The organism is Pseudomonas nitroreducens NBRC 12694 (assembly GCF_002091755.1).
Lineage (GTDB): Bacteria > Pseudomonadota > Gammaproteobacteria > Pseudomonadales > Pseudomonadaceae > Pseudomonas > Pseudomonas nitroreducens.
Map to the genome: position 1 here is coordinate 107,152 of NZ_BDAI01000003.1, position 54,554 is coordinate 161,705.

Genomic DNA, 54,554 nt, shown 5'->3' on the forward strand with positions numbered 1-54,554 from the left:
CATGACCGAGACGAAGGCGGTAGGGCCGTTGACCTGTGGCTCGGGCAGGCGGTCGAACTTCTCGATCTCCGGGAAGGACACGTCTACCTGGGGTTTGCGGGTAGCGCGGGCAGCGTCGATCATCTCCGGCAGGCGATGCAGGGTCTGTGGGCCGAACACCACGTCCACGTACGGCGCACGCTCGCGGATCGCCGCGCCTTCCTGGCTGGCCACGCAGCCGCCGACGCCGATCACCAGGTCCGGGTTCTGCTGTTTGAGCACGCGCCAGGCGCCCAGTTCGGAGAACACCTTCTCCTGCGCCTTCTCGCGGATCGAGCAGGTATTGAGCAGAATGACGTCGGCTTCTTCGGCCTTTTCGGTGATTTCCAGGGCCTGGTGTTCACCCAGCAGATCGGCCATGCGCGAGCTGTCGTACTCGTTCATCTGGCAGCCGTGGGTCTGGATGAAAAGCTTCTTGGCCATGGAACCTGTCTTGGTCTGGTTAAAAAATGACCGCGCATTATATGCCTCGCCGCTTGTGTCTACCAGCGGCGGCGCGTGGGGGATGGTTGCCTGTGTTATGCTGCGTGCCCTTTTTGCAAAGCTGTCATCCTTCGTTCATGAGCAAGCGCGAGAACCCGATCTACAAGGTGGTCTTCCTCAACCAGGGCCAGGTGTACGAGATGTACGCCAAGCAGATCTACCAGAGCGATCTGTGGGGCTTCCTGGAGATCGAGGAGTTCGTCTTCGGCGAGCGCACCCAGGTGGTGGTGGACCCCAGCGAGGAAAAGCTCAAGGCGCAGTTCGACGGCGTCATCCGCAGCTTCGTGCCGCTGCATTCGATCATCCGTATCGATGAAGTCGAGCGTCTGGGCACCGCGAAGATCAGCGACGCCAAGATCACTGGCAACGTGATGCCGTTCCCCATGCCGATGCCGGGCAAGGACAGCTGATTCATCAGCGCATTTTGTCCTTCGTAGGAGCTCGCTCGCGAACTGCCCAACGCCGAAGTCAGCCCAATAGCCCTGTTCGCGAGCAAGCTCGCTCCTGCAGGGAGTGGCGTTTGGGTCAGGGCAGCGGCGAGAACGGCGAGTTGCCGGCGGTCTGCAGTTCGATCAGGTAATTGCGGAAGATCTGCCCGAGCACCTTGGTGGCGATGTCCAGTTCGTCCTTGTTCATCTGTTCGGCGACCAGGTCGGCGCTGTCCATGGCGTCTTCGGCGCCGTTGACCGCAGCCATCTTCAGCACGATGTAGGCCTGTACGTTGTTGGCCTTCACGCCTTCGCCGCGGAAGAACATGGTGCCCAGGCGCAGTTGTGCGTCGGCGTGGCCCTGCAGCGAAGCCTTCTCGTACCAGTGCAGGGCGGCCTGGAAGTCGCGCGGGGCGCGTTCGCCGGTGTAGAAGAACTCCCCCAGCTCGAACTGTGCCTGTGCGTCGCCGGCATTGGCGGCCTGCTGGCAACTGGCCAGGGCCTGTTGCAGCTGTTCGGGCACGGTATTGAGGGTGCAGCGTCCGGTGGCTGGAATCAGCAGCGAGTTGCCGCCCGCCTGAGTGAACAGGGGCAGTGCAAGCAACAGGCAACCCAGCAGGGTGCGACCGGAACGGTACATGGGGAGAAACGGCCTCCAGAATCGGGGCGGGCAAAACCCGGCCAGCGAAATGCGCCAGCCTTCACATTATGAAATAAGCGGGCGCTTCCTTACAAAGTCTTTACCTTCTTTTCTGTTTTTTTACTGGAAATGCCAGCGGCGCCAGGGTTGGCGTAGCGCCGGCGTAACGCTGTGAAAGGCCCGGTACAGAGCGGAAGGCGCCCGCCTGGGCGCCTTCGCGGGAGGCCTTACTTGAGGGCGGCGAAAGCGCGCTCGGCGGCGTCCAGGGTCAGCTTCAGCTCGGTTTCACCGTGGGCGATGGAGGTGAAGCCAGCCTCGAAGGCACTCGGAGCCAGGTACACGCCCGCGTCCAGCATCAGGTGGAAGAAGCGCTTGAAGCGTTCCGCGTCGCTGGTCATCACATCGTCGAAGGTGACGATGTCGTCGGCGCCGGTGAAGTACAGGCCGAACATCGCGGCACCCGCCTGGGTGGTCACGAAGGGGATGCCGGCAGCGTCGGCGCGCTCCTGCAGGCCCTGCAGCATGCGGGTGGTGTAGGTGGTCAGCTCGTCGTGGAAGCCGGGGCGGCTGATCAGGCGCAGGGTGGTCAGGCCGGCGGCCATGGCCAGCGGGTTGCCCGACAGGGTGCCGGCCTGGTAGACCGGGCCGAGCGGGGAGATCTGCTCCATGATCTCGCGCTTGCCGCCGAAGGCGCCCACCGGCATGCCGCCACCGATGATCTTGCCGAAGGTCGACAGGTCCGGGGTGATGCCGTAGTGCGCCTGGGCGCCGCCCAGGGCGACGCGGAAGCCGGTCATCACTTCGTCGAAGATCAGCACCACGCCGTGCTGGTCGCACAGGCGGCGCAGGCCTTCGAGGAAGCCGGGGGCCGGCGGCACGCAGTTCATGTTGCCGGCGACCGGCTCGACGATGATGCACGCCACTTCCTTGCCGACTTCGCCCAGGGTCTTCTCGACGGCGGCAATGTCGTTGAAGGGCAGGGTCAGGGTGTGCTTGGCGAAGGCCGCCGGCACGCCGGGGGAGTTCGGTACGCCGAAGGTCAGGGCGCCGGAGCCGGCTTTCACCAGCAGGCTGTCGGAGTGGCCGTGGTAGCAGCCTTCGAACTTGATGATGCTGTCGCGGCCGGTGTAGCCGCGGGCCAGGCGGATGGCGCTCATGGTGGCTTCGGTGCCGGAGCTGACCATGCGCACCATGTCCATGGACGGGACCAGCGAGCAGACCAGATCGGCCATTTCCACTTCCAGCGCGGTCGGTGCGCCGTAGGACAGGCCGTGGTCGAGTTGCTTGCGCACGGCGTCGAGCACGTCCGGGTGGCTGTGGCCGAGGATCATCGGGCCCCAGGAGCCGACGTAGTCGACGTAGCGCTTGTCATCCTCGTCCACCACGTAGGCGCCTTCCGCATGCTTGAAGAACAGCGGGGTGCCGCCGACGCTCTTGAACGCGCGCACCGGCGAGTTCACGCCACCGGGGATGTGTTTCTGGGCATTGGCGAAAAGCGTTTCGGAACGGGACATGGTGTACCTCGCGAAGCTGTGAAGGGCCGGGCGCTTGGGCGCTCAGCGGGTTTCGAAGAGTTGGCTGAAGGCGCGCGCGCGTTGTTCGACTTCGGCCGGGGAGTCGGCGGCGAACAGCGCGTGGATCACGGCGATCATGTCGGCGCCGCGGGCGATCAGCTCCGGCGCGTTGTCCAGGGTCACGCCGCCGATGGCCACCAGCAGCACGTTGAAGCGCGCCTTGGCCAGTTCCAGCAGTTCGAGGCTGGCGGCGGACGCGCCCGGTTTGGTCTGGGACGTGAAGAAGCGACCGAAGGCGACGTAGCTGGCGCCTTCGGCAATGGCCTTCTCGGCCAGGTCGAGGCTGGCGTGGCAGGTGCCGCCGATGACGGCATTGCGGCCGAGCAGAGCGCGGGCCGCGGCCAGCGAGCCATCGGTCTGGCCCAGGTGCACGCTGACACCCAGGCGCGCGGCCAGCTCGGCGTCGTCATTGATCAGCAGCGTGGCGCCGTAGCGCGCGCAGAGATCGCGCAGCGCCTCGGCTTCACGCAGGCGGCGCGAGGCGTCATCGGACTTGTCGCGGTACTGCAGCAGCTTGGCGCCGCCCTTCAGGGCGGCTTCGACGTAGGGCAGCAGGCGGCCGCCGTCGAGCAGCTGGCTGTCGGTGATGGCGTAGAGTCCGCGCAGTTTCATCGGTGCCTCGATCTTCGTACGGTTGGTCAGTGAATCAGTTGCAATAGTCCAGCGGCAGGCGGCGCGGCACGTACTGGCCGTGGCCGGGTGCTTCCGCGTCACGCAGGGTGCGCCAGGTGTAGTCCAGGGCGCTGCGCACTGCGCTGACCAGTTCCTCGCCCAGGGCCAGGCGGCCGGCGAGGGTGCTCGCCAGGGTGCAGCCCGAGCCGTGGTAGCTGCCGGGCAGGCGCTGGCAGGTGAAGGTATGGCGCTGGCCGTCGCGGGTGTACAGGCGATTGTGCACTTCGGACTCGTCGCCGTGGCCGCCGGTGATCAGCAGGGTCTGGATATAGGGCAACAGCTTGTCGGCGCATTGGTCCGCGGTGCCTTCGGGCAGCTCGGCGAGAATGCGCGCTTCCGGCAGGTTCGGCGTGGCGACTGCGGCAATCGGCAGCAGGCGCTCGCGCATGGCGTAGCCGACGTCGTCCTTGCCCAGCGAGCCGCCGCCGCCGGCGCGCAGCACCGGGTCGCAGACCAGCGGGATGCCGGGCAGCGATTGCATGATCTCGACGACGGTGTCGACCATCTGCACCGAGCCGAGCATGCCCAGCTTGACCGCCGCCACCGGCAGGTCGGCGATCACCGCGTTGGCCTGGGCCAGCACCCACTCGCGGTCGAGCACGCGGAAGTCGGAAACGTTGACGGTATCCTGAACGGTCAGCGCGGTGACGGTGGGCGCCGCGTGGCAGCCTTGGGCGATCAGGGCTTCGATATCGGCCTGCAGACCGGCGCCGCCACTGGGGTCGTGGCCGGACAGGCAGAGCACTACGGGACGGGAGGCAGGTGTTTTCATGGCGCGGGAGCTTATCACCAAAATGCGCTGCTGAGCTGACCGAACGGTCCATTGCGCATCGCCCGGCCGCGCCCTGTCCGGATGGTCGAATGCCACGGGGCACAAGGCCTGTGCTAGAGTTCGCCGATTCCAACACAACGCCTCCACGGCGCGCCAAAGCGGGAGATGGGGATCTCCGGCGCGGCTGTCGGTGGCACTGCGGGGCACCATGCGGCACTGGCTGATCTTCCTGATCCTTCTCATCCTCTCGCCAGTGGCGAGCGCCATCAGCTTCGACGAGCACGTGGGGCAACTGCCGCTCGGGCGGGCGATGGATGTCTTCGAGGACGTGCGCGGCACCGCCGATATCGCCGAGATCAGCTCGCCGGCGCTGGCCGCCAGCTTCCGCCCCCATGAGCGCGACGTGCTCAATGCCGGCTATTCGCGCTCGGTGTTCTGGCTGCGCCTGGACCTGGACTACCAGCCGCAGGCCTCGCGCGACCCGGCCAACTGGCTGCTGGAGCTGGCTTACCCGCCGCTGGACAAGCTCGATCTCTACCTGCCCGATGGCAATGGCGGCTTCAAGCTCGCCCAGCGCACCGGCGATACCTTGCCGTTCGACAGCCGGCCGATCCGCCAGAACAACTACCTCTTCGATCTCAAGCTGGAGCCGGGCAAGCCGCTGCGCGCCTACCTGCGCCTGGAAAGCCAGGGCTCGATCCAGGCACCGCTGACGCTGTGGTCGCCCAAGGCCTATCTGGAAGAGCAGCCGGGGCGCATCTATGTGCTGGGCATCATCTATGGCGTGCTGCTGGTGATGCTGATCTACAACCTGTTCATCTTCCTCAGCGTGCGCGACACCAGCTACCTCTATTACATCCTCTATATCGCCTCGTTCGGCTTCTATCAGATTTCGGTCAACGGCGCCGGCATCGAATACTTCTGGCCGAACAATCCCTGGTGGGCCAATGCTTCCACGCCGTTCCTGATCGGTTCGGCCGGGCTGTTCGGCTGCCAGTTCGCCCGCAGCTTCCTGCATACCCGCGAGCACAGCCTGTGGATCGACCGCATCCTGCGCGTCTTGATGGGCGTCGGCGCACTGGTGATGGTGCTGGCGCTCACCGTCAGCTACGCCATTGCCCTGCGCCTGGCCACCTACCTGGCGCTGGCGTTTACCGTGGTGATCTTCACCGCCGGCATCGTCGCCTGGTTGCGCGGCATGCGTGTGGCGCGTTACTTCATCTTCGCCTGGAGCGCCTTCCTGCTCGGCGGGGTGATCAACACGTTGATGGTGTTGGGCTTGCTGCCCAATGTATTCCTGACCATGTACGCCAGCCAGATCGGCTCGGCGCTGGAGGTCGGCCTGCTGTCCCTGGCGCTGGCCGACCGCATCAACGCCATGAAGGAAGAGCGTACGCGCATCCTCCAGGAAACCAGCCGCAAGCTGGAGCAGCTGAACCTGGAGCTGGCCAGCAGCAACCGCCTGAAGGACGAGTTCCTCGCCACCGTCACCCATGAATTGCGCACGCCCATGAGCGGGGTGATCGGTTCGCTGGAGCTGATGCAGACGGTGCCCATGGACATCGAGCTGACCCAGTACCACAAGACCGCCACCGGCTCGGCGCGCGACATGATGCGCATGGTCAACGACATCCTCGCGCTGATCGAGCTGCAGGCCGGCAAGCTCTACCCGCGCCGCGAGCCTTTCAGCCTGCGCGGCCTGTGCGATGGCCTGCGCGCGCAGTACGCGCCGCGCGCCGAGGAGCGCGGGCTGCGCTTCGTGCTGCAACTGGACGAGAGCCTGCCCGACACCCTCGAAGGCGACGCCGGCAAGCTGGCCCAGGCGCTGGGCTACCTGATCGACAACGCGATCAAGTTCACGCACCAGGGTGGGGTGAATCTGCGCGTAGCCGGTGTGCCGAACAGTGAAGGGCTGGCGCTGCGCATCGAGGTGCAGGACAGCGGAATTGGCTTCTCCACGCCGCCGGACGGCGTGCTGTACCAGCGCTTCTTCCAGATCGACGGCTCGCTCACCCGCGAGTACGGCGGCCTGGGGATTGGCCTGGCGCTGTGCCGCAAATTGGTGGCGCTGCTGGGCGGTGAGTTGGTGCATGAATCCGTGCCGGGGCAGGGCAGCCGCTTCAGCCTGGAGTTGCAGGTCGGCCAGCCGGTGCAGAGCATCGCGCCGCCGCCACGCCGTGCCGGCGGCCAGGTGCTGCGCAGCCCCGACCAGTGCACCGTGCTGGTGGTGGAAGACAACGCTATCAACCAGTTGGTGATCCGCGGCATGTTGCTCAAGCTCGGTTATCGCGTGCGCACGGCCGACAATGGCGCCGAGGCCATCGAGCTCCTGCGTCGGGAGGCGATCGATACGGTGTTGCTGGATTGCCAGATGCCGGTGATGGACGGCTTCGCCACCTGCCGGGCGATTCGCACCCTGCCGCGTTGCGCCGATCTTCCCGTGCTGGCGATTACCGCCCACAGCCATAGCGGCGACCGCGAGCGCTGCCTGGCCGCTGGAATGAGCGACTACATGGCCAAGCCGGTGAAGTTCGAGGAGCTGCAGGCTTTGCTGCATGACTGGCTGCTGTGCCAGCCGGCGCTGCCCAGCCCGGCCTGAGGTTCGAGCCTGTGCGGGGGCGGGCTTCGTCTGCGATAGCCTCGTGCCTTTGGGTTCGCTGCGAAGAGCGCGCCGGAGCGGGCTTGTTGGAGCGAGCTTGCTCGCGAACGGTCCGTGGAGCGATGACTCTTGCGTACAACCGAATGAAAAACGCCGCGATGCCTCTCGGCATCGCGGCGTTTCTGTTTCAGCGAGCTGTCAGGTTCAGACCTTGACGACCCAGCCTTCCGGACCTTCCACATCACCCTTCTGGATGCCGGTCAGCTCTTCGTAGAGGCGACGGGTCACCGGGCCGACGTCTTCGCGGCTGAAGAACACGTGCAGGTTGTCCTTGTACTGGATGCCGCCGATCGGGGTGATCACCGCGGCGGTACCGCAGGCGCCGGCTTCCTTGAAGCGCGCCAGGTCGTCGATCTGCACGTCGCCTTCGACCACTTTCAGGCCCAGGCGCTGTTCGGCCAGTTGCATCAGCGACAGACGGGTGATGCCCGGCAGTACCGAACTGGAGCGCGGGGTGACGAACTCGTTGTCGTGGGTGATGGCGAAGAAGTTGGCCGAGCCCACTTCCTCGATGCGGCTGTGGGTGGCCGGGTCGAGGTAGATGCAGTCGGCGAAGCCGTCTTTCTTGGCCTGGGCGCCCGGCATCAGGCTGGCGGCGTAGTTGCCACCGACCTTGGCGGCGCCGGTGCCGTTGGGCGCGGCGCGGTCGTAGGTGGAGATCACGAAGTCATGGGGCTTCATGCCGCCCTTGAAGTAGGCGCCGACCGGGATGCAGAACACCGAGAAGATGAATTCCGGAGCCGGGCGCACGCCGATGTTGTCGCCCACGCCGATCACGAACGGGCGCAGGTACAGCGCGCCGCCGGAGCCGTACGGGGGGATGAAGCGCTCGTTGGCGCGGACCACCTGGCGGCAAGCGTCGATGAACTGCTGTTCGGAAACCTGCGGCATCAGTACGCGGGCGCAACTGCGGGCCATGCGTGCGGCGTTCTGGTCCGGGCGGAACAGGTTGATCGAGCCGTCCTTGCAGCGGTAGGCCTTCAGGCCTTCGAAGCACTGCTGGCCGTAATGCAGGGCCGAGGAGCCTTCGCTGATGTGCAGGGTGTTGTCTTCGGTCAGCTTGCCGTCGTCCCAGAGGCCATCGCGCCAGTGGGAGATGTAGCGGAAGTCGGTCTTGATGTAATCGAATCCGAGCGCGCCCCAGTCGATGTCTTTCTGTTCCATGGTTGCCTCATTCAATGGGATTGCCTGCGGCCATTCGTCTGCCAGGGCATGGCGGGCGAGCATCCGCATGGTGATTTCGGGACCCTGACGGCGGGCGCTGCCTGAATCACCAGGATTCCGCTACGCGGGGGGAGCGACGTCCCCCGCTTGATGGTACCGCCAGGACTCCACCAGGACTTGCCATGATACCGGCGATATTCGCGGCTGTGGGGGCCTGCCTGCGAATATCGCTGCCATCAGTCGCATCGGGAACCGAGCGACCCCGGCGCAGGGTCGCGGGCGGCAATGCCCTGCCCGAAGACGGATTTTGCTGATCGTCTGTTGGCTTCGGGTCATGCATTCAGCTGAAAAAAGACATTTATATGAATGTCATTTCGCATGCTGAATGAAATTTCCGTCATTCCGACTGGCTGGAATTCCCCTGGGGAAATAGCGAGCGGCTGATGAAACGGGCTGTCTCGTGCAGGCTGGCGCCGATCTGCTCGAGCTTCTCGCGCTCATGCTGGGCGCTGATGCCGATGCCGGAAATGATGAAGCGTGGCTGGCGGTCGTGGTCGATGATCGCGCTGGCGACCATGCTGACGCCGCGGTAGAGGTGGTCCTGGTCGATGGCCCAGCCGCGCTCCAGGGTGGCGGCGGCATCGCTGCGGTATTCCTCGAAGCTTGGCGGGTTCTCCCAGCGCACACGGGTCAGGCGGCGGCGCAGTTCGTCATCCGGCAGGTTGCGCAGGCCGGCGATGCAGCGGCCTGCAGCGCCGACCAGTTCCGGCAGGCGCGAGCCGACGGCGACGTTGACGTGCGCCACGGTTGGCGCGGAGACGGCGATCACGCGGATGTGGGCGTCGTCGGTGACCTGCCAGAGGGTGATCAGGATGTTGTGGCTGGTGCTCAGGCGTTCCAGTTCCGGCTGGATAAGGTCGGCGTAGCTGCGGCCGATGAAGCTCACTGCCAGTTCCGACAGACCCAGCCCCAGGCGGTAGGTCTTGGTGTCGTTGTCGAATGAGGTCAGTTGCTCGTTGGTCAGGGTGCGCAGGATGTTGAAGGTGGTGCTCGGGCTGACTCCCGTGGCGCGGGCGATGGCGGTCGCGCCCTCGGGGCCTTCGGCATTGGCCAGGTGGCGAAGGATCTGGATGGCGTTCACCACTGCGCCGACATCCTTGGCGCTGCTGGTGCGTTTGCTGCTGGCTTCTTCGACGGTCTTTTCAGTTATCATATTCTGTATTCTGATTGACATTCAGTATTGTGAATGTATTCTGACCCTGCGACGCCTGCAACGGCTTCCTGGAAGCTGGCTTGGCATGGGCGGTAACGCACTTTGCAACAAAGGCAGAACAAGAACAAAGGAGAAACCTCAATGGTGGATTTCCCCGACCGCAGCATGCCAGGGCCCGAGGCGCAGTACCTCGCGTTTCTCGCCCAGGGCCGCTTCATGTTGCAGCGCAGCGCCTCCACCGGCCGGCATGTGTTCTACCCGCGCACCCAGGTGCCCGGCAGCGGCGAAACGGACCTGGAATGGGTCCCCGCCAGTGGCCTGGGCACTCTTTATGCCTTGACCGTCAACCGCGCCCGCAGCGGTGACTACAACATCGCCCTGGTCGACCTGGATGAAGGCGTGCGCATGATGTCGCGCATCGAAGGCCATCTCAGCCTGCCCATCGGTACTCGCGTGAAAGCGCGCATCGCCCAGCAGGACAGCGGCCCTGTCGTCGTCTTCGAGCCCCTGGCGGAGGTGCAGCCATGAGCCAGGTCCTGCGCGGCAAGACCGCCATCGTCGGCATCGGCAGCGCCGGTATCGGCGAAGCCCATGGCTACAGCGCCATGGAGCTGCTCGGCCAGGCCTCGATGAAAGCCATCGCCGATGCAGGGCTTGCGCTCTCGGACATCGACGCGGTGTTCTCGGCCACCAGCTCCCACGCCTTCCCGACCCTCTCGGTCTGCGAATACCTGGGCATCAAGCCGAAGTTCGTCGATGGCACCAATGTCGGCGGCTCCAGCTTCGAGCTGCATCTTCTGCAGGCAACCCTGGCCCTGGAGGCCGGCCTGTGTGACGCGGCGCTGATCTGCTATGGCTCCAACCAGCGCACCGCCGGCGGCAAGCTGGTATCGATGAGCGAGCCGCAGTGGCACGAAACGCCCTACCAGCCGCGCCACCCGATCACCGCCTACGCGCTGGCTGCCAGCCGGCACATGCATCAATACGGCACCACCCGCGAGCACCTGGCCGAAGTGGCCGTGGCCGCACGGGGCTGGGCCAACCTCAATCCCGAGGCCTTCGCCCGTGGCCCGCTGAGCATCGATGAGGTGCTCGCTGCGCGGATGGTCAGCGACCCGCTGAGCAAGGCCGACTGCTGCCTGGTCACCGACGGCGGTGGCGCCTGTGTGATGGTGCGCGCCGACCGCGCGCGGGACCTGCCCAGGGCGCCGATCTACTTCCTCGGCGCGGCCGGCGCACAGTGGCACCGCTCCATCGTTGCCATGCCCGACCTCACCGTCACTGCCGCTTCCGAGAGTGGCCCGCGCGCCATGCAGATGGCCGGTGTGAAGCACGAGGACATCGACCTGGTGATGGTCTACGACGCCTTCACCATCAATACGATCCTGTTCCTCGAAGACCTCGGCTTCTGCCCGAAGGGCGAGGGCGGTCGCTTCGTCCAGGGCGGGCGCATCGCTCCTGGCGGCGAGCTGGCGGTGAACACCAACGGCGGCGGGCTGTCCTGTGTGCATCCGGGCATGTACGGCATGTTCCTGATCATCGAGGCGGTTACGCAGTTGCGCCGACAGGCCGGTGAACGCCAGTTGAAGAAGGCCGATATCGCCCTGCTGCACGGCAACGGCGGCACCTTGTCCAGCCAGGTCACCGCGCTGCTCGGCACCCAGAACGTGCTCTGAAATCCGGGCAGGACGCCCTCCCGGTGGCCACCTGCGATAAGCGGGCGGCCCGCCGTGGACGCGTTCGCCCTCGCGCCGGGACGGCCTCGTCCGGCACCCGTCATCTGTTCAGGTGGAACGTCATGTCAGTGAGTCACTTGCAACGCACAGGCTTCGCCAGCCTTACCCCGCTGATCCAGCCACGCTCGGTCGCCGTGGTCGGCGCTTCCAGCGACCCGCACCGCATCGGTGGCCGCCCCATCGCCTACATGCTGCGCAACGGCTTCACCGGCCGCATCCTGCCGGTCAACCCCAATCGCACCGAAATCCAGGGCCTGCCGGCCTACGCCAGTGTCGACGCACTGCCTGAGGCGCCGGACGTGGCGATCATCGCGGTGCCGGCGCCGCAGGTGCTGGAGACCGTCCAGGTACTGGGCCGCAAGGGCGCGCGCAGCGCCATTGTGTTCTCCTCCGGCTTCAGCGAAGTCGGCGAGGAAGGCGTGGCCATGCAGGACGCCATCGTCGAGGCCGCCCGCGCGGCGAACATGCGCCTGCTGGGACCGAACGCCCTGGGCGTGTTCAACGCCAACCTGGGCTACTACGCCTTCTTCTCCACCAGCCTGGAGCGCGGCATCCCGCTGGCCGGGCGCGTCGGCATCGCCACCCAGTCCGGCGCCTACGGCGCACACCTGCTGGGTCTGTCGCGGCAGCGCGGGCTGGGAACGCCGATCTGCGTCGCCACCGGCAACGAAGCCGACGTCACCCTGGGCGACGCCATCGGCTGGCTGGTGGAATCGCCGGAGGTCGACGTGGTGATGGCCTACGCCGAATCCATCCGCAATGTCGACAGCTTCCTCGCCGCCCTCGAAGCGGCCCATCGCGCCGGCAAGCCGGTGATCCTGCACAAGGTCGGGCGCAGCGAGCTGGGTGGCCGCGCGGCCATGTCACACACCGCCTCCCTGGCTGGCGACGACAAGGTGCTCGATGCGGTGCTGGCCGACTACGCCGTGGTCCGCGCGCGCACCACCGAAGAGCTGGTGGACATCGCCTACCTCGCGACCCAGCGCATCTACCCGGTGAACAACAGCCTGGGGATGATCACCGTGAGCGGTGGCGCCGGGATCATCGTCAGCGACGCTGCCGAGGACGTTGGGCTGCCCATGCCGCCGATGCCGGAAGAGGCTCAGGCGCGACTGAAACAGCGCCTGCACTATGCCTCGCCGTTGAACCCGGTGGACTGCACGGCCCAGGCGCTCAACGACCTGAGCCTGGTGCACGATTTCACCGAGTCCATGGTGGTGGACGGCGGCTATCGTTCGCTGATCGCCTTCTTCACCCAGGCCGGCACCGCCGCCTCCATCGGCCCGCGCCTGGCCGAGCAGTTCGCGCGGATCAAGGCCGACCATCCGGACCGCCTGTTCGTGGTCTCGGTGATGGGCGAGGGCGAGGAGCTGGCGCCTTACCAGAAGGCCGGCTTCGCCCTGTTCGAGGACCCGACCCGTGCCGTGCGCGCCATCCAGGCCATGGGCCAGTTGGGCGAAGCGTTCGCCCGGCCGCTGCGCAGCATTCCTGTGCCCGGTGGCGTCGAGCTGCCGGCCAGCACGCCCGGTGAGGCCGAAGCCAAGCAATTGCTGGCGCGCGCCGGCATCGAATCGGCGCCCGAACGTGTGCTGAAAAGCGCTGCGGAAGCCGCCGCGTTTGCCGAACAGATCGGCTTCCCGGTGGTGCTGAAAATCGCCTCGGCGGACATCCTGCACAAGTCGGAAATCGGCGGCGTGCTGCTCAACGTCGGCAGCGCCCAGGCCGTACGCGAAGGGTATGCATTGCTGCTCGAACGCGCCGCCGAGCATGCGCCGCACGCCCGCCTCGATGGCGTGCTGGTGGCGCGCCAGCTGCAGGGCGGCGTCGAGTGCTTCATGGGCATCCAGCGCGACCCGCAGTTCGGTCCGGTGGCGGTGTTTGGCCTCGGCGGCATCTTCGTCGAGGTGCTCAAGGACGTGGTGTTCCGCCGCTGCCCGTTCGGCGTCGGCGAAGCCGAGCAGATGATCCGCAGCATCAAGGGCGCGCCGCTGCTGCTGGGCGCCCGTGGTCGCCCGGTGACCGATATCAAGGCCCTGTCGCGCGTTCTCTCGCAGCTCTCGCAATTCGCTGCAGAGGCCGGCCCGCGCTTGCGTTCGGTGGACCTCAACCCGGTCTTCGCCATGCCCGAAGGGCAGGGCGCCTGGGCCGCCGACGCGGTGCTGGAAGTGCAGGAGGTGGCCCATGGCGCTGAATCCTGAGCACCTGCTGAATTACCCGATCCCGGAAGTACGCCAGCGTTTCAGCCGCCACGACAGCGCCTTCTATGCGCTGTCGGTCGGCCTCGGCGCGGACCCGATGGACGAGCACCAGCTGACCTTCGTCGACGCCAATCGTGAGCTGCAAGCGCTGCCCTGCATGGCGGTGGTGCTCGGTCACCCCGGCTTCTGGCTGGGCAACCCGGACACAGGCGTCGATGCCCTGCGCCTGGTCCACGGCGAGCAGAGCATCGAATGGCTCAAGCCGCTGCCGGTGGAAGGCGAAGTGATCGGCCGCACCCGCGTCACCGGGCTGGTCGACAAGGGCGCCGGCAAGGGCGCGCTGCTCTATAGCGAGAAGGTCGTCAGCGATGCGCAGAGCGGCGAGGTGCTGGCGATTGCCCGCGGCACCACCTTCCTGCGTGGCGACGGCGGCTTCGGTGGCGACAGTCAGTCGCTGAGCCAGCCGCACCGCCTGCCCGAGCAGGCGCCGGACCTGGCCATCGACCTGCCGACTCGCCCCGAGCAGGCGCTGCACTACCGCCTGAACGGCGACGACAACCCGATCCACGCCAGCCCCGCAGCGGCGGCGCGCGGTGGTTTCCCCAGGCCGATCCTGCACGGCCTGTGCACCCTGGGGGTGGCCTTCCACGCGCTGCTGCGCGGCTTGGCCGACTACCGCGCGGAGCGTTTCGCCCACCTGCAGGTGCGCTTCTCCGCACCGGTTTTCCCCGGCGAAACCCTGCGTACCGAAATCTGGAATGACGGCTCCTTCCGCACCCGCGTCGTCGAGCGCGACGTGGTGGTGCTGGACAACGGCCGCGTGCGCCTGACCCCGGAGATGGGAGAACACGCCGGGCGGGCATAGCGCGACGACGACCTCAACCAACCTGCGAGAACAACAACAATGAACGCACCCGACAGCATGGCCCAGGCCACCGCGATACCGCGGCGGACCCTGGTGATCGCCTTCCTCTTCTGCTTCCTGGGTCTGCTCGCCGATGGCGCGGACCTGATGTTCCTCGCCTACAGCCTGAACAGCCTGAAGGCCGAGTTCGGCCTCTCCAACTTCGAGGCCGGTTCGCTGGGCAGCATCACCCTGGCCGGCATGGCCATCGGCGGTATCTACGGCGGCTGGGCGTGCGACCGCTTTGGCCGGGTGCGGGTGGTGACGTGGACCATCCTGGTGTTCTCCGTGGGCACCGCGCTGCTCGGGCTGGCGCACAACTTCTGGGCCTTTGCGCTGATCCGCTTCGTCTCCTCGCTGGGCCTGGGCTCGCTGTTCGTCGCCTGCAACATCCTGATGTCCGAGTTCGTCACCGCGAAGTACCGCACCACCATCCTGGCGACCATGCAGGCTGGTTGGACGGTCGGCTACCTGGTGGCGACGGTGCTCGCAGGGCAGATCATCCCCGACTACGGCTGGCGCGCGCTGTTCTTCACCGCGATCGGCGCGGCGCTGATCTGCCTGGCGCTGCGGCCCTGGGTGCCGGAGTCGCCGTCCTGGCTGGCAGCCCGCGCGCAACGGCTGCAGCAGGCCGCCAGCAATCGCCAGCAGAGCGCGCCCAGCGGCGGCATGCGCCAGCTGCTGGTCGATCCGTCCACCCGGCGCATGTTCCTGCTGTGGAGCCTCACCTCGTGCTTCCTGCTGTTCGGCTACTACGGCACCAACAACTGGATGCCCTCGTACCTGGAAAGCGAGCTGGGCATGAACTTCAAGTCCATGACCGGCTACATGGTCGGCACCTACACCGCGATGATCCTCGGCAAGGTGCTCGCCGGGATCGCCTCGGACCGCTTCGGCCGCCGCGCCACCTTCGCCGCCGGCGCCATCGGCACCGCGATCTTCATGCCGGTGATCGTGTTCTGGCACACCCCGGACAACATCGTCTGGATCCTCGCGCTGTTCGGCTTCATCTACGGCGTACCGGTGGGCGTGCTGGCCACCTACATGACCGAGAGCTTCTCCACCCAGGTACGCGGCGCCGCCGTCGGCACCTCCTACAACCTCGGCCGCATCGGCGCGGCGGTGGCCCCGGCGGCCATCGGCCTGCTGGCCTCCCATGTGTCCATCGGCGCGGGCTTCCTGGTGATGGGCATCACCTACGTCATCACCGGCCTGATCCCGGCGCTGCTGATCCCCAACCGCCTGTATGACCCGAATCGCGAAGGGCGCACGGCGCAGCCCGCTACACCCGCACGTGCGCCTGCGCCTGCGCACAGCGCTACCCGCCCGCTGGGCCAACCCGTCACGGAGGAAAGCCTGCGATGACCGATCTCACCCGCGCCGCCCATGCGCCCGGGCCGGACATGTTCCCCCGCGATCGATACACCTTCCAGGAGTTCCTCGGCCTGGAGCGCTGGGTCGATGGCGAAGTGGTGCGGGTACGCCTGCGCCACCGCCCGGAGCTGATGAACTACATCGACAGCTTCCACGGCGGCGTGCTGATGAGCGTGCTCGACGCTGCCATGGCCGGCGCGATCCGTGCGCAGATGCCGGGTTGCTCGATGGTCACCATCGACATGGCCACCCACTTCATGGGCAGCACCCGCGGCGAGATCAACGCCGTCGGCCGGGTGCTCAAGCGCACCCGCACGCTGTGCTTCTGCGCGGCGGAAATCTTCGATGAAGCCGGCGAGCTGATCGCCAGCGCCACCGGCAGTTTCAAGTACCGGCCCGCGGCGGCCGGAGCTGTTCAACCGACACGGGAATGATGAAATGACCGACCACACCGCGATGGCCGAGGAGCGCGAAGAGCGCCTGCGGCTGATCCGTGACAGCGCCGCCTCCCTGGTCCCGCGCGGCGGCGACCTGGGCCGGGTGCGCCGTCTGCGCTTCCAGCAGACGGGCGTCGACCGCGACGCTTGGGGCGAAGTCTGCGCCATGGGCTGGCCGGGCCTGCGCCTGGCGGAAGAGCGGGGCGGCAGCGGGCTGGGCATGGCCGAGTACGCGGCGCTGCTGGAAGAGCTGGGCCGTGGCCTGCTGCCCGAGCCGCTGATCGAGGCGAGCCTGGTCGCTCCGCTACTGCCGGCGGACGAGCGCGACGCGCTGCTGGCCGGCGAGCGGCTGATCCTGCCGGCCGGCATCGGTTATGAAGCGGATGCGGCATTGCCGGTGCTGCGCGACGGCCAGTTGCGCGGCGAGGTCGCCCATGTGGCGCTCGGTGCTGCGGCCGATGCCTGGCTGGTCGCCTGCAACGCCGGCCTTGCTCTGGTGCAGCGCAACGCCGAAGGGCTCAGCCTGCATCAGGAGCCGACCCAGGACGGCGGCCACCTGGCGCGCCTGCGCTTCGACGGCACGCCGGCGCAACTCGTCGAGTCCACGCCCGCCGCCCTCGACGAAGCGGCGCTGGCCTGCTCGGCCTATCTGGTCGGGCTGATGGATGCCGCCTTCGAACAGACTCGCGACTACCTCGGCGTGCGCCGCCAGTTCGGCCGCGAGATCGGCAGCTTCCAGTCGCTGCAGCACCGCATGGTCGACCTGAAGCTGCAGATCGAGCTAGCCCGCGCCATCGTCGGCGAAGCGGCCAGCGCCCTGGATGACGGTGCGCCGACTGCCCTGGTACAGCGCCTGGTGTCCACCGCCAAGGTGCGTGCCGCCGAAGCGGCCATGCTGGTCACCCGCCAGGCGATCCAGTTGCACGGCGGCATCGGCTACACCGACGAGGCCGACATCGGCCTGTTCCTGCGCCGCGCCATGGTGCTGCTCAACAGCCAGGGCTCGTTGGCCTTCCATCGGGCGCGCTACATCGCCCTGCTGCATGCGGAGGTGGCGTGATGAGCGAGATGCTGCTGCAGGAAACTCATGGTTCGGTGCGCCTGCTGCGTTTCAACAATCCGGCGCGGCGCAATGCGCTGTCCCCCGCATTGCGCGCCGAGTTGCTCGACGCACTGCGTGAAGCGGACGCCGATCCCTCCGTGCGCAGCGTGGTGCTCACCGGTTCGGCGGAAGTCTTCAGCGCTGGCGGCGACCTCAGCGACATGCACGTCACCGACCTCAACGCCGGCCGCATGCGCATGCAGAAGAACGCCGACCTGATCCGCCAGATGCTGCGCATGGGCAAGCCGATCATCGCCGCCGTCGAAGGCTGGGCGGTGGGCGCCGGGCTTTCGGTGGCGCTGGCCTGCGACAGCCTGGTTTGCGGCGGCACGGCGCGCTTCGCGGCGGGCTTCGGCAAGGTCGGACTGATCGCCGATCTTGGCCAGTTGCACACCTTGCCTGCGCGCATCGGCAACGGTCGGGCGCGGCAAGTGCTGATGTTCGGCCAGGTGATCGAGGCCGAGGAAGCATTGCGCATCGGCCTGGTGGACCAGCTCTGTGCACCGGGTGCCGCGCTGGATGCGGCGCTGGCACTGGCCGCGAAGGTCGAGCAGCAGGCGCCGCTGGCGCTGTCGCTGACCAAGGCGCTGCTGGCCGATGGCCTGGAGCTGCTGCTCGAACGCGAAGGCGATTTCCAGAGCCAGCTGTTCCTCAGTGCCGACCACGCTGAAGGCAAAGCGGCCTTCCTCGAAAAACGTTCCCCGGATTTCCGGGGCCAGTAATCAGGAGAACCGTGACATGACCGATTACAACGCCCTCGACGACGGCGAATTCCGTCGGCTGGTGCGCGAGTGGGTCGCCGCCAACTACCCGCAACGCATCCGCAACCCGGCCCACCGCCTGGGTCGCGACGACACCTGGGAGTGGTACCAGGCACTGTCGCAGCAGGGCTGGCTGTGCCCCGGCTGGCCGGTGCAACACGGCGGCATGGGCCTGTCCGCCGGCAAGCAGTTGATCATGATCGAGGAGATGGAGAACTACGGCTGCGCGCGACTGCCCGACAGCGGCATCACCATGCTCGGCCCGCTGCTGATCCGCTACGGCACCGACGCCCAGCGCGAGCGCTTCCTGCCGCGCATCTTGAGCGGCGAGGACATCTGGTGCCAGGGCTACAGCGAGCCCAATGCCGGCTCCGACCTCGCCAGCCTGCGTACCGAAGCGGTGCTGCGCGACGGCGAATGGGTGATCAACGGCCAGAAGACCTGGACCACCATGGGCACCGAGGCCAACTGGATCTTCGTGCTGGCGCGCACCGAGCGCAGTGCCAAGGCGCAGCAGGGCATCAGCTTCCTGCTGGTGCCGATGGACAGCCCCGGCGTCGAGGTACGGCCAATCCTCAACCTCGAGCTGCAGGGCGAGTTCTGCGAGGTGTTCTTCAACGACGTGCGCGTGCCGGAGGAAAACCTCGTCGGCGCGGTCAACCACGGCTGGGGCATGGCCAAGGCGCTGCTCGGCTTCGAGCGCATCTTCCTCGGCTCGCCCAAGCAGGCCACCTTCGCCCTCGAGCGCCTGGTGCGCCTGGCCCGTCACCAGGGCCTGTGGGACGACCCGGTGTTCGCCCAGCGCTTCGCCGCGCTGAGCATGGACCTGGACTGCCACAAGGCGCTCTACGAGCGCTTCGCCGAACGCCTGCGGCGCGGCGAGGAACTGGGCCCGGACGTGTCCCTGCTGAAGATCCACCAGTCCGAGCTTTACCAGCGCATCAGCGAGCTCGGGCTGGAGATCGCCGGCGCGGATTCGGCGCTGCTCAACCCCTTCGCCGACGATCCCGAGCTGCACCCGGCGGGCATCTTCATCCAGTCGCGGCCCACCACCATCTACGGCGGTACCAACGAGATCCAGCGCAACATCCTGGCCAAGGCCGTGCTCGGCCTGCCGAGCTGATCGTGCGCACAACGAACCTCAAACACGAATTGATGTAAGGAACGAGCAATGACCCAACGACTCAACGAAGGCAAGGTAGCGATCGTCACCGGCGCCGGTGGCGGCATCGGCCGCGAGATTGCCCTGGCCCTGGCCGACAGCGGCGCGCGGGTACTGATCAACGATATCGGCGTGTCCCTGCAGGGCGAGGGCGGCTCGGCTTCCCCGGCCGAGGAAACCCTCGGGCTGATCCGCCAGCGCGGCGGCGACGGCGCGATCAACACCGACAGCGTGTCGGACTGGGACAGCGCCCGGCGCATCGTCGCCAGCGCCATCGACGCCTTCGGCCGCGTCGACATCGTGGTCAACAATGCCGGCATCCTGCGCGACACCATCTTCCACAAGATGAGCGCCGAGGACTGGCTGTCGGTGATCAACGTGCACCTCAACGGCAGCTTCTTCGTCAGCCGCGCCGCCGCCGAGCATTTCCGCGCACAGAACAGCGGCGCCTTCGTGCACATGACCAGCACCTCGGGGCTGATCGGCAACTTCGGCCAGGCCAACTACTCGGCGGCCAAGCTGGGCATCGTCGCCCTGAGCAAATCCATCGCCCTCGACATGCAGCGCTACAACGTGCGCTCCAACTGCATCGCGCCCTTCGCCTGGAGCCGCATGACCGACTCCATTCCGGCCGAGACCCCGGAGCAGAAAGCGCGGGTGGAAAACCTGCAGCGCATGACCCCGGACAAGAACGCGCCGCTGGCCGTGTACCTCGCCTCCGATGCCGCCAGCGCGGTCAACGGCCAGGTGTTCGCCGCACGCAACCACGAGATCTTCCTGATGAGCCAGAGCCGCCCGCTGCGCAGCGTGCACAGCGACAACGGCTGGACCCCGCAGAGCATCGCCGAGTACGGCATGCCGGCGCTGCGCGGGAGCTTCATGGACCTGGCGCGCAGCCCGGACGTGTTCTCCTGGGACCCGATCTGACCCTTCGGAGGACAGGCGCATGTTCAAGACCCGATTCACCGAAACCTTCGGCGTCGAACACCCGATCATGCAGGGCGGCATGCAGTGGGTGGGGCGCGCCGAGATGGCGGCGGCGGTGGCCAACGCCGGTGGCCTGGCGACGCTCTCGGCGCTGACCCAGCCGACGCCGCAGGCGCTGGCCGACGAGATCGCGCGCTGCCGCGAGCTCACCGGCAAGCCCTTCGGCGTCAACCTGACGCTGTTGCCGACACAGAAACCGATCCCCTACGCCGAGTACCGCGCGGTGATCATCGAGAGTGGCATTCGCGTCGTCGAAACCGCCGGGAACAATCCCGGCGAGCACATCGCCGAGTTCCGCCAGCATGGCATCAAGGTGATCCACAAATGCACGGCGGTGCGCCATGCGCTCAAGGCCGAGCAACTGGGGGTCGACGCGGTGTCCATCGACGGCTTCGAATGCGCCGGCCATCCGGGCGAGGATGACATTCCCGGCCTGGTATTGCTGCCGGCGGCGGCCAACCGGCTGCGTGTGCCGATCATCGCTTCCGGTGGTTTCGCCGACGGGCGCGGGCTGGTGGCGGCGCTGGCGCTGGGGGCCGATGCGATCAACATGGGCACGCGCTTCCTCAGCACCCGCGAATGCCCGATCCACCCGCAGGTCAAGGCAGCCATCCGCGCCGCCGACGAGCGCTCCACGGACGTGATCATGCGTTCGCTACGCAACAGCGCGCGGGTCGCGCGCAACGCCATCAGCCAGGAAGTGCTGGCCATCGAGGCGCGCGGCAACGCCACCTATGCCGACATCGCCACGCTGGTCAGCGGCCTGCGCGGGCGCACGGTCTACGAACAGGGCGACACCGACCTGGGCATCTGGTCGGCGGGCATGGTCCAGGGCCTGATCGATGACGAACCGAGCTGCGAGGAACTGCTGCGCGGCATCGTCGAGCAGGCGCGCGAGCTGATCCGCGAGCGACTGGAGGGTTTGCTTATCCAGTGATTTTCCATGTGGCGGCGTGGGAGCAAGCGTTTCTTCTGGAGGCTATGCGCGGAGGCTCCCTCTCCCTAACCCTCTCCCTGAAGGGAGAGGGGACTGTCCGGTGCAGGATCACACCACTGCATCAGCCGGCACGGTCAGCTCCCTCTCCCTTCAGGGAGAGGGCGGGGGAGAGGGGCTCGTACTGACTTCCAGACAGCAGCGGCGCCGCCTTCACCTCACCTGACGAAGAGACAACAACAATGAAAAATCTTCCCGTACGGGCGCTCGTTTCGAGCTTCGCCTGCCTGCCCCTGTTCGCCCACGCGGACTTCATCGCGGACAGCAAGGCTAACCTGGAACTGCGCAATTTCTACTTCAACCGCGACTACCGTCAGAGCGGCGCCGCACAGTCGAAATCCGAGGAGTGGGCACAGGGTTTCCTGCTGCGCTTCGAGTCGGGCTACACCGAGGGCACGGTCGGCGTGGGCGTCGATGCGCTCGGCCTGCTCGGGATCAAACTGGACTCCAGCCCCGACCGCACCGGGTCCGGCCTGCTGCCATACTCGGCCAGCGACAAGCGCGCCGCCGACGACTACAGCGACCTGGGCGTGACTGCCAAGCTGCGCGCGTCGAAAAGCACCCTTAAGGTCGGCACGCTGCTGCCGAAGATGCCGGTGGTGCAATACAACGACACCCGCCTGCACCCGCAGACCTTCCAGGGCGGCCTCGCCGAGATCAACGAGATCGACGGCCTCACCGCGCAACTGGGCCAACTGCGCCAGGTGAAACAGCGTGACTCGACCAACGACGAAGACCTGTCGATGACCCGTGGCAACAAGCGCAACATCGTGCTCGGCAGCCATACCAGCAGCGACCGCTTCAACCTCGCCGGCGGCACCTACCGCTGGACCGACAACCTCAGCACCAGCTACCACTATGGTGGCCTGGAAAACTTCTACCGCCAGCACTACCTGAGCGTGGTCCACACGCTGCCCATCGCCGAGGGCCAGTCGCTGAAGTCCGACATCCGCTGGGCGCGTTCCACCGACGATGGCGGCAGCAACGTCGACAACCGCGCGCTCAACGCCTTGTTCACCTACCGCATCGGTGGCAGCGGCTTCGGCGTGGGCTACCAGCGCATGTCCGGCGACACCGGCTTCGCCTACCTGTCCGGCACCGACCCGTACCTGACCAACTTCGTGCAGATCGGCGACTTCGCCAACAAGGACGAGCGCTCCTGGCAGGCGCGCTACGACTATGACTTCGCCGGCCTCGGCCTGCCCGGCCTGACCTTCATGACGCGCTACCTGCAGGGCGACCACATCGACCTGCTCAACGGCTCGGGGCGCGGCAAGGAATGGGAGCGCGACACCGACATCGGCTACGTGGTGCAGAACGGCCCGTTCAAGAACCTTGGTTTCAAGGTGCGCAACGGCGCCTTCCGCAGCGATTTCGGCAACGACATCGACGAAACGCGGGTCATCGTCAGCTACCAGATGCCGCTCTGGTAATAGTCGTTACGGGCGGTGGCGGTTTGGCCAGAATCGCCCTTCCCGTGGCGGGAATGTCCCTTTCAGCCAAAGTCTGAACCATGATTCACTGCTTTCAATGCAATGAATCAGGGTTCAGACCATGGCCTACCGGCAAACCGAGGCACGGCTGCAAAAGGACGGCGAACAGCGCGAGCGCATCCTCGAGCTGGCGCTGGCGCGGGTTGCCGACGGCGGCTTCGCCGCGCTGACCATGCAGAGCCTGGCGGATGACGCCGGCATCGCTACCGGCAGCCTCTATCGGCATTTCAGCGGCAAGGGCGAACTGGCCGCCGAAGTCTTCGCTCGCGCCAGCCAGCGCGAGGTCGATGCCTTGGGCGTGCTGCTGAAGGATTCGGGCAGCGCCGCCGAGCGCCTGAATCGAGGCCTCCACCAATTCGCCGCGCGTGCCTGGGGCAGTCGTCAGCTGGCCTTTGCACTGATCGCCGAACCGGTCGACCCGGAGGTCGACGAGCAGCGCCTGGTCTACCGCGACGCCTACGCTGCCCTGTTCATCACCCTGCTGGAGCAGGGTATCGCCACCGGCGAATTCCAGCCCCAGCCGGTGCAGCTCACTGCCGCCTGCCTGGTCGGCGCCATCGCCGAGGCGTTGATCGGTCCGCTCTCGCCACCGGCCCGCGCCGCGCGGGATGCCGGTGAATCCAAGGTTTCCCTGGAGGACGTCAGCGACGCCCTCGTGAACTTCTGCCTGCGCGCCGTCGGTGCGTTCCCTGCTGCTTTGCCAAAACCTGCCAGGCCCACGCCTGTGATGGAGGACCAGCCATGATCCCGCACCAGTACGCCGAAACCCACGAAGTGACCAACCAGGTGCCGCCGCTGGATGGTGCCAACCTCTATCGCGTCGACGTACCGCTGCAGGAGTGGGTGCGTCGCTACGGCGGTGGCTTCGCCGAGCAGAAACTCGACGCCTATGGTGCGCTGGCGGGCGGCCCGCTGATGGCGGCGGGCTTCCTGGCCAACGAGAACAAGCCGGTGTTCAAGTCCCATGACCGCTACGGCCATCGCGTCGACCTGATCGAGTTCCACCCGGCCTACCACGAGCTGATGCGCGCCTCCATCGAGGCCGGCATCCCGTCCATGCCCTGGACCGACCCGCGTGCCGGCGCCCAGGTTGCCCGCGCCGGCCTCAGTTACCTGCACAGCCAGGCCGAAGCCGGCACTGGCTGCCCGCTGACCATGACCTTCGCCAGCGTGCCGGCCATCCGCCTGCAGCCGGACATCGCCGAGAAGTGGCTGCCGAAGATCCTTTCCACCCAATACGACCCGCGCAACCTGCCCATCGAGCAGAAGACCGGCGCCACCATCGGCATGGCCATGACCGAGAAGCAGGGCGGTACCGACGTGCGCGCCAATACCACCCGCGCCTACCCGGTGGGCATTCCCGGCCCGGGGCAGGCCTACGAGCTGGTCGGCCACAAGTGGTTCTGCTCGGCGCCGATGTGCGACGCCTTCCTCACCCTGGCCTACACCGACAAGGGCCTGACCTGCTTCCTGCTGCCGCGCCACCGCCCGGACGGCAGCCGCAACGAGTTCTACATCCAGCGCCTGAAGAACAAGCTGGGCAACTGGTCCAACGCCTCCAGCGAAGTGGAATACCGCGGCGCGCTGGCCTGGATGGTCGGCGAGGAAGGCCGCGGCGTGCCGACCATCATCGAGATGGTCGCCATGACCCGCTTCGACTGCATGATCGGTTCCAGCTCGCTGATGCGCCAGGCGCTGACCCAGGCCGCGCATCACTGCGCCTACCGCCAGGTCGGCGGCCGCGTGCTGGCCGAGCAACCGCTGATGCAGAACGTGCTGGCCGACCTCGCCCTGGAAAGCGAGGCCGCGCTGGCGCTGACCCTGCGCATGGGCCGCGCCCTGGACCACCTGCACGACGAACAGGAAGACAAGTTCGCCCGCCTGGTCACCGCCGTGGGCAAGTACTGGATCTGCAAGCGCGCCCCCGCGATGATCAACGAGGCCGCCGAATGCCTGGGCGGCGCCGGCTACGTCGAGGACACGATCCTCCCGCGCCTGTACCGCGAAGCACCGGTCAACTCCACCTGGGAAGGCTCGGGCAACGTGCAGTGCCTGGACGTGCTGCGCGCCCTGTCCAAGGAGCCCGGCGTGCTCGACGCGCTGTTCGCCGAGCTGGGAGACGGCCATGGTGACGCGCGCCTGGCCTCGTTCATCGGCAACCTCAAGGCGTCCTTCGCCGATACCCAGGACATCCAGTACCGCGCCCGCCAGCTCACCGAGAACGTCGCCGTCGCCCTGCAGGCCAAGCTGCTGCTGGAAGCGGGTAACTCGGTGGTCTCCGACGCCTTCATCGCCAGCCGCCTGGACGACGGCGGCCGCGTCTACGGCACCCTGCCGCGCGGCGTGGATGTGGAAGCGCTGGTGGCGCGGGCGACACCGCACCTGGCGTGATGCAACGTTGCCAGTTGCCCTCCATGGGCAGCTGGCCTGGTCCTGTCACTGATCGTCTCTGTTGAATCTGTCATCCCTTTCCGCAACGGAAGCAGGCAAGATGGAGCTGATCGTTCAGACAGGATGCCCACCATGAGTCTTACGACTGGCGACGAGTTCTTCGTCGCACAGACCGCCGAAGAGGCCGTCGATCAACTGGCCGTGCTTCATGAGCGCGCCACCGGCGCCCTGAACCAGGCGCTCAAGCGTTACCTGAAGGACCGCGAAGTCCCCGACGCGCAGCAGCGCGAACAATTCCGCTACCCGCTGCTGCGGGTGACCTACCTGTGCCAGGGCGAAGTGCCATCCACCACCCGCGCCTACGCCAAGGTCCAGGTGCCCGGGACCTACGCGGTGACCATCACCCAGCCCAAGGCCTTCCGCAAATACCTGCTCGAGCAACTGCGTCCGCTGATGGAAGACTTCACCGTACGGGTGGAAGTCGGTGTCAGCCAGCAGAACATCCCTTACCCCTACGTGGTGGAAGGCGGCGATGAACTGGGTGGTTCGGGCGTGACCGCCGCCGAGTTGGCGCGGGTGTTCCCCAGCACCGACCTGTCGGCCACTTCCGATGGCGTGGCGGACGGCCTGTACGAATGGGAGAACGCCGACCCGATGCCGCTGGCGCTGTTCGACGCGGCGCGCACTGACTTTTCCCTGCGCCGCATGGTGCATTACACCGGCAGCGACTGGCGCCATGTGCAGCCGTGGATCCTGCTGACCAACTACCACCGCTACGTCGACCAGTTCATCCACCTGGGCCTGGAGCGCCTGCGCGACGATCCGCGCTTCGTGCGCATGGTCCTGCCGGGCAATGTGGTCATCGAGCGCGGTACCGACGAAGGTGAGGCCAACGCCATCGTCGCCAGTGTCGAATGGCACCGCTTCCAGATGCCGGCCTATCACCTGATCGCCGAGGATGGCGACGGCGTGACGCTGGTGAATATCGGCGTCGGCCCGTCCAACGCGAAGAACATCACCGATCACCTCGCCGTGCTGCGCCCGCACTGCTGGCTGATGGTCGGCCACTGCGGCGGCCTGCGACAGTCGCAGACCATCGGCGACTATGTGCTGGCCCACGCCTACATGCGCCGCGACGGCATTCTCGACCGTGTGCTGCCGCCGCATATCCCGATCCCGGCGCTGGCCGAGGTGCAACTGGCGTTGCAGGAAGCCGCCGCGGTGGTGACCGGAGAGCGCGGCGACCAGCTCAAGCGCCGCCTGCGTACCGGCACCGTGCTCACCTACGACGATCGCAACTGGGAGCTGCACTGGGCCCAGGAACGCCCGCTGATCAACCTGGCGCGGGCGATTGCGGTGGACATGGAGAGCGGCACCATCGCCGCCCAGGGCTACCGCCTGCGGGTGCCCTACGGCACGCTGCTGTGCGTCTCGGACAAGCCGCTGCACAGCGAGATCAAGCTGCCCGGCGCCGCTACGGCGTTCTACCAGCGCGCGGTGAGCCAGCACCTGTCCATCGGCATCGCCGCCGTCGATCTGCTGCGCACCCAGCTCAACTCGCTGCACTCGCGCAAGCTGCGCAGCTTCGACGAGCCGCCGTTCCGCTGATCTGCGACAGGGCACGGGGCGACCAGCAGGGTGATGGTGGTCGCCCTGGCTGCATGAAGAAAGCCGATGGAGAGCGTTGCCGATGACCGATCCTCGCAAGACCCCGGCGGGCCGCGCGCTCGCCCTGCTGGACCTGACCTCCCTGAATGATCGCGACGACCTGCAAAGCACCGTCGAACTCTGTCGCCGTGCGCTGACGCCCTACGGCGATGTGGCCGCGGTGTGCGTCTGGCCGAGACTGGTGCATATCGCCCGGCGAACACTCAATACCCTGGGCGGGCGCTCGGTGAAGGTCGCCAGCGTGTGCAACTTTCCCGCGGGCAACGCCCCGCTGGCGGACGTGGTGGAGGAGGTGCGCAAGACCCTTGCCGAAGGCGCGGACGAGATCGACCTGGTCTACCCCTGGCGCAAGCTCAAGGCCGGCGAGCCAACCGGCGCAGTGGAGCTGATCCGTACCTGCAAGACGCTGTGCGGGCCTTACCACCGTCTCAAGGTGATCCTGGAAACCGGCGAGCTGGCCGCCCCCGAATTGATCCGCGCGGCCTGCCGGGAAGCCATCGCCGGCGGCGCCGACTTCCTCAAGACCAGCACCGGCAAGGCGGCGGTGAATGCCACGCCCGAGGCGGTGCGGGTGATGCTCGAAACCATCGAGGAGGAGGGCGGCAAGGTGGGGCTCAAGGTATCCGGCGGGCTGCGCACGCTGGCCGATGCGCAGGGCTACCGGGCGCTGGTGGAGGAACGTTTCGGCGCTGGCTGGGTCACCCCGGAGCATCTGCGTTTCGGCGCGTCGTCATTGCTTGACGATCTGCTGCGCGAGTTGGGCGCCGAAGCCAAGCCCATCTCCACGCGCAGCTACTGAACCGCTCGCGTTGACGCAGCCTGGGGCGGGCCTAGAATGCTCGCCTCCCGCGCCACGGGGAACCGTGGCGCGCTCCTCCGGTCGGACCTTCGCCGACCTCCTCCGCTGGTGATTGCATGCCCTTCCGCGCCCCCTCGCACCTGACCAACCCCTTGCGCCGCTTCTCCCGCCGCCTGGTGGAAAACGGCACGCCTGAAGTCGCCGCGCCGCTTCCCTTGCCTGACAGCATCGCCGGCGAACCCTGGTTCTCCGTGGGCAAGGCGGTGGAGGGCCTGGGCGGTGAGCGGGTGGATGGCTGGTGCCTGGAGGAGTGGCCGGGCCTGGCCCTGCGTGCCCGCTTCAGCGCCTGCTGGCGCGACGCTCAGGGCCGACTGTGGAACGTGCTGCCAGGCGGCGAGCCCATCGCCTTCCTGCCCGACCCGAAGCGCCGTTACGAGGGCGTGCCTCTTGCCGAGCAACTGCATGCGCTGGAGCGTGACGAGCTGCTGGAGGACTACCTCTGGCTCAGCCGCGAGTTGGGCAAACCGCAGATGGATGATGAGCGCCGGGAAGTCCGCGAGTCCATGCGCCAACGGCTGGAAAGCTGGCTGGAGCTGGGCGGCCGCGGCGACAAGCCGTGCCCGTGCAACAGCGGCAAGCGCTACCGCAATTGTTGCAGCAAGCGAGTGCGCGAGAACTAGGCCGAGGCGGGCCGGCGCCTTCACCGGTCCAGAGGCGCGGCGTGCGGACTCCTGGTCAGGTGCCGCCGCCAGGCCAGGGGAGCTGTTCCGTACCAGTGGCGGAACGCGCGGCTGAACGCACTCTGTTCGGAGAAACCAAGTCGTGCGGCAATCTCGCCAAGTGGGAGAGCAGCATCGCTGAGATAACGCTCAGCCAACTGGCGGCGGGTGTCGTCCAGGAGTTGCTGGAAGCTGCTGCCCTCGGCCTGCAGATGACGTTGCAGGGTGCGTGGCGATCGGTTCAATTGCCCGGCCAGGTCGGCGATGTTGCCGCGTCCCTCGGGCAGCAGGCGGGCCAGTGCCTGTTGGCAGCTGTGCAGGAGCGCGGAGTGTCCTCGTTGGCGGAGAAAGCCTTCGGCCTGTTCGTCGAGCAACTCCAGAAGCGCCGGATCGGCTTGTTGCAGTGGCAGTTGTAGATAGGCCAAAGGCAGGCTCAGGCGTGTCGCGGGTTGGCCGAAGCGCACCGGGCAGCCGAAAAAGTCCAGATAGGCGCCGATGTCCGCTGGCGACGGGTTGACGAAATGCACCTCGGACGGCAGCAGAGCTTGATCGCAGATGCGACGGGCTAGCTGAACCAGGGCAGCCACGCCGGTCTCGTCGACCAGTTGGCCCGGCCTGCCGCGCTCGGTGCCCCATTCCAGCAGCAGGAGGTTGCCTTCTGCGCGCACTCTGACCGGATTCACGTCATAGACCAGCCCCTGGTAACGCTCCAGGCGCTGCAGGGCATCGGCGAGTGTCGCGCACGTGCGCCCGGCATAGCCCACCACACCGAAGTGCTGCGGTCCGATCCCTTCGGCGATGCGCAGGCCGATGGCGGGCTCGCCCAGCCGGGAATCCGCGCGCTGCAGCAATACCTGCCATTGGGCCAGGGGAATCAAGCCGCTTGCGGGGGCCGGCAAGGGGCCGAGCAAAGCCTGTGCGTCGACCCCGCGGGTGGCGAGGAACTCGTAGAGCAGCCGGGCGTAGCTGCTGGCGATGTGCTGTTGGGCCATGGGCAGGTCTGCCGATTGACGCGATAGGTCAAGAAGTTAGCGGGGCTGGTCAATCCGGTCAGCCCAACTTTCGACAAGCTCTACGCAGGACATACCTTGCAGGAGCCTCGCCATGCCTGATCTGCCCACTGGTTTGACGTCCTGGGTCGCCGCTATCGATCCACTGCGCGACTTGCTGCTGATCCTGACGCCGCTGTTCATCGCCACATTACTCGTCGAGTGGCTGGCGCTACGTCGGCGCGGGGTCTTTCGGCTCGGTGACTCGCTGGCCAGCCTGGGGCTGGGAGGCCTCTACCTGGTGGTGGATGCCGTGCTGGTGGCGATCCTGGTGTTGCCGGTCTATCGGCTGCTTTTCGAACATCGCCTGCTGCAGTTCGAGATGACTCCGCTGGCTTTTGTCCTGCTGTTCTTCCTGCTGGAGTTCTGCTTTTTCCTCTTTCACTGGGCCAGCCACCGTATTCGCTGGTTCTGGGCCGCCCACGTGGTGCATCACTCCTCGCGGCACATGAATTTCACGACGGCCATGCGCCAGAGCCTGTTCTATGGCTTCGCCGGAAACTGGCTGTTCTATCTGCCATTGGTCTGGCTGGGATTCGCCCCGGAGTGGGTTCTGTTCATGCTTTCGGTGAGCCTGGCCTATCAGTACTTCCTGCACACCCAGGGGGTCGGCAAGTTGCCCGGAGCCATCGAGTGGCTGTTCAACACCCCTTCCCACCACCGTGCCCACCATGGGCGCAATCCCCAGTACATCGACCGCAACTACGGTGGCGTGCTCATCATCTACGACCGACTGTTCGGCACCTTCGTCGAGGAACGTGAAACGCCGGAGTACGGCATCGTGCGCCAGGTGGAGAGCTACAACCCGTTGTGGCTGAACCTGCACGAGTGGGTCGACATGTTCCGTGACCTGGCCCGGCCGGGCCCGTTGCGGCTGCGCCTCAAGCACCTGTGGGCGCCGCCGGAGTGGCAGCGCCCGCCGGGCACGCCGAGCTCTAACGAAGCGGAGGTATCCGCCATTGCTCCCCCGGCTTCGGAGCCCGGAAAAGCTCCGCTGGCACACCGCGCTGCTGGAGCGCCACGGCCAGATCGCTGAGCGGCGTGAACTGTCCTTCGTCGCTCAGGCGGAAGGTGCCGAAGTGGATCGCCATGCTGCATTGCGAGTCGAGATGCTGGTGCGCCTGTACGGCGTCGTCCGGGTTCATGTGGTGGTGACGCATGAACCAGCGCGGCTCATAGGCGCCGATGGGCAGGGCGGCAAAGCGCATCGGACCGAAGCGCTCATGCATCAGCCGAAATTCCTCGCCCAACCCGGTATCGCCGGGGAACAACAGCGGGCCGTCCGGCGACTCCAGCACGAAACCCATCCACAGCGTGCGGTTGGTGTCGCGCCGCGAGCGCGCCGACCAGTGTTGCGCCGGCACGCCGGTGAGCAGCATGCCCTCGGGCATCGGCAGGCTCTGCCACCAGTCCAGTTCGACGATGTCAGTGAAGCCGCAGGCGCGGATCAACTCGCCGTTGCCCAGGCCGGTCACCACTTTCGCTGACGGGAAGCGCCGGGCCAGCTCGCGCAGGCTGTGGATATCCAGGTGGTCGTAGTGGTTGTGGCTGACCAGGATCAGGTTGATCGGCGGCAATTCGTCCAGCGCCAGGCCCGGCGGGTGCACGCGCTTGGGGCCGACGAAGCTGAACGGGCTGGTGCGCTCGCACCAGAGCGGGTCGGTGAGGATGTTCAGGCCGCGGTGCTGGATCAGCAGAGTCGCGTGGTTGATGTAGGTCACGCGCAGTTCGTCGCCTTCGAGGCGGGCCGGCGTTTGCGGGCGGGCGTTGGGGCCGGGCTGGGCAATCCACTCCTGCTGGCGGCCGCGTTCGCGCTGCCACTTGAGGAAGGCGCGCAGGCCGTTGTGCGGTTGGCGGTCAAGATTATGAAAGCGGGTGCCGTCGAAATGCGCCGTCTGCGGGCCGCGATAGCGGGCGCCGAGGCGCCCGCTGAGGTTCTGCAAGGTGATCAGCCAGGTGGGGTGGCTCATGGGCATGCTCGTGCGTGCTCTTGCGAGGAGGACTCGGCACAACCTAGCATGCCGGGCATTCGCCGTACCCCCAACCTCGGTTACCAGTCTTTTCGCCATGCCCCGTCCTCCGCGTCCCGCCAATCGCCGTCCTGCCGTCCGTCCCACGTCTCGCCGGGTGGCCAAGGCGCCGCCGGCACAACCCAGGCTGATCCTGCTGAACAAGCCGTTCGACGTGCTGACGCAGTTCAACGACAGCGATGGCCGCGCAACGCTGAAGGATTTTGTCGATATGCCGGGCGTCTATCCGGCCGGGCGGCTGGACCGCGACAGCGAAGGCCTGTTGCTGCTGACCAACGACGGCCGCCTGCAGGCGCGGATTGCCGATCCCAGGCACAAGCTGCCGAAGACGTATTGGGTGCAGGTGGAAGGCGAGCCGAGCGACGAACAGCTCGCCCTGCTGCGCAAGGGCGTGCAGCTCAACGACGGCCCGACTTTGCCGGCCGAGGCCCGGCGGCTGGAAGAACCGCAGTTGTGGGAGCGCGACCCGCCGGTGCGCTTCCGCAAGTCGGTGCCTACGGCCTGGCTGGAGCTGGTGATCCGCGAGGGGCGCAATCGCCAGGTCCGGCGGATGACGGCGGCAGTCGGCCTGCCCACGCTGCGCCTGGTGCGCGTGCGCATCGGGCCGTGGCAGCTGGATGGGCTGCAGCCGGGGGAATGGCGGGAAGTCAGCCCCGAACTCTGAGGGGCCGGGGCGAGGCGGGGGTCAGAATCCGCCTTCGAGTCCGGCGACGACCACCGACTTGATCAAGAAGCCGAGCACGCCCAGGCCCAGTGCGAAGAACAACACCATGGTGCCCATGCGGCCGGCCTTGGACTTCTTGGCAAGGTCCCAGACGATGAAGGCCATGAACAGGATCAGGCCGGTTACCAGGCCATACATCATCCAGTCTTCGAAACTTTCGTTCATTGCTGCTCCTGCCCGGTACGGATGTGTCTCGTGGGGCGCCGGGACTGAGGGTGGTGGTGGAGAAGGCGCGCATTATACGCATGCGGCGCTTTGTCGTTCAGAGCCGTTCATAAATTGAGCAGTTCCTCCTGAGCGACGCACGCAATGCCGCGAAAATTCCCGCCGCAGCCCGGCTGGCGGGGAAATTTCCGGTATCGATTTCGTTCGGCGGGAGGCAGGGTGCGGTGCTGTGTCGCAGGTCTGGCCGCTCCTGCAAAAACTGATCAGACGCGCAGGTGGTCCAGCGGCAACTCGGTGCTGGCCAGAACGTTGCGCAGCACGAAGCTCGACCGCACGCTGGTAACGCCTTCGATGCGCGTGACGGTGCCGAGCAGGAAGTGCTGGTAGTGCTCCATGTCCGGCACCATCACCTTGAGCTGGTAGTCCGCGTCCATCCCGGTCACCAAGCTGCACTCCAGCACCTCGGGGCACTTGCCGATGATCTGCTGGAAATGCTCGAAGCGTTCCGGGGTGTGCCGGTCCATGCCGATCAGCACGAAGGCGGTGAGGCTCAGGCCGAGCTTCTTGCTGTCCAGCAGGGCGACCTGGCGGACGATGTAGCCATCGTCTTCGAGCTGCTTGACCCGTCGCGAGCAGGGGGAGGGTGACAGGCCGATGCGTTCGGCCAGCTCCTGATTGGAGATGCGCGCGTCGCGTTGCAGTTCGGCAAGAATTCGCAGGTCGTAGCGGTCCAGCTTGTCCATGAAAGCCTCGAATTTTAATTGAATTGCGCTTTTGGCGTAATTTTTGGCTGTTTGTTGCTCAGGTTGTGCCTTTATAAGCAATCTTAGCAATCATTTATCCGCTCTGTCGCCGTACTATTTCTTCCAGATTCACAGCCCGGACATCACGTCCCCCTGCGATCCGCCCAATCAGGCGCTTCGCGGCCCGCCGACCCCACAGGATCGCGCCGGCCACCGGGCTGCGCACTGCCCAGAAGGCGGAGCGAGGTGAGCCGGCGCCAACAGCGACGAGCAGGACGAGATTCCACAAAGGGAGGCTGACGAGCCTCCCTTTTTTCTTGCCCGCGATCTGCCCCCCATCTTTACCCTGACTTTACCCAACACCTTGCAATGCGGGCGTTGCGCAGTGGTCTATGGCATTGTCACATCACTGTTTTCGGCCGTCGCCGAAGTGAGGAATTCATGAAGTCGGGCATTGGGCGGTTCGCCTCCTTCGCTGTGCTTTCGCTGGCGCTGGCCGTGCAGACCGCCACGGCTGCCGGTTTTGGCGGCGCGGATATGCAGGGCGGCCAGGGCCAGCCGCCGAGCCAGGGCGGTGGCCAGGGACGTCCTTCCGGCGGTTCGGGCAACGCTGGCGGTGGCAAGTTCGGCTCCCACGAAGTCCCGAACGGTTCCGGCGGTGGCTGGCAGGGGCGCCCGCCCAGCGGTGGAAACAATGGCCCGTGGCAGGGCCGCCCTCCGGGCAATGGCGGTAATAACAACGGCCAATGGCAAGGGCATCCGCCAAACGGCGCCGGTAACGGCCATGACAATGGCCAGTGGCACGGCCGCCCTCCGGGCCAGAATGGCAATCAGTGGCAGGGCGGTCAGGGTCGCCCGCCGGGCTATGGCGATAGTCAATGGCAGAACCGTCCGCCGGCCAACAATGGCAACGCGGGCAAGTTCGGTTCCCATGAAATGCGCCCACCATCCGGCAACTGGCAGGGGCGGCCGCCGTCCCACGGCAACTGGGGGCCACATCCGTCCTACTGGCGGCCGGGCTATGTGGTGAATGCCATGCCGAGCGGGCACTACCGCGTGCCTTATCGTGGCAATGACTACTACTTCAACGACGGCTACTGGTACCGTCCCTACGGCTCTCGTTACGTGGTAGTGACGCCGCCCTACGGCGTGCGCGTGCGCTACCTGCCCTCCTATGCCGAGCAGGTGTGGGTCGGCAGCATCGGCTACTTCCTGGCTGCCGGCACCTACTACCTGTGGCAGGCCAGTTCGCAGGACTACGAAGTCGTGGCACCGCCCCAGCAGCAACCGGTGGCCGTGGCACAGACCGGCTATGACGTGATCGCCTATCCGCTGTACAACCAGGGGCCGGACCAGCAGGCCCGTGACCGCTACGAATGCCATGGCTGGGCCGTGCAACAAAGTGGCTTCGATCCGGCATCGGCCAGCTACGCGCCGCCGGCGTACGTCGCCGACAACTACCGCCGCGCCCTGGGCGCCTGCCTGAGCGGGCGCGGCTACAGCGTCAACTGATGCTCTCTAGCTGATCGTCTCTTTGCCCACCACTTCCTGCGGGTCGGCGTGCACCAGCACCTCGGCCCGCGGGAATTCCTTGTGGATCGCCAGCACCGCCTCGTCGCACAGGTGATGCGCCTTGGACAGCGACAGCTCGCCGGGCAGCTCCAGGTGCAGCTGAACGAACCAGTGCGTGCCGGAAATCCGCGTGCGCAGGTCATGGGCGCCGAGCACGCCGGGTACTTCGCGCACCAGTTCGAGCATGCGCGTGCTGACGTCGGGCGGTAGTTCCTCGTCCATCAGCACCGCGATGGATTCGCGGGCGATCTGGAAGGAGCTCCAGAGGATGTACAGGGCGATGCCCAGGCCGAAGAGGGCGTCCATCTGTTGCCAGCCGAAGTTCGCCAGCACCAGGGCGACCAGGATGCTGCTGTTGAGCAACAGGTCCGAGCGGTAGTGCAGGGAGTCGGCGCGGATGGCATTGGAACCGGTGATCTTCACCACGTAGCCCTGTACCGTCAGCAGGCCGGCGGTGAGTACCAGCGACAGGATCATCACCGCAATGCCCCAGCCGACGGCTTCCACCGGCTCGGGATGTTGCAGCCGGTCGATGGCCTGGGTGCCTACCAGTACGGCACTGACCGCGATGAACAGCGCTTGCGCCAGCCCGGACAGTGATTCCGCCTTGCCGTGGCCGTAGCGATGGTCGTCGTCCGCGGGGCGGATGGCGTAGTGCACCGCCAGGAGGTTGAGGAAGGAAGCGGCGCCGTCGAGCAGCGAATCGGTGAGACCGGCCAGCAGGCTGACCGAGCCACTGAGCCACCAGGCGATGGCCTTGGCGACGATCAGGGTGGTGGCGACGCCGAGCGACGCGAAGGTCGCCAGCCGCATGAGGTGGGAGTGGCTGGCGTGCTTGAGCATCAGGTGTCCAGGCGGTTGGGCAGGAAGTAGATGTAGTCCAGCAGCGGCGCCTTCTGGCCCAGCGCAGTGAGCGCGGCGCTCATTTGCCCGCGATGGTGGGTGCCGTGGTTGACCAGGTGCTGGACGATGTTCGCCAGGCTCTGGCGGTGTTCCTGCCCGGCCATGTTGCGGTAGTCCAGCTGGGTGCCGAGGGTGGCATCGCTCTGCTTGCTCAGCCATAGGCGCCAGGCGCCGACACCGTCATTGAGGAAGTCGGCGAGGCCGGCGCGATCAGGCGCCGCCTCGGCGTCGAGGCGTTCGAACTGCCAGGGCTCTCGCTGCACTCGGGCGAACCAGATGCGATCGACCACCGCGAGGTGGTTGAGGGTGCCGTGAAGGCTGCCGAAGAACAGCCCGCGCGGCGCGCGGTAGGTCTCTTCATCCAGGGGCGCGATGGCCTCCAGGATGCGTTCGTAGGCCCACTGGTGGTACGCCAGGAGTTGCTGAAGGTGTGAAGCGAGAGCGCCGTGCATATCAGGCCTCCGGGCGCAGGCCCAGGCTGGCGAGTTGTTGGAGGCTGCCGCTGCGCTGGATCAGACGCGGATCGTCCAGGGGCAGGCTGCGGCCGGTTTCACGCTCGAGGATCGCCTTGAGTTTAGCCTTGTCCACGGTGCCGTCTTCACCCACGGCATCCTTGAGCTTTTCCGGCGCGACCGAGTACTTCGCATCGGGCAGGTAGATCGCGCCGGTGGCGAAGTCTACGCCGAAGGCAATCAGGCCCGGGATGACGTAGAACAACAGTCCGATGGCGTCGAAGGCGACGATGGCGGGGTCGATACGGCCGTCGATCTGGCCGCGGCGATCAGGGTAGAACAGGGTGCCGCAGGCGGTCAGCTGGCTGAACAGGGCGGCGCTCAGAACGGCGCAGGACACACGGGTGGCAAGACGCATGGAAGACCTCCGGGAGGATGATGCGGACAACTATATCAACGAGCTCGCTGTCGCTGCTGGCAGATTCGCACTATGCGGCGTTCTCGTTGCTTCTATGACTGCCGAGTTGGCATCGTGGTTCGCCCGCTATAATCGCCGGCCCCCGCGCAATCGGGGTTACTGCCCCATGAAATTCCAGGAGCCGGCATGAACGCCCTTCCCATCGACAGCGTCCTTCCCGTCCTGCGCCAGGCCCTGGCCGAGCGCCATGAGGTGGTACTGGAAGCGCCGCCCGGCGCCGGCAAGACCACCCGCGTGCCGCTGGCGCTGCTGGGCGAGGCGTGGCTGGCCGGGCAGTCGATCCTGATGCTGGAACCACGCCGCCTGGCTGCCCGCGCTGCCGCCGAGCGCCTGGCCAGTGAGCTGGGCGAGACAGTCGGCGAGACTGTTGGTTACCGCATCCGCCTGGATAGCAGGGTCGGCCCGAAGACGCGCATCGAGGTGGTTACCGAAGGCATCCTCGCGCGCCGCCTCCAGGATGACCCGGCGCTGGAGGGCGTGGGCCTGGTGATCTTCGACGAATTCCATGAACGCAGCCTCGATGCGGACCTGGCCCTGGCGCTGACCCTCAACGGCCGCGCGCTGCTGCGCGACGAGCCGCCGCTCAAGGTGCTGGTGATGTCCGCGACCCTGGAGGGCGAGCGCCTCTCCACGTTGCTGGACGATGCCCCGGTGGTACGCAGCGAGGGCCGCATGTTCCCGGTGGACATCCGCTGGGGCCGCCCCTGGCAGGCCGGCGAATTCATCGAGCCGCGCGTGGTGCAGACCGTGCAGCAGGCGCTGGCGGATGAACCCGGCAGCCTGCTGGTGTTCCTGCCCGGCCAGGCGGAGATTCGCCGCGTCGCCGAACAGCTGGGCGACACACTGGCTGGTCGGCCTGAAGTACTCATCTGCCCGCTGCACGGCGAGCTTGATCTGGACGCCCAGCGCGCTGCCATTGAGCCCGCGCCGGCGGGTAAGCGCAAGGTGGTGCTGGCCACGAATATTGCCGAGACCAGCCTGACCATCGATGGCGTGCGTGTCGTGGTGGATGCCGGGCTGGCGCGGGTGCCGCGCTTCGATCCGGGCAGCGGCATGACCCGCCTGGATACCCAGCGCATCTCCCGCGCCTCCGCCACCCAGCGCGCCGGCCGTGCCGGGCGCCTGGAACCCGGCGCCTGCTACCGCCTGTGGTCCGAGGCGCAGCACGATCAACTGCCGGCCTATGGCGCGGCGGAAATTCTCCAGGCCGACCTCGCCGGCCTTGCGCTGCAACTGGCGCGCTGGGGCGTGGCCCCGCAGGAGCTGGCCTGGCTCGACCTGCCGCCCGCCGCCGCTTATGCACAGGCCCAGGACCTGCTGGAGCGTCTCGGCGCGCTGGCCTCCCGCGCCGGCGGCGGCAGTCTCGCGCCCCACGGCCAGGCCATGGCCGAGGTGCCGGCGCACCCGCGAATCGCCCACCTGCTGCTGCGCGGCCACGCGTTGGGGCTGGGACAGTTGGCCTGTGATCTGGCCGCCCTGCTTGGCGAGCGCGACATCCTGCGCGGCAACGACGCCGACCTGCATCACCGCATCGCGCTGCTGGCCGGCGAGCAGAATGGCCCGCGCGCCAGCCGCGGCGCGGTGCAGCGCGTTCGCCAGCTGGCGCGGCAGTTCAAGGGCTACCTGCGGGGTCCTGCCCGTGAACCGGTTGCCGACCCCGAACATCCGCGCTGGCTCGGCGGCCTGCTGGCCTTTGCCTACCCGGACCGTATCGCCCGCCAGCGCCGCGCCGGTGGCGGCGAATACCGCCTGGCCAACGGTCGCGCCGCGCTGTTCGGCGAGCCGGATGCGCTGATGAAGGAAGCCTGGCTGGTGATCGCCGACCTCGGCAGCCGCCAGGGCCAGCGCGAGGAGCGCATCTACCTGGCGGCGGCGCTGGAGCCGGCGCTGTTCGAGTCGATTCTCGCCGAGCAGGTCAGCGTCCACGACGAACTGGACTGGGACGAGCGCGAAGGCGTATTGCGCGCCGAGCGACAGCGCAAGGTTGGCGAACTGGTGCTCTCCAGCGAAGCGCTGCCCAATCTGGACGCCGAAGCCCGCAGCCGCGCGCTGCTCGGGCTGGTGCGCCGCAAGGGCCTGGAGTTGTTACCCTGGACGCCGGAGCTGCGCCAGTGGCAGGCACGCATCGCGCTGTTGCGGCGGCTGGACCTGGAGGGCAAGGGCGAGAGCGAGTGGCCGGACGTCAGCGACGCTGCCTTGCTGGGCTCGCTGGAGAACTGGCTGCTGCCTTACCTGGGCAAGGTTTCGCGGCTCTCGCATTTCGGCAACCTGGACTTGAGCGGGATTCTCCATGCGCAGCTGCCCTGGCCATTGCCGCAACGCCTGGACGAACTGGCGCCGCGCACGTTGCAGGTGCCGTCCGGCTCGAACATCCGCCTGGACTACAGCGAGTTCCCGCCGGTCCTCGCTGTGCGCCTGCAGGAGCTGTTCGGCCTCGCCGATACGCCGCGCATCGCCCAGGGCCGGGTGGCGGTCAAGTTGCACCTGCTCTCTCCGGCGCAGCGGCCGGTACAGGTGACCCAGGACCTGGCCAACTTCTGGCGCAGCACCTATGCCGAAGTGAAGAAGGACCTCAAGGGGCGCTACCCGAAGCACTACTGGCCGGACGACCCGCTGATCGCCGAGCCGACGGCGCGGGCCAAGCCGCGCAAGACCTGAAATTCGCGCAAGGGCTCCTGCTCTTGTAGGAGCAACTGTCTTCTTCAGGTAAGTCCGTGCCAGTGCCTTCCCTCACCCCAGCCCTCTCCCAGAGGGAGAGGGAGCCGCCCGTGCCGGCGGGCACCAAGGTTTCATCCTGCACCGAACGGTCCCCTCTCCCTCTGGGAGAGGGTGAGGGCTGATCCGAGTACAGGACTGTCGGGTAGGAGCGGATTCATCCGCGATGTTTCTGTGCGAAGCGGAGCCGATCGCGGACGGAGTCCGCTTGTGTCTGCGGACCTACGCGATAGCGGTCTTCCCGGTCAGGGCAACTTCATCTCGTAACCTGCCGCCTGCAATTCGTCGTAGGCATGGTCCAGCTGTGCGCGCAGCCCTTCGGCGTCGGGCGCGTGGCGCGAGACGATCAGCTTGGTCGGCACGCTGTACAGGTTGTCGAAGGCCAGTGGCGCCATGTTGAGCTCCTGGCGCGCCTGCTCTACCGGCGTCTGGTAGTCGATCAGGTAGTCGCCGCGACCGCGTTCGAGCATCTGCAGCGCTGCGGTGTGGGTGCTGGTGCGGTGCAGCTCCAGCTTCAGCGCCGGGTCGGCGAGCAGGTCGGTGATCGGTCGCCAGTAGCTGTAGCCGCTGATGAGGATGACCCGGCTGCCGGTCAGGCCGCCGGGCACTTCGGGCGAGGGCCGCGAGGGCAGGCGGTAGAGGTTCAGCTCGACGTGGCCCAGCACTCGCTCGCACTCCAGCGTGCTGCCCGCCAGTTCCTGCTTGCCGGGTGCGCCGGCCCAGAGCTGCACGCTGCCGTCCTGCAGGCCCAGGTACAGGCGGGCGCTGGGCAGCGGGCGGAAGTCGGCGCGGTAGCCGGCCTTGAGCAGGATGCGCCGGACCATTTCGGCACCGCTGCCGCGGGTGCTGCCATCCGGGGCGGTATAGGTGTAGGGCGGGAATTCGTAGTAGCCCACCGTCAGCGCCGGCACTGGATGCGGCAGGCGGTCGGCCAGCGTGGGCCGGTCGACGGCCAGGGCGTTGAGGCAGAGGAGGGCGAGGATCAGCCCGGCAAGACGGCGCAAATGCATGGATGGCCTGGGTGCTCGTTATCGTTTTTGTTCGAAGCGGGCCGAGCATGCGACTGCCGCCTCGCACTTGTCCAGCTTCCACCGGTGGCGTTATGCCGAAGCGCTCAGTGGGGCAGCAGGAAACGTGCGGAAAGCGGCAGGTGATTGGAGATGCGCAGGGTGTCGTGGGCGCGTACGCCGGCCTCCAGACGATTCAGGCTGGGGCTGTGGAACAGGTAGTCGAGGGTGCGGTCGGGTTTGTGCACGCGCGGATCGTTGGGGAAATGCGTGTACCAGTTCTCCTGGTCGGCGCCACTGGACTCTTCCACCGCCGGGATCACCGGGAAGCGCGCTGCCAGCAGGTTCAGTTCACTGTTGGCGCGATAGGGCGCGCGCAGCACTTCCGGCAGGTAGGGATACTGGCCAAGCGGCAGCAGGCCGAGATCGCCACCCAGCAGCCAGGGGCGGCCCGCGGCCTGCAGGGAGTTCAGCTGGGCCTCGACGGCTTCCACCTGGCGCTGCGGGGTGTCGTCGCCGTTGGGGCGTTCCAGGCGCGTGTTGATCACGCTGAGCTGGCCGCCACCGCGGATCGGCAGGTCGCTCTGCAACAGCGCCGGTTGCGGGGCGAACAGATGCAGCAGCGGGATGGATGAACGCTGCGGCAGGGCGATGCGCTCGCTGCTGGCGATCTGGAAGCGGCTGAAGGTCACCAGCTTGCGCCCGGCGCTACCGAACACATGGGGATTGGGATCGAAGCGTGCCTTCCAGTCGAAGGCGGCGCTGGAGCAGGGATACAGGTCGGCCAGGCGGTCGCCGATCAGCGCCTGCTGGTCCTGCTTGCCGGTGGCGGCGGCGCCGTCGTCCACTTCCTGCAGCAGGACGATGTCCGGAGCCTCGTCGCGGATCACCCGTACCACCTCGTCGAGGCTGTAGGCGATGTCTTCGGGGCTGGGGCTGTCGTCCGGGCCGGTGGTGTCGGGCAGGTCGTCCCAGAAGATGTAGCGCTTGCCGGCCAGGTACTGGACGTTCCAGGTCATCACCTTCAGTGCCTGGCCCGGCTGCAGTTGCGGCGCGGGCGCGCGGCACTGGGCGGCGACGCTTTCGCGCTCGGCGGGGTGCCAGGCCAGCAGCCAGGCGGCGGCGGAGAGGGCGAGCAGCAGGACGATGAACAGCAGGAACAGGGCGCGACGGCGAAGCGAGAGGCTCATGGGTGACCAGGGGCTATGCTTGTTGGGACCAGAGGATAGTGGCTGTGACTTCGTATTTCATCTCTGTGTTTAGTGTGGGAATAATCCTGAAACCTTGTGAGACGTAGTTCGCAGGATGCTGTTTCGCACCCGCGCGCTCCGGGAGGCTGCCATGTCGAGCAAGCTCCTCTCCCATCCCGTCTACCGACGCAAGGTGGTGCTGGTCAGCGGCGGCTGCTCCGGCATCGGCCGCGCCCTGGTGCAGCACCTGCGCGAACACCTGAACGTCGAGGCCCTTGGCCTGCGCTGCGACATCGCCGATGCCGAGGCGGTGCAGCGCTCGGTGGCACTGGTTGTCGAGCGCTTCGGCGGTATCGACGTGCTGGTGAACAACGCCGGCATCACCCACCGCAGCCTGTTCATCGAGACCGAGCTGGCAGTCTTCCGCCGGGTGATGGCGGTGAATTTCTACGGCGCCCTGCACTGCACCCAGGCGGCCTTGCCCAGCCTGCTGGCGCGGCATGGGCAGATCGTCGTGCTCAGTTCGTTTACCGGCTTCGCGCCGCTGCTCTACCGCAGCGCCTACAACGCCAGCAAGCATGCGCTGCACGGCCTGTTCGACACGTTGCGCATGGAGCTGGACGGCACCGGTGTGGCAATCACCCTGGCATGCCCCGGCTTCACTGCCACCGACCTGCGCAAGAACGCGCTGGTGGGCGACGGCTCGGTGATCCGGCAGCCGGCGCTGGTGCTGGGCGCGGAGGTCGCCTCGCCGCGCGACGTGGCCGAGGCAATCTACCAGGGCGCATTGCGCCGCCGGCGGTTGCTGGTGCTGTCCAACGTCAACTGGCGGGCGAGGCTGCTGGCGCGCTTCTTCCCGCGGCTGTTCGAGAAGCTGCTGGTACCGAAGATGTCGGGGCTCAGGCCGGGAAACTGAATGTCCGGGGGCTCTTGCTCCCTCTCCCTTCGGAGCGGAGCGCGCAGCCAGGGTTGGGGAGAGGGCACTCCCCGTGGAACTGCATCGCCGGGCGTGAGCCCGTCCCCTCCCTAACCCTCCCCCGCAAGCGGGAGAGGGGACCATTGGGCAGAACGATGAACACAGCGGCCAGCCGGAAATGCCCTTGACGAAGATCGGTTCAGATCAATGCGAGTGCGTGTCGAAACCACCGCCTGCCAGCGCCATGTCCCAGAACGACGCCTCGATCTTGTGCCCGTCCAGGTCGCGGATGAAGCAGCCGTAGTACGGATCGCCATAGAGCGGGCGCGGGCCGGGGGCGCCCTCGTCGGTGGCGCCGGCAGCTATCGCGGCGCGATAGAACGCGTCCACTTCCTCGCGGGAATTGGCCATGAAGCCGAAGTGCGTGCCGTTGCCGACGCTGGCGGGGCGCCCGTCGATGGGCGTCTGCAGCCAGAACTCCGGGAAGGCGCGGCCATAGGCCACCGCGCCGGGGTGCTCCATGATCTGTTGGCAGCCCAGGGTGGGCAGCACGGCGTCGTAAAACGCCTTGGCGCGCGGGTAGTCGTTGGTGCCGATGGAAATGTGCGAGAGGCAGCTGGGCGGGAAGTCGCTCACGGCGAGTCTCCATACTCGGGGAAAGGAGACTCCAGCGTAGAACCCCGGCGCTCGACGTGCCGGGGGATTTGTTGCGACTTGCTGCCGCTAGGCGGCCTCGCGGCCAAGCAGGATGAAGATGCGGTAGGCGGCCACCGTCAGCAGCAGCTGGAAGAACCCGCTCAGCGAGTGCAGCGCGACGCTGAGTACCGGCGCGTCCTGGCCGGCCTCGGTGATCCAGCCTTCGGCGATCCACACCGGCGCGAGGATGGCCAGGGAGGTGATCAGCAGCAGGAAGAAATGCCCGGTGGTCAGGCTGAAGCTCTCGCGCATCGCGTCGATGGGCGCGCTGCCGCGCTGCACCAGGAGGAATTCGGCGAAGGCCAGCTTGATCATCACGAAGATGCCCGGCAGCACCATCAGGTACAGGCCGATGACGATCAGCAGCGAGGTGATCGCCGAGAGCAGGGCGAAAGCCGGCCACAGGCGCAACGCTGCGCTCCACAGTTCGCGCACGCTGCGCTCGATACCTTCGCCCGCGTCGATCATGTAGAGGATCAGGCTGGCGGTGTAGATCGGGTAGAACACCAGGCCCGCAGCCATGCCCCAGGGCGCGATGTTCTGCGAGCCGGCGGCGACGTTGATCTGCTGCTGCACCAGCGTCTCGATGACGATCCACGGCAGGCACAGCGGCACCAGGGTGCCCAGATGACGGGAGAAGAAGAACCAGGTGTCGCGGAGGATGGAAAGGGGATTCATCAGTAACCCGATACTGTCCGAGGGCTTCGACTCTAACTTAAGCAAACCCTCAGATAGAAGGCGCAAGAATTCTGTGACCGGAACTTGTTTTTTTCCGACCCGATCCAATGTTTCGCTTCAGCGATCCGTTTTGATTCACCCGCTCACTCGAGGCCTGTCATGAATTCCGAAGAGCAATCCCTGATCGATGGTCTGTTCACCCGCCTGCGTGACGCCGAGTCGCAGACCGCGCCCCGTGACGCCGACGCCGAGGCACAGATCAACAGGCACCTGGTGCAGCAGCCGGCCGCGCCCTACTACATGGCCCAGGCGATGCTGATCCAGGAAGCGGCGATCAAACGCCTGGACCAGCGCGTCAAGGAACTCGAAGCGCAGCAGGCCAGGGCTCAGGAGCAGCGCCCGAGCAGCGGCGGCTTCCTCGCCGGGCTGTTCGGCGGCGGCCAGAGCCAGGAGCAGCGCCCGGCGCAACCGCAGCAGCGCCCGGACGGCTGGGGCCAGACACGTTTCTCGCAGCCCGGCGGCAATGCGGCGTACGCCAACAATCCTGCGGCCGGCAATCCCAACGACTTCCGCCCCGCACAGCCGGCGCAAGCCGCACCGCAGGGCGGTGGCTTCATGCGCGGTGCGCTGCAGACCGCCGCGGGCGTGGCCGGCGGGGTGATGGTGGCGGACCTGCTGACCAGCATGTTCCACCACAACCAGCCGCAGGAAATCGTCGAAGTGATCCAGGAGCAGCCGGTGCAGCCGGAACCTTCGCGCTTCGACGACTCGCGGACGGAGGACTCCTTTGGCGGCGGCGACCGCTATGCCGACAGCAACTTCAGTGACGCCAACTACGACGACGGTGGCGGCTTGGGCGACGACTCCGGCTTCTTCGGCGACGACGACGGCGACATGTTCAGCTGAGCCGCCCGCCCGCCGGGACTGGCGGGGGCGCGCCGCTGTGCCGATAATGCGCCCCCGCTGTTCGAGTCCCGGAGTCACCGTTGAAGACCATCGCTCTGTTCGCCGACGTGCAGAACCTCTACTACACCGTGCGTCAGGCCTACGGCTGCCACTTCAACTACGCCGCCCTGTGGGCCGAGCTGAGCGCCCAGGGCAACATCGTCCAGGCCTACGCCTATGCCATCGACCGGGGTGACGCGAAGCAGCAGCAGTTCCAGCAGATCCTGCGCAAGCTCGGCTTCACCGTGAAGCTCAAGCCCTACATCCAGCGCGCCGACGGCTCGGCCAAGGGCGACTGGGACGTGGGGATCACCATCGACATCCTCGACGCCGCGCCGAATGTGGACGAAGTCGTGCTGGCTTCCGGCGACGGTGACTTCGACCTGCTCCTGGACCGCGTCCGCGCCGGCGGCACCGATGCCACCGCTTACGGCGTGCCGGGCCTCACCGCCCAGGCGCTGATCCGCGCGGCCAGCCGCTATGTGCCCATCGAAGGCGCGCTGCTGCTGCGTTCCTGAGCCTTGCGGCTACAATGCCGCCCATTCCGAATTCGTATTGCGAGCGCTCCATGACCTTCGCCAACCTCGGCCTGATCGATCCCCTCCTGCGCGCCCTCGACGGGCTCGGCTACCAGAATCCGACGGCGGTGCAGGCCCAGGCCATTCCGGCCGTGCTCAAGGGCCGAGACCTGCTTGCCGCCGCGCAGACCGGTACCGGCAAGACCGCCGGTTTCGCACTGCCGTTGCTGCAGAAGCTCCTGCAGGAAGGTCACCAGGTCGCGGCCAACTCGATCCGCGCGCTGGTGCTGGTGCCGACCCGCGAACTGGCCGAGCAGGTCCACGAGAGTTTCCGCGCCTACGGCCAGCATGTGCCGCTGCGCACTGCCGTGGCTTATGGCGGGGTCAGCATCAACCCGCAGATGATGAAGCTGCGCAAGGGCGTCGACGTACTGGTGGCAACTCCTGGCCGACTGCTCGACCTGTATCGTCAGAACGCCCTGAAGTTCACCCAGCTGCAGGCCCTGGTGCTGGATGAGGCCGACCGCATGCTCGATCTCGGCTTCTCCCGCGAACTGGACGAGGTCTTCGCCGCGCTGCCCAGGCGCCGGCAGACCCTGCTGTTTTCCGCAACCTTCTCCGACGCCATCCGCCAGATGGCCCGCGAGCTGCTGCGCGACCCGCTGACCATCGACGTGGCGCCGCGCAACACGGCGGCGAAGACGGTGAAGCAGCACCTGGTCACCGTCGACAAGAAGCGCAAGGCCGAGCTGTTCCTGCACCTGATGCGGGAGCAGGGTTGGCGCCAGGCCTTGGTGTTCGCCAAGACCCGCAAGGGCGTCGATGAGCTGGTTGGCCTGTTGCAGAAAGCAGGCATCCGCGCCGACTCGATCCACGGCGACAAGCCGCAGCCATCGCGCCTGCGCGCGCTGGCGCGGTTCAAGGCCGGCGAAGTGGATTTCCTGATTGCCACCGACGTTGCTGCCCGTGGCCTGGATATCGAGGAAATGCCGCTGGTGGTCAACTTCGACCTGCCCATCGTCCCCGAAGACTACGTCCACCGCATCGGCCGTACCGGTCGCGCCGGCGCCAGCGGGCAGGCGATCTCGCTGGTCTGCGCCGACGAAGTGCAGCAGCTGGCGGCCATCGAGACGCTGATCGGCCAGACCCTGCAGCGCCAGGAAGAAGATGGCTTCGAGGCGGAACACCGGGTGCCCGTCACCGCCCCCGGCGGCCAGATAACCAAAAAGCCGAAGAAGCCCAAGCAATCCAAGGTGCCCGAAGGCAAACCGGGCAAGGTCCACCTGGGCTCGCTGCTGGACGACAAGCCGCAGGTCAAGGCGGTGCGCAAGGCGCCGGGGTTCGGCCTTGGCGGCAAACCGGCAGGTGGCAAGCCGTCTTCTGGAAAACTCTCTTCTGGAAAGCCGGCCGGCAAGGGCGGTCGCCGCCCCTGAGCCGTTAAGGCGCGCGCCTGCTTCATCGCGGTGCGCCGCCGAGGGCTGAGTCGGGGCTTTCCCCAGGCGTGGCGGGGTCTTGTGGGGTGTGGCGCAAAAGCTGCATTTCCGTGTGGAATCCCGAACGCCTATAGTGTGCCCATCGCGCACACAACAAGAACGACAGCCCATGCGCCACAAGGAACTCAAAGCCTGGACCGGCGGAGTCGCCCATCTGCTCCCGCTGGCCGCCGGTCGTCCGCGCCTGCTCGGCCTCAGCCAGTGGCTGCAGCAGGTCTGTGCGGTGGATAACTTCGTGCTCTTCGTCTACGAAGGCAACCACCGCCCACTGGACCTGTTCGACACCTTCCCGGCCGACATCCGCCACGTCTACGTCGAGGACTACCAGGTCGGCCCCTACCTGCTCGATCCCTTCTACCTCGCCTGCACCCGCCACCAGGCGCCGGGGCTGTGGCGCCTGCGGCAGTTCGCGCCGGACCACTTCTACGTGGGCGAGTACTACCAGACCTACTACCAGCAGACCGGCCTGACCGAGGAGATCGCCTTCTTCGTCGACCTGGCCGACGGCGCCACCGCCGTGCTCTCGCTGATGCGCAAGACCTCGAGCCCCGCCTACAGCCGCGACGAGATGCAGCTGCTCGAATGTGCGCGGCCGGTGGTCGAGCAGGTGGTGCGCGAAGCCTGGGAACTGCGCCGCGCGCAGCCGCGTCCGGCGCAGGACCTGGACTACCAGATCCGCGAGGCCTTCGACCAGTTCGGCGCCCAGCTGCTCACGCCCCGCGAGCAGGAGATCGTCCAGCTGCTCCTGCGCGGCCACTCCAGCGCCTCGGTAGCGGAGCAGCTGGATATCAGCCCAGGCACGGTGAAGATCCACCGCAAGAACATCTACGCCAAGCTCGGCATCGGCAGCCAGTCGGAGCTGCTCGGGCTGTTCATCCGCGAGTTGGCCGGACGCGATGTGGCGGGTGGGATGCGCGCAGCCGGCTGAACCGGGTAGCTCTTTTGTAGGAGCGAGCTTGCTCGCGAACGGGCTCCCCGATAACTCCGGCGCTGGGCGATTCGCGAGCAAGGGCCGGGCGCCCCCTCGGTCCTGCAGGGGATTCCTGTCCCGCGATCGCGCGCCGAGAGAACCAATCCCGCCATCTATCCCCCGAGGGATATATACACCCCGAAAGCCCCATTGCTAGCGTGACCACCAACAAGAACAAGGTGGGAGCGCGATGATGGAAAGCGGTCAGGATGTCGATATCGAGTTCCGTAACGTGGTCAAGCGCTATGGCAGCGTGCCGGCGGTCAACGGGCTGAGCTTCAAGGTCAAGCGCGGCGCTTTCCATTCCTTCCTCGGCAGCTCCGGCTGCGGCAAGACCACCACCCTGCGGATGATCGCCGGCTTCGAGCAGCCCAGCGAAGGCGAGGTCCTGCTGGCCGGCCAGGCAGTGGCAGGGGTGCCGGCGCACCAGCGTGCGGTGAACATGGTGTTCCAGCACTACGCGCTGTTCCCGCACCTGACGGTGGCCGAGAACATCACCTACGGCCTGCGCTATCGCACGCCGCGCCCGGACCGCGCGCAGCAGCGTCGCATGGCTGACGAGGCGCTGGAGATGGTGCGCCTGTCCGGCTTCGGCACACGCAAGCCCCACGAGCTTTCCGGCGGCCAGCAGCAGCGCGTGGCGCTGGCCCGCGCGCTGGTGAACAAGCCCACCGTGCTGCTGCTCGACGAGCCGCTGGCCGCGCTGGACCGCAAGCTGCGCAAGGAGATGCAGTCGGAACTGCTGCGCCTGCAGCGCGAGGTCGGCATCACCTTCGTGCTGGTCACCCACGACCAGGAAGAAGCGCTGTCGATGAGCGACAGCATCAGCATCATGAAGGACGGCCTGATCATCCAGACCGCCACCCCCGAAGCACTCTACGAGACACCGGCGAGCCGCTACGTGGCGGACTTTATCGGCGAGTCCAACCTGTTCGCCGGCACCGTCCGCCGCCTCGATTCCGGCCGTGTGGTGCTGGGTACGCCGGCCGGGCTGGAACTGAGCAGCCCGCCGACACCCACCGGTCCCTCGCTCTCGCCCCAGGCCGAAGGCTGCATCGCCGTGCGCCCCGAACTGGTCGGCATCGCCGCCGCCGATTCGGAGCTGCAGCGCGAAGTGCGCCTGAAGGGCCGCGTCGAAGACCGCATCTACCTGGGCAACCTCACCGAATACCGCGTGCGCACCGACGCCTTCGGCATTGTTTGCGTGCGCGTGCCGCGCAAGGCCGGCGGCGAGGCGGAAGCCTTCGAGCACGGCGCGCCGGTGCAGGTCGGCTGGAACCAGGCCAGCGGCCTGGCCATGGCGCTCTGAAAACGATCCAATCCTAACCAGAAAAATCAGCAGACAGGCGGGGAGTGACGATGGACAAGAAGAACTTCATCAAGACGATGCGCAGCTGGGAAAACGGCTCCATCACGCGGCGCGATTTCCTCGGCAAGACCGGCCTCGGCCTGGCGATGGCGGTGGTCGCCGCCAACACTCCCGGTCTGCTGACCGGCAAGGCCTACGCGGCCGAGGGCAGCAATATCGGCGACCGTCTGGCCCTGGCCACCTGGCCGAACTACCACAGCCAGGAGAACTTCGACGCCTTCGCCAAGGCCACTGGCGCCCGCGTACAGATGAACGTGTTCGGCTCCAACGAGGAGATGCTCGCCAAGCTGCAGGCCGGCGGCAGCGGCTGGGACGTCTTCGTGCCGACCAACTACACCATCAGTACCTACGTGCAGCTCGGGCTGATCGAGCCGCTGGACCTCTCGCGCATCCCCAACTTCGACCCCAAGGCCTTCGAGGAACGCTTCATGGCCCAGGGCACGGTGGACGGCAAGGTCTACGCGGTGCCGAAGAACTGGGGTACCACCGGCATCGTCTACGACGCCAGCCGCGTGAAGGGCAGCCCGGATTCCTGGAAACAGTTCTGGGACCTCACCCTGACCAGCGCCTCGGGCCGCACCATCGTCCACGACTACCAGCTCACCGCCATCGGCAACGCGCTCAAGTACTACGGCTACAGCTTCAACTCGCTGGACCCGAAGGAGCTGGCCGAGGCCGAGAAGCTGCTGATCCAGGCCAAGCCGCACCTGTTCGCGATCAACTCCGACATCCAGCCCTCGCTGCGCAACGGCGACGCCTGGATGGCCATGGCCTGGACCGGCGATGCTTCCCAACTGCACCGCGACAACCCGGACATGACCTTCGTGCTGGGCAAGGAGGGCGGCGAGATCTGGAGCGACTTCTTCGCCATCCCCAAGAGCGCCGAGCACAAGGATGCCGCCTACGCCTTCATCAACTATCTGCTCGACCCGCCGCACAACAAGCTGGAGGTGCTCTCCCACGGCTACCCGAGCGGCGACAAGCGCGTCGACGCGCTGCTCTCCAAGGAAATGCTCGACGACCCGATCATGTACCCGGCGGCCGAGCGTCTGTCGCCGCTGGAGTTCGGCGCCGCGGCGACCCTTACCAGCCCGGCGCGCGCCGAGTTGATGGCGCGGTTCAAGGCCGCCTGATCGGCAGCTTCAGCGTTTATGCGGAATGCGGCGGATAACGCTGGTGCGTTATTCGCCCTGCCGCGAAGGTCCGCTCCATGCGTAGGGAATCGAACATGAACATCGCTGTCAGCGCCCCGTTGCCGCAGACCCAGGCGACGCCCGCGGTTTCGCGCGCGAAAAGCCTCGGCCGGCGCGTCACGCTCCTGCTGCTCCTGCCGTCCACCCTGTGGTTCCTGCTACTGCTGCTGATGCCGCTGGTGATCATCCTGGTCTTCAGCTTCGGCGAACGCAGCGCCGTGGGTGGTTATGGCGGCGGGCTGACGCTGGAGAACTACCTGAACCTCGGTTCCCGCGCCCAGGCCTTCTGGAACACCCTGACCCTGGCGCCGCTGGGCACCCTGGCCTGCCTGCTGGCGGCCTACCCGCTGGCTTACTTCCTGGCGGTGAAGGTGCGACGCAACAAGTCGCTGCTGCTCACGCTGGTCATCGTGCCGTTCTGGACCAGCTTCCTGATCCGCACCTATGCCTGGATCTTCATCCTCAGCGGTCGCGGCATTCCCGCGCTGCTGGAGAGCTTCGGCATTGCCGACGTGCGGCTGATCAACACGCCCTACGCGGTGCTGATCGGCATCGTCTACGGCTACCTGCCGCTGATGGTGTTCCCCATCTACGTGACCCTGGAGAAGCTCGACAAACGCCTGCTGGAAGCCTCCGGCGACCTCGGCGCCAGCGCCTTCGAGACCTTCCGCCGGGTGACCCTGCCGCTCTCCGCGCCGGGGGTGATCACCGGGGTGATGCTGGTATTCATCCTGCTCATGGGCGAGTTCCTGATCCCGGCGATCCTCGGCGGCGGCAAGGTGTTCTTTGTCGGCAACGCGCTGGTCGACCTGTTCCTGCAATCGCGCAACTGGCCGTTCGGCAGCGCGGTGGCAATGACCCTGGTGGCGATGATGCTGGTGATCATCGGCGTCTACCTGAAACTCGTGGCGCGCTACGGCGGCTCACGCAACGACGGGGTGCTCTGACATGTGGCTGCGCAGTTACTCCACCTCGGTCTACCTGTTCCTCTATGCGCCCATCGCGCTGATCATGCTCTTCGCCTTCAACGCCGGGCGCAGCGGGCTGAGCTTCCAGTGCTGCTCGGTGCAGTGGTTCGGCCGCGCCTTCGGCAACCCGTTCATCATGGAAGCCCTGGGCAACAGCGCGCTGATCGCCTTCTGCTCGGCGCTGATCGCCACGCTGTTCGGCACCCTCGCGGTGTTCGGCCTGCAGCGGGTCGGCAAGCGCGTGCGCCTGCTGTTCGACGCGCTGACCTACTGCGCGATCATCGTGCCGGGCATCGTCATCGGCATCGCCACGCTGATTGCCTTCATCACCCTGTTCGACGTGGTGAACCCGCTGCTGGCGCTACTGGATATCGGCCTGCCGAAACTCAACATGGGCTTCGGCACCGTGGTGGCAGCGCACTCTTTGTTCACCATGGCGCTGGTGATGGTGATCGTCCGCACCCGCGTCGAGGCGATGGACAAGTCGCTGCTGGAAGCCTCCGCCGATCTCTACGCGCCGCCGCTGGACACCTTCTGGCGCGTGACCTTGCCGCAGATCGCCCCGGCAATCCTCGCCGGCTTCCTGCTGGCGTTCACCTTCAGCTTCGACGACTTCATCATCGCCTTCTTCGTCGCCGGCTCGGAAACCACGCTGCCGATCTACATCTTCTCGTCGATCCGCCGCGGTATCACGCCGGAGATCAACGCCATCTCCACGGTGATCATCTGCGCCTCGCTGGCGCTGCTGTTCACCTCCCGCTACCTGCAGAACCGCCGCACCGGCGTTCAGGCCGCCTGAGGGCCGACTTCAAGGAGACTCGAGGATGCGCGACCAGCTCTACATCAACGGGCAGTGGGTCAGGCCGGACCTGGGCGGCCGCTTCACCAGCTACGACCCCGCCACCGGCCAGCCGCTGCATGAAGTGCCGGCGGCTACCGAGGAAGACGTCGACCACGCGGTGCGCGCGGCGCGTACAGCGTTCAATCGTGGCTGGGGGCAGAGCCGCGGCAGCGAGCGCGCCGAATGGCTGGAAGCGCTGGCCGGCGAGCTGGAACGCAACCAGGACTCGTTGGCCGAACTGGAAGTGCGCGACAACGGCAAGCCGCTGCCCGAGGCGCAGTGGGATGTGGCCGACGCCATCGGCTGCTTCCGCTACTACGCCGAGCTGGCGCGGGAGCTGGACGAGCGCCAGGACCAGATTCTGGCGCTGCCCGACGAACGCTTTCGCTGCCGCATCCGCCAGGAACCGGTGGGCGTGGCCGGGCAGATCATCCCCTGGAACTACCCGCTGCTGATGGCGGCATGGAAGGTCGCGCCGGCGTTGGCGGCGGGCGCCACCTGTGTGCTCAAGCCGTCCGAGCTGACGCCGCTGAGCGCCCTGGAACTGGCCGCCGCGGCGGACGCCATCGGCTTGCCGGCCGGCGTGCTGAATGTGCTGCCGGGGCTGGGCGCGGAGGCCGGCGGGCCGCTGAGCCAGCACCCGGGCGTGGACAAGCTGGCCTTCACCGGCAGCGTGCCGACCGGCTCGCGGATCATGTCGGCGGCGGCCCAGGACATCAAGAACGTCAGCCTGGAGCTGGGCGGCAAGTCGGCCTTCATCGTCTTCGATGACAGCGATGTCGAGGCGGCGGTGGAGTGGATCCTGTTCGGCATCTTCTGGAACCAGGGCCAGGTGTGCAGCGCCACCTCGCGCCTGCTGGTGCAGGAGGGCATCGCCCCGCGCCTGATCGAGCGTCTGGTGGAAGCGACCCGCGCCATCAGCATCGGCAACGGCATGCAGCCGGGCGTGCTGCTCGGCCCGCTGGTCAGCCAGGGGCAGCACGAGAAGGTGCTCGGTTTCGTCGACAAGGGCCGCGCCGGCGGTGCCCGCCTGCTCACCGGCGGCAAGCGTCCCGCGGGGCTGGAGCAGGGCTGGTTCATGGAGCCTGCGATCTTCGACGAACCGGCCGAGGACGCGCTGATCTGGCGCGAGGAAATCTTCGGCCCGGTGCTCTGCGTGAAGCGCTTCAAGACCGAGGCCGAGGCCCTGCGCCTGGCCAACGACAGCCGCTTCGGCCTGGCCGGCGCGGTGATGTCCGGCGATCCGCAGCGCGCCGCGCGGGTGGCGGACGGGCTGCGTGCGGGGATCGTCTGGGTCAACTGCTCGCAACCCACCTTCACCCAGGCGCCCTGGGGCGGCATGAAGCACAGCGGTATCGGCCGCGAGCTGGGCGTGTGGGGGCTGGAGAACTACCTGGAGGTGAAGCAGGTGACCGAGTACATCTCCGACCAGCCCTGGGGCTGGTACCTGAAGTAGGGGCATCACTGTTGGAGCGAGCTTGCTCGCGAATGGATACTCTCGGTCATTCGGGTGTTTCGGTCGGGCTTCGCCCCTCTCCCTTCAGGGAGAGGGGATGGTGTGAATCCGGCACTCAATCGAGGTTGTGCCCGATCCGCCAGAGCACGCCGCTCGGGTCGTGCAGGGTGAAGTCGCGCATCTTCCACGGCTGGTCTTCCGGCGCGCCAAGGCGCACGCCGTAGCGCTCGGCGAGGCCGGCGTCGCGCACCTTGGCGTACCAGGCGTCGGCGTCCTCCACCAGCAGGTGCAGCATCAGATTCTCGGCGAATTCCTTGACGTAGTAGTTCTGCAGCAGGAAGGCGCAGTGGTCGCCATGGTGGAAGTAGGCGAGCTCCTCGGAGCTCCACGGCGAGTTGAAGCCCAGGTCCTTGTAGAACTGCTGGGAGAGTGCGAAATCGCGGGCGGGGACGAAGACTTTCAGTTCAACGCTGGCAGTGCTCATGGGCAACCTTCCTGGTTCATGCGTGAGCAGGCTTCTCGACGGTGTTTTTTATGGGCCGGGCCGCCTCTGGCGGGCGGCTGGCTGCGAGTCTAACTCAGAGCTTGCGCTGCATGTAGCGATGGCTGGAGACGCCCGGCAGCGTCGAGACACGCTCCACCTGCACCTCGAAGCCGAAACGTTCATAGAGCGCCTGTGCCTTGGGATTGGCTACCGAGACGTCCAGCGCCGCCATGGGCAGGCCATTGCTGCGGCCGATCTGCAGGAAGTGCTCGATCAGCTGGCTGCCCAGCCCCTCGCCACGAAGGTCCGGCGTGACGCCCAGGTGCGCGAGGTACAGCGTCCTGCGCGGCGGCGGGCAGATGATCCTTTCCAGTTGCAGGCCGCGGCGGATGACGCCGGGCGCGGCCAGGCCGAAATAGCCGAGAATCTGCCGCGTGGCCGCAAGCATGTAGCCCAGCGTCACCTCGCCGCCGAACACCGTGCCGGCGGTAACGACTTTACCGTCCTGTTCGCCGACCCAGTGCTGGCGCCAGCCGAACTGCCCGCCGCCCTGGACGAAGGCGTAGCGCAGGAAGTCCTGCGCGCTATTGCGGCCGGGGCGGGCGAAGGCATAGTCGAAGGCGTCGGGGC

The 54,554-nt window shown here is 66.9% G+C and carries 53 protein-coding genes (2 of these 53 only partly in view); 33 read left to right on the forward strand and 20 right to left on the reverse strand.

Annotated features, from left to right (window positions below; translation table 11 throughout):
* A protein-coding gene (miaB, locus tag PNI01S_RS09640; protein WP_084358032.1) for a tRNA (N6-isopentenyl adenosine(37)-C2)-methylthiotransferase MiaB crosses the window boundary here: on the reverse strand, positions 1 to 462 show its 5' end (the start). It extends 876 nt beyond the left edge of the window; only the first 462 of its 1,338 coding nucleotides appear in the window; it begins with the start codon at positions 460 to 462; the stop codon falls past the left edge of the window.
* Positions 463 to 599: 137 nt separating this feature from the next.
* Between miaB and PNI01S_RS09645 the strand changes: the two genes are divergently transcribed.
* On the forward strand, positions 600 to 932 hold the full coding sequence (locus PNI01S_RS09645; protein WP_024763971.1) for a DUF1820 family protein: 333 nt from the start codon (positions 600 to 602) through the stop codon (positions 930 to 932).
* A 115-nt stretch (positions 933 to 1,047) separates the two neighbouring features.
* Here PNI01S_RS09645 and PNI01S_RS09650 read toward each other — a convergent pair whose 3' ends face one another.
* The 4 genes from PNI01S_RS09650 to PNI01S_RS09665 all read right to left on the reverse strand — a co-directional run bounded on the left by PNI01S_RS09650 (position 1,048) and on the right by PNI01S_RS09665 (position 4,608).
* The gene (locus PNI01S_RS09650) at positions 1,048 to 1,590 is read right to left on the reverse strand and encodes a tetratricopeptide repeat protein (RefSeq protein ID WP_017521798.1); all 543 of its coding nucleotides are present in this window, start codon (positions 1,588 to 1,590) and stop codon (positions 1,048 to 1,050) included.
* A gap of 227 nt (positions 1,591 to 1,817) precedes the next feature.
* Positions 1,818 to 3,104: a glutamate-1-semialdehyde 2,1-aminomutase gene (gene hemL, locus PNI01S_RS09655; protein ID WP_024763970.1), complete on the reverse strand. Its 1,287-nt coding sequence runs from the start codon at positions 3,102 to 3,104 to the stop codon at positions 1,818 to 1,820.
* 42 nt (positions 3,105 to 3,146) lie between these two features.
* The gene (gene thiE / locus PNI01S_RS09660; protein WP_084358034.1) at positions 3,147 to 3,776 is read right to left on the reverse strand and encodes a thiamine phosphate synthase; all 630 of its coding nucleotides are present in this window, start codon (positions 3,774 to 3,776) and stop codon (positions 3,147 to 3,149) included.
* 34 nt (positions 3,777 to 3,810) lie between these two features.
* A complete protein-coding gene (locus PNI01S_RS09665; protein ID WP_024763968.1) occupies positions 3,811 to 4,608 on the reverse strand; it encodes a hydroxymethylpyrimidine/phosphomethylpyrimidine kinase in 798 nt (265 codons plus the stop codon).
* Between the two features lie 208 nt (positions 4,609 to 4,816).
* Between PNI01S_RS09665 and PNI01S_RS09670 the strand changes: the two genes are divergently transcribed.
* A complete protein-coding gene (locus PNI01S_RS09670; RefSeq protein ID WP_084358338.1) occupies positions 4,817 to 7,207 on the forward strand; it encodes a hybrid sensor histidine kinase/response regulator in 2,391 nt (796 codons plus the stop codon).
* 204 nt (positions 7,208 to 7,411) lie between these two features.
* On the opposite strand, the gene PNI01S_RS09675 is transcribed toward PNI01S_RS09670, so the two are convergent.
* Both PNI01S_RS09675 and PNI01S_RS09680 read right to left on the reverse strand, forming a co-directional pair.
* The gene (locus tag PNI01S_RS09675) at positions 7,412 to 8,431 is read right to left on the reverse strand and encodes a branched-chain amino acid aminotransferase (protein WP_054906784.1); all 1,020 of its coding nucleotides are present in this window, start codon (positions 8,429 to 8,431) and stop codon (positions 7,412 to 7,414) included.
* Between the two features lie 397 nt (positions 8,432 to 8,828).
* Positions 8,829 to 9,644: an IclR family transcriptional regulator gene (locus tag PNI01S_RS09680; protein ID WP_084358036.1), complete on the reverse strand. Its 816-nt coding sequence runs from the start codon at positions 9,642 to 9,644 to the stop codon at positions 8,829 to 8,831.
* A gap of 141 nt (positions 9,645 to 9,785) precedes the next feature.
* Here PNI01S_RS09680 and PNI01S_RS09685 point away from each other — a divergent pair, with 141 nt between their 5' ends.
* The 17 genes from PNI01S_RS09685 (at position 9,786) to PNI01S_RS09765 (ending at position 28,330) form a co-directional block, all read left to right on the forward strand.
* Entirely contained in the window at positions 9,786 to 10,172 is a 387-nt protein-coding gene (locus tag PNI01S_RS09685) for a Zn-ribbon domain-containing OB-fold protein (RefSeq protein ID WP_084358038.1), read from the forward strand.
* Positions 10,169 to 11,320, forward strand: a complete 1,152-nt coding sequence (locus PNI01S_RS09690) for a thiolase family protein (protein WP_084358040.1) — start codon at positions 10,169 to 10,171, stop codon at positions 11,318 to 11,320. The genes PNI01S_RS09685 and PNI01S_RS09690 overlap by 4 nt, the downstream gene beginning before the upstream one ends.
* A 122-nt stretch (positions 11,321 to 11,442) precedes the next feature.
* Positions 11,443 to 13,578 (forward strand): acetate--CoA ligase family protein, encoded by a 2,136-nt coding sequence (locus PNI01S_RS09695; protein ID WP_084358042.1) that lies wholly within the window; start codon positions 11,443 to 11,445, stop codon positions 13,576 to 13,578.
* On the forward strand, positions 13,562 to 14,443 hold the full coding sequence (locus PNI01S_RS09700) for a MaoC/PaaZ C-terminal domain-containing protein (RefSeq protein ID WP_084358339.1): 882 nt from the start codon (positions 13,562 to 13,564) through the stop codon (positions 14,441 to 14,443). Before PNI01S_RS09695 ends, PNI01S_RS09700 begins: the two co-directional genes overlap by 17 nt.
* A gap of 39 nt (positions 14,444 to 14,482) precedes the next feature.
* Complete coding sequence (locus PNI01S_RS09705; RefSeq protein WP_084358044.1) at positions 14,483 to 15,847, forward strand: MFS transporter; 1,365 nt, start codon at positions 14,483 to 14,485, stop codon at positions 15,845 to 15,847.
* A gap of 38 nt (positions 15,848 to 15,885) precedes the next feature.
* Positions 15,886 to 16,290 carry a PaaI family thioesterase gene (locus PNI01S_RS09710; protein ID WP_037006947.1) on the forward strand — a complete coding sequence of 135 codons (405 nt, stop codon included), beginning with the start codon at positions 15,886 to 15,888 and terminating at the stop codon, positions 16,288 to 16,290.
* 4 nt (positions 16,291 to 16,294) lie between these two features.
* Complete coding sequence (locus PNI01S_RS09715; protein ID WP_024763959.1) at positions 16,295 to 17,353, forward strand: acyl-CoA dehydrogenase family protein; 1,059 nt, start codon at positions 16,295 to 16,297, stop codon at positions 17,351 to 17,353.
* A gap of 8 nt (positions 17,354 to 17,361) precedes the next feature.
* Positions 17,362 to 18,117 (forward strand): enoyl-CoA hydratase/isomerase family protein, encoded by a 756-nt coding sequence (locus tag PNI01S_RS09720; protein WP_164488292.1) that lies wholly within the window; start codon positions 17,362 to 17,364, stop codon positions 18,115 to 18,117.
* A gap of 16 nt (positions 18,118 to 18,133) precedes the next feature.
* A complete protein-coding gene (locus PNI01S_RS09725) occupies positions 18,134 to 19,279 on the forward strand; it encodes an acyl-CoA dehydrogenase family protein (RefSeq protein ID WP_065084328.1) in 1,146 nt (381 codons plus the stop codon).
* 48 nt (positions 19,280 to 19,327) lie between these two features.
* Positions 19,328 to 20,245 (forward strand): SDR family NAD(P)-dependent oxidoreductase, encoded by a 918-nt coding sequence (locus PNI01S_RS09730; RefSeq protein WP_084358045.1) that lies wholly within the window; start codon positions 19,328 to 19,330, stop codon positions 20,243 to 20,245.
* A 19-nt stretch (positions 20,246 to 20,264) separates the two neighbouring features.
* Positions 20,265 to 21,242, forward strand: a complete 978-nt coding sequence (locus PNI01S_RS09735; RefSeq protein ID WP_024763955.1) for an NADH:ubiquinone reductase — start codon at positions 20,265 to 20,267, stop codon at positions 21,240 to 21,242.
* Positions 21,243 to 21,481: 239 nt separating this feature from the next.
* Positions 21,482 to 22,732: an OprD family porin gene (locus PNI01S_RS09740; RefSeq protein WP_084358047.1), complete on the forward strand. Its 1,251-nt coding sequence runs from the start codon at positions 21,482 to 21,484 to the stop codon at positions 22,730 to 22,732.
* 121 nt (positions 22,733 to 22,853) lie between these two features.
* Positions 22,854 to 23,537, forward strand: a complete 684-nt coding sequence (locus PNI01S_RS09745) for a TetR/AcrR family transcriptional regulator (RefSeq protein WP_084358049.1) — start codon at positions 22,854 to 22,856, stop codon at positions 23,535 to 23,537.
* Positions 23,534 to 25,183: an acyl-CoA dehydrogenase family protein gene (locus PNI01S_RS09750; RefSeq protein WP_024763953.1), complete on the forward strand. Its 1,650-nt coding sequence runs from the start codon at positions 23,534 to 23,536 to the stop codon at positions 25,181 to 25,183. Before PNI01S_RS09745 ends, PNI01S_RS09750 begins: the two co-directional genes overlap by 4 nt.
* Positions 25,184 to 25,306: 123 nt before the next feature.
* A complete protein-coding gene (gene amn, locus PNI01S_RS09755) occupies positions 25,307 to 26,791 on the forward strand; it encodes an AMP nucleosidase (RefSeq protein ID WP_376784772.1) in 1,485 nt (494 codons plus the stop codon).
* 82 nt (positions 26,792 to 26,873) lie between these two features.
* Positions 26,874 to 27,650, forward strand: coding sequence for a deoxyribose-phosphate aldolase (deoC, locus tag PNI01S_RS09760; RefSeq protein ID WP_024763951.1), 777 nt, complete (start codon positions 26,874 to 26,876; stop codon positions 27,648 to 27,650).
* A 116-nt stretch (positions 27,651 to 27,766) separates the two neighbouring features.
* Positions 27,767 to 28,330: an SEC-C metal-binding protein gene (locus PNI01S_RS09765; protein ID WP_024763950.1), complete on the forward strand. Its 564-nt coding sequence runs from the start codon at positions 27,767 to 27,769 to the stop codon at positions 28,328 to 28,330.
* A gap of 20 nt (positions 28,331 to 28,350) precedes the next feature.
* On the opposite strand, the gene PNI01S_RS09770 is transcribed toward PNI01S_RS09765, so the two are convergent.
* Positions 28,351 to 29,361, reverse strand: a complete 1,011-nt coding sequence (locus PNI01S_RS09770) for an AraC family transcriptional regulator (RefSeq protein WP_037010384.1) — start codon at positions 29,359 to 29,361, stop codon at positions 28,351 to 28,353.
* Positions 29,362 to 29,473: 112 nt separating this feature from the next.
* On the opposite strand from PNI01S_RS09770, the gene PNI01S_RS09775 reads away from it, so the two are divergent.
* Positions 29,474 to 30,454 carry a sterol desaturase family protein gene (locus PNI01S_RS09775; protein ID WP_084358051.1) on the forward strand — a complete coding sequence of 327 codons (981 nt, stop codon included), beginning with the start codon at positions 29,474 to 29,476 and terminating at the stop codon, positions 30,452 to 30,454.
* On the opposite strand, the gene PNI01S_RS09780 is transcribed toward PNI01S_RS09775, so the two are convergent.
* Positions 30,354 to 31,394: an MBL fold metallo-hydrolase gene (locus PNI01S_RS09780; protein WP_024763948.1), complete on the reverse strand. Its 1,041-nt coding sequence runs from the start codon at positions 31,392 to 31,394 to the stop codon at positions 30,354 to 30,356. The genes PNI01S_RS09775 and PNI01S_RS09780 overlap by 101 nt on opposite strands.
* A 151-nt stretch (positions 31,395 to 31,545) precedes the next feature.
* On the opposite strand from PNI01S_RS09780, the gene PNI01S_RS09785 reads away from it, so the two are divergent.
* The gene (locus PNI01S_RS09785; protein ID WP_037006932.1) at positions 31,546 to 32,112 is read left to right on the forward strand and encodes a pseudouridine synthase; all 567 of its coding nucleotides are present in this window, start codon (positions 31,546 to 31,548) and stop codon (positions 32,110 to 32,112) included.
* 21 nt (positions 32,113 to 32,133) lie between these two features.
* On the opposite strand, the gene PNI01S_RS09790 is transcribed toward PNI01S_RS09785, so the two are convergent.
* Positions 32,134 to 32,337, reverse strand: coding sequence for a DUF2788 domain-containing protein (locus tag PNI01S_RS09790; RefSeq protein ID WP_015475469.1), 204 nt, complete (start codon positions 32,335 to 32,337; stop codon positions 32,134 to 32,136).
* Between the two features lie 263 nt (positions 32,338 to 32,600).
* A complete protein-coding gene (locus tag PNI01S_RS09795; protein WP_024763946.1) occupies positions 32,601 to 33,080 on the reverse strand; it encodes an Lrp/AsnC family transcriptional regulator in 480 nt (159 codons plus the stop codon).
* Positions 33,081 to 33,521: 441 nt separating this feature from the next.
* Here PNI01S_RS09795 and PNI01S_RS28620 point away from each other — a divergent pair, with 441 nt between their 5' ends.
* Complete coding sequence (locus PNI01S_RS28620; protein WP_024763945.1) at positions 33,522 to 34,592, forward strand: DUF6515 family protein; 1,071 nt, start codon at positions 33,522 to 33,524, stop codon at positions 34,590 to 34,592.
* A 6-nt stretch (positions 34,593 to 34,598) separates the two neighbouring features.
* On the opposite strand, the gene PNI01S_RS09805 is transcribed toward PNI01S_RS28620, so the two are convergent.
* The 3 genes from PNI01S_RS09805 to pmcY are packed head-to-tail and all read right to left on the reverse strand — an operon-like array spanning position 34,599 to position 36,425.
* Positions 34,599 to 35,495 carry a cation diffusion facilitator family transporter gene (locus PNI01S_RS09805; protein ID WP_024763944.1) on the reverse strand — a complete coding sequence of 299 codons (897 nt, stop codon included), beginning with the start codon at positions 35,493 to 35,495 and terminating at the stop codon, positions 34,599 to 34,601.
* Positions 35,495 to 36,007, reverse strand: a complete 513-nt coding sequence (locus tag PNI01S_RS09810) for a DinB family protein (protein ID WP_024763943.1) — start codon at positions 36,005 to 36,007, stop codon at positions 35,495 to 35,497. The genes PNI01S_RS09805 and PNI01S_RS09810 overlap by 1 nt, the downstream gene beginning before the upstream one ends.
* 1 nt (position 36,008) lies before the next feature.
* Positions 36,009 to 36,425, reverse strand: coding sequence for a periplasmic Zn2+ metallochaperone PmcY (gene pmcY / locus PNI01S_RS09815; protein WP_024763942.1), 417 nt, complete (start codon positions 36,423 to 36,425; stop codon positions 36,009 to 36,011).
* 186 nt (positions 36,426 to 36,611) lie between these two features.
* On the opposite strand from pmcY, the gene hrpB reads away from it, so the two are divergent.
* Complete coding sequence (hrpB, locus tag PNI01S_RS09820) at positions 36,612 to 39,143, forward strand: ATP-dependent helicase HrpB (protein WP_084358054.1); 2,532 nt, start codon at positions 36,612 to 36,614, stop codon at positions 39,141 to 39,143.
* Between the two features lie 302 nt (positions 39,144 to 39,445).
* Here the strand turns inward: hrpB and PNI01S_RS09825 are convergent, their stop codons facing one another.
* Positions 39,446 to 40,210, reverse strand: a complete 765-nt coding sequence (locus tag PNI01S_RS09825; protein ID WP_084358056.1) for a substrate-binding periplasmic protein — start codon at positions 40,208 to 40,210, stop codon at positions 39,446 to 39,448.
* Between the two features lie 104 nt (positions 40,211 to 40,314).
* Positions 40,315 to 41,397: an endonuclease/exonuclease/phosphatase family protein gene (locus tag PNI01S_RS09830; RefSeq protein ID WP_065086618.1), complete on the reverse strand. Its 1,083-nt coding sequence runs from the start codon at positions 41,395 to 41,397 to the stop codon at positions 40,315 to 40,317.
* Positions 41,398 to 41,548: 151 nt separating this feature from the next.
* Between PNI01S_RS09830 and PNI01S_RS09835 the strand changes: the two genes are divergently transcribed.
* Positions 41,549 to 42,313: an SDR family oxidoreductase gene (locus tag PNI01S_RS09835; RefSeq protein WP_084358058.1), complete on the forward strand. Its 765-nt coding sequence runs from the start codon at positions 41,549 to 41,551 to the stop codon at positions 42,311 to 42,313.
* A 204-nt stretch (positions 42,314 to 42,517) separates the two neighbouring features.
* On the opposite strand, the gene PNI01S_RS09840 is transcribed toward PNI01S_RS09835, so the two are convergent.
* Both PNI01S_RS09840 and PNI01S_RS09845 read right to left on the reverse strand, forming a co-directional pair.
* A complete protein-coding gene (locus tag PNI01S_RS09840) occupies positions 42,518 to 42,949 on the reverse strand; it encodes a VOC family protein (protein WP_065086617.1) in 432 nt (143 codons plus the stop codon).
* A gap of 87 nt (positions 42,950 to 43,036) precedes the next feature.
* Positions 43,037 to 43,687, reverse strand: coding sequence for a YciC family protein (locus PNI01S_RS09845; protein WP_084358060.1), 651 nt, complete (start codon positions 43,685 to 43,687; stop codon positions 43,037 to 43,039).
* Between the two features lie 159 nt (positions 43,688 to 43,846).
* Here PNI01S_RS09845 and PNI01S_RS09850 point away from each other — a divergent pair, with 159 nt between their 5' ends.
* From PNI01S_RS09850 to PNI01S_RS09890, 9 genes are all read left to right on the forward strand, one after another.
* Entirely contained in the window at positions 43,847 to 44,593 is a 747-nt protein-coding gene (locus tag PNI01S_RS09850) for a DUF2076 domain-containing protein (protein WP_084358062.1), read from the forward strand.
* 80 nt (positions 44,594 to 44,673) lie between these two features.
* Positions 44,674 to 45,150: a LabA-like NYN domain-containing protein gene (locus PNI01S_RS09855; RefSeq protein ID WP_024764639.1), complete on the forward strand. Its 477-nt coding sequence runs from the start codon at positions 44,674 to 44,676 to the stop codon at positions 45,148 to 45,150.
* Positions 45,151 to 45,200: 50 nt separating this feature from the next.
* Positions 45,201 to 46,583, forward strand: coding sequence for an RNA helicase RhlE1 (rhlE1, locus tag PNI01S_RS09860; RefSeq protein ID WP_038803594.1), 1,383 nt, complete (start codon positions 45,201 to 45,203; stop codon positions 46,581 to 46,583).
* A gap of 169 nt (positions 46,584 to 46,752) precedes the next feature.
* On the forward strand, positions 46,753 to 47,571 hold the full coding sequence (locus tag PNI01S_RS09865) for a helix-turn-helix transcriptional regulator (protein ID WP_024764640.1): 819 nt from the start codon (positions 46,753 to 46,755) through the stop codon (positions 47,569 to 47,571).
* Between the two features lie 235 nt (positions 47,572 to 47,806).
* On the forward strand, positions 47,807 to 48,922 hold the full coding sequence (locus tag PNI01S_RS09870; RefSeq protein WP_089285830.1) for an ABC transporter ATP-binding protein: 1,116 nt from the start codon (positions 47,807 to 47,809) through the stop codon (positions 48,920 to 48,922).
* 50 nt (positions 48,923 to 48,972) lie between these two features.
* On the forward strand, positions 48,973 to 50,115 hold the full coding sequence (locus PNI01S_RS09875; protein ID WP_038803595.1) for an ABC transporter substrate-binding protein: 1,143 nt from the start codon (positions 48,973 to 48,975) through the stop codon (positions 50,113 to 50,115).
* A gap of 95 nt (positions 50,116 to 50,210) precedes the next feature.
* Entirely contained in the window at positions 50,211 to 51,122 is a 912-nt protein-coding gene (locus tag PNI01S_RS09880) for an ABC transporter permease (RefSeq protein WP_024764642.1), read from the forward strand.
* 1 nt (position 51,123) lies between these two features.
* Positions 51,124 to 51,942 carry an ABC transporter permease gene (locus PNI01S_RS09885; protein ID WP_024764643.1) on the forward strand — a complete coding sequence of 273 codons (819 nt, stop codon included), beginning with the start codon at positions 51,124 to 51,126 and terminating at the stop codon, positions 51,940 to 51,942.
* Between the two features lie 25 nt (positions 51,943 to 51,967).
* Positions 51,968 to 53,440, forward strand: coding sequence for an aldehyde dehydrogenase family protein (locus tag PNI01S_RS09890; protein WP_084358065.1), 1,473 nt, complete (start codon positions 51,968 to 51,970; stop codon positions 53,438 to 53,440).
* Between the two features lie 115 nt (positions 53,441 to 53,555).
* Here PNI01S_RS09890 and PNI01S_RS09895 read toward each other — a convergent pair whose 3' ends face one another.
* Together PNI01S_RS09895 and PNI01S_RS09900 are read right to left on the reverse strand one after the other, a co-directional pair.
* The gene (locus PNI01S_RS09895) at positions 53,556 to 53,924 is read right to left on the reverse strand and encodes a VOC family protein (RefSeq protein WP_065086612.1); all 369 of its coding nucleotides are present in this window, start codon (positions 53,922 to 53,924) and stop codon (positions 53,556 to 53,558) included.
* Positions 53,925 to 54,018: 94 nt separating this feature from the next.
* Positions 54,019 to 54,554, reverse strand: the 3' portion of a protein-coding gene (locus PNI01S_RS09900) for a GNAT family N-acetyltransferase (protein WP_084358067.1). Its footprint extends 70 nt past the window's final position; only the last 536 of its 606 coding nucleotides appear in the window; its start codon lies off the right edge, out of view; its stop codon occupies positions 54,019 to 54,021.

What these genes read in the sequence shown, in the direction of transcription:
- PNI01S_RS09745 (WP_084358049.1), top strand. Translation starts at nt 22,854, where the DNA reads ATGGCCTACCGGCAAACCGAGGCACGGCTGCAAAAGGACGGCGAACAG.
- hemL (WP_024763970.1), bottom strand. Translation starts at nt 3,104, where the DNA reads ATGTCCCGTTCCGAAACGCTTTTCGCCAATGCCCAGAAACACATCCCC.
- PNI01S_RS09870 (WP_089285830.1), top strand. Translation starts at nt 47,807, where the DNA reads ATGGAAAGCGGTCAGGATGTCGATATCGAGTTCCGTAACGTGGTCAAG.
- PNI01S_RS09680 (WP_084358036.1), bottom strand. Translation starts at nt 9,644, where the DNA reads ATGATAACTGAAAAGACCGTCGAAGAAGCCAGCAGCAAACGCACCAGC.
- PNI01S_RS09710 (WP_037006947.1), top strand. Translation starts at nt 15,886, where the DNA reads ATGTTCCCCCGCGATCGATACACCTTCCAGGAGTTCCTCGGCCTGGAG.
- PNI01S_RS09695 (WP_084358042.1), top strand. Translation starts at nt 11,443, where the DNA reads ATGTCAGTGAGTCACTTGCAACGCACAGGCTTCGCCAGCCTTACCCCG.
- PNI01S_RS09730 (WP_084358045.1), top strand. Translation starts at nt 19,328, where the DNA reads ATGACCCAACGACTCAACGAAGGCAAGGTAGCGATCGTCACCGGCGCC.
- PNI01S_RS09845 (WP_084358060.1), bottom strand. Translation starts at nt 43,687, where the DNA reads ATGAATCCCCTTTCCATCCTCCGCGACACCTGGTTCTTCTTCTCCCGT.
- PNI01S_RS09670 (WP_084358338.1), top strand. Translation starts at nt 4,817, where the DNA reads ATGCGGCACTGGCTGATCTTCCTGATCCTTCTCATCCTCTCGCCAGTG.
- PNI01S_RS09750 (WP_024763953.1), top strand. Translation starts at nt 23,534, where the DNA reads ATGATCCCGCACCAGTACGCCGAAACCCACGAAGTGACCAACCAGGTG.
- PNI01S_RS09790 (WP_015475469.1), bottom strand. Translation starts at nt 32,337, where the DNA reads ATGAACGAAAGTTTCGAAGACTGGATGATGTATGGCCTGGTAACCGGC.
- PNI01S_RS09720 (WP_164488292.1), top strand. Translation starts at nt 17,362, where the DNA reads ATGCTGCTGCAGGAAACTCATGGTTCGGTGCGCCTGCTGCGTTTCAAC.
- PNI01S_RS09835 (WP_084358058.1), top strand. Translation starts at nt 41,549, where the DNA reads ATGTCGAGCAAGCTCCTCTCCCATCCCGTCTACCGACGCAAGGTGGTG.
- pmcY (WP_024763942.1), bottom strand. Translation starts at nt 36,425, where the DNA reads ATGCGTCTTGCCACCCGTGTGTCCTGCGCCGTTCTGAGCGCCGCCCTG.
- PNI01S_RS09780 (WP_024763948.1), bottom strand. Translation starts at nt 31,394, where the DNA reads ATGCCCATGAGCCACCCCACCTGGCTGATCACCTTGCAGAACCTCAGC.
- PNI01S_RS09850 (WP_084358062.1), top strand. Translation starts at nt 43,847, where the DNA reads ATGAATTCCGAAGAGCAATCCCTGATCGATGGTCTGTTCACCCGCCTG.
- PNI01S_RS09650 (WP_017521798.1), bottom strand. Translation starts at nt 1,590, where the DNA reads ATGTACCGTTCCGGTCGCACCCTGCTGGGTTGCCTGTTGCTTGCACTG.
- PNI01S_RS09685 (WP_084358038.1), top strand. Translation starts at nt 9,786, where the DNA reads ATGGTGGATTTCCCCGACCGCAGCATGCCAGGGCCCGAGGCGCAGTAC.
- hrpB (WP_084358054.1), top strand. Translation starts at nt 36,612, where the DNA reads ATGAACGCCCTTCCCATCGACAGCGTCCTTCCCGTCCTGCGCCAGGCC.
- PNI01S_RS09725 (WP_065084328.1), top strand. Translation starts at nt 18,134, where the DNA reads ATGACCGATTACAACGCCCTCGACGACGGCGAATTCCGTCGGCTGGTG.
- PNI01S_RS09705 (WP_084358044.1), top strand. Translation starts at nt 14,483, where the DNA reads ATGAACGCACCCGACAGCATGGCCCAGGCCACCGCGATACCGCGGCGG.
- PNI01S_RS09700 (WP_084358339.1), top strand. Translation starts at nt 13,562, where the DNA reads ATGGCGCTGAATCCTGAGCACCTGCTGAATTACCCGATCCCGGAAGTA.
- PNI01S_RS09805 (WP_024763944.1), bottom strand. Translation starts at nt 35,495, where the DNA reads ATGCTCAAGCACGCCAGCCACTCCCACCTCATGCGGCTGGCGACCTTC.
- PNI01S_RS09675 (WP_054906784.1), bottom strand. Translation starts at nt 8,431, where the DNA reads ATGGAACAGAAAGACATCGACTGGGGCGCGCTCGGATTCGATTACATC.
- PNI01S_RS09865 (WP_024764640.1), top strand. Translation starts at nt 46,753, where the DNA reads ATGCGCCACAAGGAACTCAAAGCCTGGACCGGCGGAGTCGCCCATCTG.
- PNI01S_RS09795 (WP_024763946.1), bottom strand. Translation starts at nt 33,080, where the DNA reads ATGGACAAGCTGGACCGCTACGACCTGCGAATTCTTGCCGAACTGCAA.
- PNI01S_RS09645 (WP_024763971.1), top strand. Translation starts at nt 600, where the DNA reads ATGAGCAAGCGCGAGAACCCGATCTACAAGGTGGTCTTCCTCAACCAG.
- PNI01S_RS09890 (WP_084358065.1), top strand. Translation starts at nt 51,968, where the DNA reads ATGCGCGACCAGCTCTACATCAACGGGCAGTGGGTCAGGCCGGACCTG.
- PNI01S_RS09770 (WP_037010384.1), bottom strand. Translation starts at nt 29,361, where the DNA reads ATGGCCCAACAGCACATCGCCAGCAGCTACGCCCGGCTGCTCTACGAG.
- PNI01S_RS28620 (WP_024763945.1), top strand. Translation starts at nt 33,522, where the DNA reads ATGAAGTCGGGCATTGGGCGGTTCGCCTCCTTCGCTGTGCTTTCGCTG.
- PNI01S_RS09765 (WP_024763950.1), top strand. Translation starts at nt 27,767, where the DNA reads ATGCCCTTCCGCGCCCCCTCGCACCTGACCAACCCCTTGCGCCGCTTC.
- thiE (WP_084358034.1), bottom strand. Translation starts at nt 3,776, where the DNA reads ATGAAACTGCGCGGACTCTACGCCATCACCGACAGCCAGCTGCTCGAC.
- PNI01S_RS09880 (WP_024764642.1), top strand. Translation starts at nt 50,211, where the DNA reads ATGAACATCGCTGTCAGCGCCCCGTTGCCGCAGACCCAGGCGACGCCC.
- amn (WP_376784772.1), top strand. Translation starts at nt 25,307, where the DNA reads ATGCCCACCATGAGTCTTACGACTGGCGACGAGTTCTTCGTCGCACAG.
- PNI01S_RS09715 (WP_024763959.1), top strand. Translation starts at nt 16,295, where the DNA reads ATGACCGACCACACCGCGATGGCCGAGGAGCGCGAAGAGCGCCTGCGG.
- PNI01S_RS09885 (WP_024764643.1), top strand. Translation starts at nt 51,124, where the DNA reads ATGTGGCTGCGCAGTTACTCCACCTCGGTCTACCTGTTCCTCTATGCG.
- PNI01S_RS09775 (WP_084358051.1), top strand. Translation starts at nt 29,474, where the DNA reads ATGCCTGATCTGCCCACTGGTTTGACGTCCTGGGTCGCCGCTATCGAT.
- PNI01S_RS09895 (WP_065086612.1), bottom strand. Translation starts at nt 53,924, where the DNA reads ATGAGCACTGCCAGCGTTGAACTGAAAGTCTTCGTCCCCGCCCGCGAT.
- PNI01S_RS09825 (WP_084358056.1), bottom strand. Translation starts at nt 40,210, where the DNA reads ATGCATTTGCGCCGTCTTGCCGGGCTGATCCTCGCCCTCCTCTGCCTC.
- PNI01S_RS09665 (WP_024763968.1), bottom strand. Translation starts at nt 4,608, where the DNA reads ATGAAAACACCTGCCTCCCGTCCCGTAGTGCTCTGCCTGTCCGGCCAC.
- PNI01S_RS09810 (WP_024763943.1), bottom strand. Translation starts at nt 36,007, where the DNA reads ATGCACGGCGCTCTCGCTTCACACCTTCAGCAACTCCTGGCGTACCAC.
- PNI01S_RS09875 (WP_038803595.1), top strand. Translation starts at nt 48,973, where the DNA reads ATGGACAAGAAGAACTTCATCAAGACGATGCGCAGCTGGGAAAACGGC.
- rhlE1 (WP_038803594.1), top strand. Translation starts at nt 45,201, where the DNA reads ATGACCTTCGCCAACCTCGGCCTGATCGATCCCCTCCTGCGCGCCCTC.
- PNI01S_RS09830 (WP_065086618.1), bottom strand. Translation starts at nt 41,397, where the DNA reads ATGAGCCTCTCGCTTCGCCGTCGCGCCCTGTTCCTGCTGTTCATCGTC.
- PNI01S_RS09690 (WP_084358040.1), top strand. Translation starts at nt 10,169, where the DNA reads ATGAGCCAGGTCCTGCGCGGCAAGACCGCCATCGTCGGCATCGGCAGC.
- PNI01S_RS09735 (WP_024763955.1), top strand. Translation starts at nt 20,265, where the DNA reads ATGTTCAAGACCCGATTCACCGAAACCTTCGGCGTCGAACACCCGATC.
- deoC (WP_024763951.1), top strand. Translation starts at nt 26,874, where the DNA reads ATGACCGATCCTCGCAAGACCCCGGCGGGCCGCGCGCTCGCCCTGCTG.
- PNI01S_RS09740 (WP_084358047.1), top strand. Translation starts at nt 21,482, where the DNA reads ATGAAAAATCTTCCCGTACGGGCGCTCGTTTCGAGCTTCGCCTGCCTG.